The following is a 55336-nucleotide window of genomic DNA, read 5'->3' as shown; positions in this document are numbered from 1 at the left end:
GAGGCCGGTGCCGGCCGGCACGTCGAGGGTGATCCCGGCGACGGCGGCGGTGTCGCTGCCGGGGTAGCTGAAGGTGACGTCGGTGAACCGCAGGTCGCCCCGGACCCGGCGCGGGTCGACGTCGACCGGCTCGGCAGGGTCGTCGACCTCGACCGGCAGGTCCAGGTACTCGAAGATCCGGGCGAACAGCGCCAGCGAGGCGGTCACCGAGACGCCCACGTTGAGCAGGCCCATCAGCGGCCGGAACAGCCCGCCCTGCAACGCGGTGAAGGCGACCAGGGTGCCGATGCTGAGCGTGCCGGCGGCGCCGGGCAGACCGGCGCTGAGGTAGATGACCGCCGGGATGGCGGCGAAGACGACGCTCATCGTGGCCATCCGCCAGCGGCCGGCGAGTTCGGAGCGCAACTCAAGGTCGACCAGGCGGGCCGACGAGGCGGTGAAGCGCGCGGCCAGCGCCGGGCCGGTGCCGAGGGTCTTCGCCAGGTGTACGCCGCTGACCGACAGCCCCTCCTCGACGGTGACGTTGAGGTCGGCGAGTTCGCGCTGGCGCCGCGCGGTGATCTCGCGACGCAGGTGGGCGACCCGGCGGGTCAGCCAGACCGCCGGCGGCAGGACGACGAGAGAGACCAGCGAGAGCCGCCAGGAGAGCGCGACCATCGCCGCCGCGGTGGCCACCACGGTGGTCAGGTTGGACGCGATCGAGGTGGCGGTGGAGGTGACCACGCTCTGCATGCCGCCGATGTCGTTGGTGATCCGCGACTGCACCTCGCCGGTGCGGGTGCGGGTAAAGAACGCCAGCGACTGCCGTTGCAGGTGGGTGAAGACGTCGGTGCGCAGCCGGTGCATGACCTGCTGCCCGACCCGGGTGGAGATCCAGGTCTGGAGGACGCCGAGCACCGAGGTCACCGCGGCGACCGCGACCATGCCGGCCACCAGCCAGACGAGCAGCGCCAGGTCGCGTTGCGGCAGGGCCCGGTCGATCACGGCGCGGAGCAGGAAGGGGGAGGCCATGGCGAGCACCGAGGACACCACGATGATCGCGGTGACCGTGGCGAGCGCGCCCCGGTGCCGGGCGAACAGCCCGCCGATACGCCGCAGCGACACATGGCGGGCCTGTGCCTTCTCGGCGGCGCTGAGCTTGCGGGGGCCGCGGTCGCGGCCGGAGGGGTGGGGTTCCAAGGGGTACTCCCTCACGTCGGAGATGCTGAGGTTCCCTCAACATGAGGCAACAACAGCTCCTCCTGCTACGGTATTCCCGTGACCGGAGACACCGACGACGCCGGGGACGGCCTCGCCGAGGCGTTCTGGGCGGTGACCCGGCGGCTGCGGCACCGCACCCGGGAGGCGCTCGCGCCGTGGGACGTCACGCCCGGCCAGTCCCGGGCGCTCGGCGTGCTCATCCGGCACGGCGCGCTGCGGCCCGGCGCGCTCGCCGAGCACCTGCGCATCGCCCCGCGTTCGGCCACCGAGGTCGTCGACGACCTGGAGGCGCGCGGCCTCGTGCGACGCCGTCCCGACCCCGCGGACCGACGCGCCACCCTGGTCGCCCCGACCGAGGAGGGCACGCGGGCCGGCAAGGCCATCCACGCCGCCCGCCGGGCCGCCGCCGAGGACCTCTTCGGTGGCCTCGCGCCGGCCGACCGGGCACAGCTCGCCCGCATCCTGCGTACGCTGCACGACTGACCGGCCGCCCACGGAGCCGGCACCGCCCCGCGGGCCGCCCCGGGCCACTCCCCGGGGGTTTGACCCGACCGGATTCGGGTAGCCCAGCCGCCCGTCCTGGCGACGGGACCGGGCCCCTGCGAGCGGGTGGTCCGCCACCTGCGACGCCGACAGGAGTGGTGACGGTGGGTCCGGTTCCCCCGAAAGCCGGTGACCGCTGACGATGTGCGGCATCAGTGGCGAGGCGAGGTTCGACGGGTCGACGCCCGACGCCGACGCGGTGACCCGGATGACCGAGGCGATGCGGTCCCGGGGCCCCGACGGCGAGGGCCTGTGGAACGACGGCTGGGTCACCCTCGGGCACCGCCGCCTCACCATCATCGACCTCTCCGCGGCGGGCGGCCAGCCGATGGTGCGCGAGGACCTCGGGTTGGGGCTGGTCTTCAACGGCTGCGTCTACAACTACCCCCAACTGCGCGACGAACTGCGGGCGGCCGGGCACACCTTCCGCTCCACCAGCGACACCGAGGTGATCCTGGCGGCGTACGCGCAGTGGGGCGAACGCTTCGTCGACCACCTGGTCGGCATGTTCGCCGTGGTCCTCGTGGACCGGCAGCGGCGACGGCTGGTGCTGGCCCGCGACCGGCTCGGCATCAAACCGCTGTATCTGGCCGAGTCCCCCGGCCGGCTACGGTTCGCCTCCACCCTGCCCGCGCTGCTGCGCGCCGGCGACGTGGACACCACGATCGACCCGGTGGCGCTGCACCACTACCTGTCCTGGCACTCGATCGTGCCGGCGCCCCGCACCGTGCTGCGCGGCGTACGCAAACTCCCCCCGGCCACCGTACGGGTCGTGGAGGCCGACGGGCGCAGCCGCGAGCACGTCTACTGGCGGCCCGGCTACGCCCGGGACCCCGCCCACGGCGGGATGGACGCGCGGGACTGGCGGGCCGCGATCGGCGGCGCGCTGCGCACGGCGGTCCGACGGCGGCTCGTCGCCGACGTCCCGGTCGGCGTGCTGCTCTCCGGCGGCCTGGACTCCAGCATGATCGTGGCGCTGCTGGCCGAGGCCGGGCAGCACCACCTCCAGACCTTCAGCATCGGCTTCGACAGCCGCGGCGGCGAGGTCGGCGACGAGTTCCACTACTCCGACCTCGTCGCCCGCGCCTTCGACACCGACCACCACCGCATCCGGCTCGCCGACGACGACCTGGTCCCGGCGGTACGCCGGACCGTCCACGCGATGACCGAGCCGATGGGCAGCCACGACGTGGTCGCCTTCCACCTGCTGTCCGAGCAGGTCGCGCAGCACGTCAAGGTGGCCCAGTCCGGGCAGGGCGCCGACGAGGTCTTCGCCGGCTACGGCTACCACCAGCCCCTCGCCCGGGTGCCCCGCGACGGCGCGGCGGACGCCTTCGCCGACGCGTTCTTCGACCGGGACCACGCCGAACTGTGCCGGGTGGTCAGCCCCGCGTACGCCTGCGACCGCGACGCCAGCCGTGAGCTGCTCACCGCCGACCTGGCGGCGAGCGGGGCGGACACCGCGCTGGACGCCGTGCTGCGCCTGGACACCCACCTGATGCTCCCCGACGACCCGGTGAAGCGGGTGGACAGCATGAGCATGGCGTGGGGGCTGGAGGTGCGTACGCCCTTCCTCGACCAGGATCTGGTCGCCCTCGCGGCGGCCTGCCCGCCCGAGCACAAGGTGGCCGGCGGCGGCAAGGGCGTGCTGAAGGAGATCGCCCGGGAGGTGCTGCCGGCCGAGGTGGTCGACCGGCCGAAGGGCTACTTCCCCGTGCCGGCGCTGCGCAACGTCGACGGCCCCGTGCGGCAGCTCGTCACCGAGGCCCTCGCCGCCCCCGCCGCCCGGGAACGCGGCCTGTTCCGCCGTGAGTACCTCGACGAGCTGCTCGCGGTGCCGGACCGGGCGCAGGCCGCCGCCGGCAGCAACAAGCTGTGGCAGATCGGCCTGCTGGAGCTGTGGCTCCAGTCCCACGACATCCGCTGACCGGCACGGCCCCGGCCCGCCCCGGCCCACACCCCTCCGACCCCACGGCCGGCCCGCCTCGGCCCACACCCCTCCGACCCCGCGGCCCGGTCGCGGTAGCGGCGGCCCCGGCAGCGTCGCACCCCGCGGCCAGCACCGGCCAACCCGGCTGGGGTTGAGCCCAGCCGGTGCGCTCACGAGTGGAACGCCACGGGTGTCACCCGGCGACGGTGACACCCGTGGTGTTCCACCGGTCACCACCGCTCGGGGTGGGGGCGTCACCCTGCGCCGCCGGTGCCCGCGTGGCGGGGCGGCACCCGGGGTCGGGCGGCTTCAGCAGGCGAGGGTCTCGGCGGCCAGGTGGTCCAGGACGGCCCGTACGTCGTTGCCGGTGCGGGCCATCACCCGGCGCTGCCGGGTGGCGCCGGCGCCGTCCCGGCGCACCCGGGCCACCTGGTCGCGTACGTGGTCGAGGTCGCCGTGGCGCGCCAGGGCGGGCGCGACGGTGGCGACGAGTTCGTCGACCAGATCCCACGCGGGGCGGGCGCCGCCGGAGCGCAGGTCGATCAGGTCGCCCTCCAGTCCGTCGTGGGCGGCCCGCCAGTGCGCGGCGGAGACCAGGCAGTCCCGGATCCGGGGGGCGGGAACCCCGGCGCGGACGTCGTCGGCCAGCGTCGCGACGAGCGCCCGGACCAGGCCGGCGACGAGCACCGTGTCGTCCACGCCCGGGCAGACGTCACCCACCCGGATCTCGACGGTGGGGTACGCGGTGGAAGGGCGGGCGTACCAGTAGACCATCGCGGCGTCGAGCATGATCCCGGCGCGGATCAGGTCGTCCACCGTCGCGTCGTAGTCGGCGGCCGACTCGAAGTGCGGGGTCGGCCCGATGCTGGGCCAGCGCTCCAGCTGCATCGAGCGCCAGCTGGCGTGCCCGGTGTCGCGGCCGTCGTGCAGCGGCGAGTTGGCGGTGACCGCCTGCACCACCGGCAGCCACGGGCGCAGGTGGTTGCACACCTGGACGGCCAGTTCGCGGTCGGGCAGCCCGACGTGGACGTGGCAGCCGCAGACCGCCGGATCGTGCGCGACCGGGCCGAAGCGGCGGGACATGGCGTGGTAGCGAGGTTTGTCCGGTACCGTCCGGTGCGGCTCGTGCACGGGGGTGGCACCGACCGCGACGAGCCGGGCCCCGGCGGCACGGGCCGCGTCGGCGGCCGAACGGCGCAGCGCCACCAGGTGGGCGCGCAGCTCGGCCAGGTCGGCCGTGACCGGCGTGACCATCTCCACCATGCTGTGCCGGAACTCCTGGCGGCTCTGGTCCCGGGCCGTCCCGGACAGGGCGGCGAGCACCCGGTCGGCGACCGGAAGACTCTCCCCCGTCCGGGGATCGAGCAGCAGGTACTCCTCCTCGACCCCGAGGGTGAGGGCGGCCAAGTCGGGCACCGCGGTGGTGACTGCCGGGCGGTACGTCATGGGCCGTCGGCATCCGTTCGTCGGGCGGCGCGCCGCGGCGCCGCGCTGCCGGACGACCCGGGTTCCCGGCCCACCGACCGGGCAAACGCGCAGGACAGGGCGCCGGCTGGCCGTAGTCGGCCGGGTGCCGACGCAGCCGTCCGGGCGTCATCCGCCCGTCAGCGCCGAGACGGCCCGGGCAGCCAGGAAGGCACGCTCCGTCGCGTTGTCCGTCCGCTCGGCGTGGAACACGTGTTGACGTCCTCCCTGCCATGAAATGGCGGGGATTCCGGCCTGCTACACCTGGCAGGGTGTGAGCTTCCGGTGGGTTACCGCTTCACCGCGCTGTGCCGGCAGGGGTGCCGGTCTTACCTGCGCTCCACGGTCGTTGAGGTCCGCCCGTCCGGCGGCCCTGATGTTCCGGGCGGCGTTGCCGTCCCTGTCGTGGACACTGCCGCACGGGCAGACCCACGACCGGACGTCCAACGCCAGCTTGTCACCGACCCGCCCACAATCGGAGCACATACGGGTGGACGGCAACCAGCGGTCCACCCGCCCGAATGTGCGCCCGTACCGGGCGGCCTTGTACGCCAACATCCCGACGAACGTCGACCAGCCCGCGTCGTGTACGGACTTGGCGAGTTTCGTGCGGGCGAGACCGGCCACGGCGAGGTCTTCCACGTACACCGCTTGAGTCTCGCGGATGATCGTGGTCGACAGCTTGTGCAGCCAGTCCCGCCGCGTGTCGGCCACCCTCGCGTGCGCGCGAGCAACCCTCACGACGGCTTTCCTCCGGTTGTTGCTGCCCCGCTGCTTGCGGGACAAATCCTGCTGCAGGCGGCGCAGCTTGCGCGCCGCGCGGCGCAGGAACTTCGGCGCGGCGATCTTCGTGCCGTCAGACAGCACGGCGAAGTGCGTCAGGCCCAGGTCGATGCCCACCTCGGCGTCGACCTCGGGTAACGGCTGGTCGGCGGTCTGTACCACGAACGAGGCGAAGTACCTGCCGGCGGCGTCCTTGATCACGGTCACGCTCGACGGCGACGCAGGCAGACGACGCGACCAGCGCACCTCCAGATCACCGACCTTCGGCAACCTGAGCCGACCGTTGTCCAACACCTTGAACCGCGAGTTCTTCGTGAACCGGATCGCCTGCCGGTTGTCCTTGCGGCACCGGAACCGGGGCGGCGCGATCCTGCGTCCCTTGCGCTTGCCCGACAACGAGGCGAAGAAGTTCCGGTACGCCGCGTTCAGGTCCGCCAGGGCCTGCTGCAACACCACCGACGACACCTCACCCAGCCACGCCCGCTCGGACGTTTTCTTCGCCTCCGTAATCACCAGCTTCGACAACTCGCCGTCAGACACGTACGGCAGCCCAGCCTCCCTGGCTTGCTGGCGTGCGCGCAGCCCGTCGTTGAACACCACCCGCGCACACCCGAACGCCCGAGCCAACGCCTGCTGCTGACCCGCCGTCGGGGAGACCCGGAAGTTGTACCGAAGCTGCACACCGGACAACATAGCTCTGACCTGTGACCATCCTGCTTAGAGCACGCTCGGGCCTTGATGGCCCTCCCCCGCGGGCCTCCACCTCCGCCCTGAGGTGAAGAGCGGAGCACTGGCCCGCGTCCTGGTAGCGGCCGACACGGCGTCGGGCGCGTCGCTGTGCACGGCGGCGATCGCGGCCTGGATCTGATACAGCCCGGGCCGGTCGCGGCGCAGGCAGCGGCAGACCAGGGCTTACCCCTGGCGACAAGCCCGGCGTCCCACCGGCGGTGGTGATGATCCAACCGGCCGGGCTGGGCGGCGGACCCGTCTCGGGCCACCGCGCCGCCACCGTGAACGCCTCCTGCACCGCCTCCTCGGCGAGGTCGAGGTCGCCGAGGAGGCGGACCAGGACGGCGACCGCGCGGCCGTACTCCGTGCGGAACGCCGCCTCCACGTCCGACACGCTCAGTCCTCGCCCTGGAAGGGGCGCACCTCGATCGGCAGGGTGGTGGCCAGCTCGCGCATCACCCCGGCCAGGAACTCCGGGTCCACCAGCTCCTCGCCGCCGGGCTGGTAGATGCTGAGCAGGTACTCCTTCATGGCTTCTCCTCGCTCGGCGGCCGGCGCCACCGCCGGCCTCTCATCCTCCACACGAACGTGGCGAGCCCGGATCGACAACCCGCGCGCGAGATCCGGCGAACGGGCCGGCGACGGGCCGGGCCACGTCGTCGTTGCCGGACGTGCGACGAGCGTGGAGGCGACACCCGGTCACGTCCGGTCTCCAGGTCCGGCGGCCTCCGACGCCGACGACGGTCAGGGCCGCCGGACCAGCTCGCCGACGGTGGTCCGCGCCGGCGGGCCGACGAGCGTCATCGGCCCGTCGTGCGGGTGGGGCGTCCCGCCGACCGCCGTCAGCCCGGCTCGCCCGTCAGCAACGCGGCCACGGCGTCGGCGGTGGCCGGATGCGTGGCCAGCAGGGCGGTCAGGCCCGGCGGGGTGGCGGGCGCAGGAGCGGCCTCCTCGCGCCACCCGCCGTCGCAGCCGAGCAGGGCGGCGACGGCGTCCACGGCCACCGGGTGGCCGGACAGCAGGGTGGCCACCGGACCGGACGCGACGGCGGGGACCGCCGGTGCCGGCGGGGACGCCGACGCCGACCACGGCGGCACCCAGGCGTCCAGTGCGGGCAGCGACGCGGGGAAGGTACGGCCCGCCTCCCGCACCAGCAGCGGCACCAGTTCCGGGCCGTGGTCGCGCAGAGTGGTGATCAGCGTGGGCAGCCAGGGCAGCAGGACCGGGTCGGGCAGCCGGGCGAACGCCGACGACATCACCTCCACGACGAACGGGGCGAGCCCCGGCACCGACTCCAGGGCCTGTACGAAGCCGCTGAGGTACTGCGGGAAGGCGGGCACCACCAGCGGGTTGCCGAGCAGGTCGGCGCACCGCTGGCGCAGCTCGGCCAGGGTCAGCAGGCCGAGCTGGTGCCGGGCGACCCAGAGCAGCGCGACCTTGGCCGGCGCCTCCGGGTGGGACTGCGCGACGGCGAGTTCGAGCTGGGACCGGTCGCAGCCCAGGGAGAGCGCCAGGCTCTCCATGCCGAACAGGAAGCCGAGCATGGCGCCGACCTGCTGTACCCCGCTCCCCTCGTCGACGAACGCCGTGGGCAGCAGCGTGCAGTAGTGGGCGTACCCGGTGGTCACGAACGCCTCGCACCAGGCCGGCAGCGGCCCGGTGGCGCGATGGTGGGCCAGCAGCCGCCGGATCCGGCGCAGCACCTCGGGGGCGTCGTCGACGGTGCGTTCGGCGGCGAGCAGCTCCACCGCCCGGTTGCCCAGCTCGTCGACCAGGCGCGGGCTGTCGAGCAGTCGTACGGCGTCCTCGACGGCCTCCAGCGCGACCGAGGCCGTGGCGTCCGGACCCCGGACGGCGCGCCGCAGCCGCTGTTCCAGCACCTGCTCGACGGTGACGCCCTCGTAGCCCAGCTCGATCAGCGCCCGCTGGTGGCGGCCGAGGGCCAGGTCCCAGCTCTCCTGGATCGAGCGGTGCCCCAACCGGCGCTCGCCCATGATGGGTCGTACCGCGTCGGGGGGCAGCAGGTGCCGCAGCCGCCAGAGCAGATCGGAGCAGGGCGCCAGCCCGGGTTCGGCGTGCAGGTCCAGCAGCGCCCGCTGGACCTGGCGCTTCTCCAGGTCCAGCCCGAGCGGGGCGAGCCGGTCGTGGACGTCGCGGGCGAGCGGCGGAAGGGCCTCGTAGCCCACCTGGCCGATCCGGTCGCCGCCGAACAGGATCTCGCAGAGCCGGCGGACGTCCCGGCGCCCCGGGACGACGTCCTTCTCGATGCAGGTGACGGCCGCGTCGGCGAAGTCGTACGGCGTGGGGCGGGCCCGGTTGCGCAGGCCGGCGAGGAGGATCGAGGTCTCGAAGACGGCGATGGCGTCGGCGGTGCTGGCCAGGTAGCCGTTGCGCCGGGCCAGCCGGACGATGTCGACGCACCAGCCCCGCAGCTCCGCCTCGTCGAGGCCCTGCACCGCCGGTGGCCGCCCGAGGTAGCCGGAGAGCCGGTCGGCGACCGGGGCGGCGGGCACGGGGGCCGGTGCGGCGCGGCGGCGCCCGGCGCGGGTGCGGGTGCCGCGCTGCCCCTCGAGTTGGAACGGCGACAGCCCGGACCGGGCGATCGCCTTCGTCCAGGTCGCCGCGGCGATCGACACCGACCCGGCCGCGAGCCCGAACTGCGCCTCGATGGCGGAGTGGCTGGAGGGGATCAAGCCGTAGTGCCACCGGGTGCCGGTGCGCGGGGTGATCTCGAACGGGGCGTCGGCGCGCAGCCCGAACTGCTCGACGCGGCTGGCGGCGTGGAACGCGCCGCAGACGTAGAGGCAGTCGGCGGGATCAGCCCCGGAGGCGGCGAGGTGCTGCCGCATCCGGGTCCACATGTGGCGCTCGCGGTCCTCGTCGCGGTCGCGCCGGTCCGCCCCGGCCGGGCGCAGCCGCCGGAACAGGCTGCCGATCAGCACCATCACCTGCCGGTAGGTGTCGTGGTCGGCGTCGGCGAGCGGCTGCTCGACGTACTGGTCCCACCACTCCGACCAGTGCCGCACCTTGCCGTGGTGCAGCAGGTACGCCTCGAGTTCCGCGAAGCGGGGCCGCAGGTCCCCGATCTCGACCCCGACGGCGTCCCCGTGCAGGGCCGCCTCCTCCTCCGCCGGCGCGGTCGACTCGGCGTCCCCGGCCGGGGCGTCGTCGGCGGTGCCGGGAGGGCGGGGCAGCCACTGGAAGACGTGGTCGGTGGAGCGGTCCACCAGGACCAGCTCGACCCCGGGCGTCTCCAGCGCGTACGCGATGGCCTGGTATTCGGCGCTGGCCTCGGTGATCGGCGCGACCACGCTGAGCGGCCCCCAGTCGGCCGGAAAGCCCTCCAGCTCCGAGGCGAACGCCTGCACCGCCACCGGGAGGCGGCAGTTGCGCAGCTCGCCCAGCAGCGGCTGGAGGTCCTCGCAGAGCTCCAGGTAGATCACCTTCGGCTGCTTGGCGCGCAGCCGCCGGACCATGGCCAGCGCGGACGCCGGCGAGTGGTGGCAGACCGGGAAGATCTCCAGTTCCTCGCCGAGGGCGCGGTCGACGTCGTCGACCATGCCGGCGAGGATGTCGGCGACGGCGCCCGGACTGTCGGCGAAGGCGGTGGCGGCGTCGGCGAGCTGCTGGCGCAGCTCGCCGAACGGCCCGGCCTCGATGGGCGCGGTCACGACAGGGAGGCGATGGCCTGGCGGCCGCCGTCGAGGAAGCCCTCCCAGGGGCCGCCGTCCTGCTTGGCGCGCGGTTCCACCACCCCGTGCAGGTACTTGTTGAGGATCGCCAAATCCTCCGGGCTGCGCCGGGCCAGGGAGCCGACCAGCGACCCGGCCAGCGTCGCGGCGCGCAGGGTGCGGTCGCCGAAGAACTGGCTGTGCAGGATGGCGTCCTCCAGGACGCCGATCTGCTCGGCGGTGGACAGCGCCGACTCCAGCTTCTCGTCGTCGCTGGTCGCCGAGGAGGCGGCGGCACGCAGGTCGGCGAAGCTCTGCAACAGAATGTCCAGCAGGGTGGGCGGCACGTCGAGCGTGATCTGGTGCCGGCGCAGCAGCTCCTCGGTGCGGAAGCGGACGATCTCCGCCTCGCTGCGCTTGTTGGTCACCACGGGGATCCGGACGAAGTTGAACCGCCGCTTGAGCGCGGACGAGAGGTCGTTCACGCCCCGGTCCCGGCTGTTCGCGGTGGCGATGATCGAGAAGCCGGGCTTGGCGAAGACGATGTTGTCGTGGTCCAGCTCCGGGATGGAGACGTACTTCTCCGACAGGATCGAGATCAGCGCGTCCTGCACGTCGCTGGTGGAGCGGGTCAGCTCCTCGAACCGGCCGACCACGCCCTGCTCCATCGCCGTCATGATCGGCGACGGGATCATCGACTCCCGGGACTGGCCCCTGGCGATCACCATCGACACGTTCCACGAGTACTTGATGTGGTCCTCGGTGGTGCCGGCGGTGCCCTGCACCACCAGCGTCGAGTTGCGGCAGACCGCGGCGGACAGCAGCTCGGCGAGCCAGCTCTTGCCGGTGCCCGGGTCGCCGATCAGCAGCAGGCCCCGGTCCGACGCCAGGGTCACGATGCTCCGTTCGACGAACGTACGGTCGCCGAACCACTTCTGCGGGATCTCCCGGTCGAGCCCGTCGGCCCGCTCCGAGCCGAGGATGAACAGTCGGACCATCCGCGGGCTCAGCCGCCACGAGAACGGCTTCGGGTCGGTGTCGACCGACTCCAGGTAGTCGAGTTCCTCGGCGTACTTGACCTCGGCGGGGGCACGCAGCATCTCGGACATGAGGGGTTCGTTCTCCTAGGTGAGGAAGCTCTTGAGCTCGAAGACGAGTTTGCGGATGTGGCCGGAGATCACCGGCGTGCCCAGATCCTTGAAGCGTTGCCGGAACCAGGGGTTGACGCTCTGCTGGCCCGAGCTGTTGACCGAGCCGACCGGGATGAACCGCACCCCGGAGCGGTGCACCGCCTCGATGCCGTCGAACAGCGGCTGGGAGCGGCCGAACTCGTAGAAGTCCGAGATCCACACCATGACCGTGTTCTTCGGCTCGACGATCTTGGGGCGGGCCATCGCCATCGCGACCGGGCCGTCGTTGCCGCCGCCCAGGTTGGTGCGCAGCAGCACCTCGAACGGGTCGTGCACCCACGGCGTCAGGTCCAGCGCCCGCGTGTCGAACGCGATCAGGTGCACGTCCACCTTGGGCAGCCCGGCGAAGATCGACGCGAGGATGGTGCAGTTGACCATCGAGTCGACCATGGAGCCCGACTGGTCCACCACCACGATCAGCCGGGCCGGCGTGACCCGGCGGGCCGTCTGCCGGTAGTAGAGCCGGTCGACGTAGAGGCGCTCGTCCTCCGGGCTCCAGTTGGTCAGGTTCTGCCAGATGGTGCGGTCGAGGTCGAGGTTGCGGTACACCCGCTTCGGCGGCACGGACCGGTCGACGACGCCGACGCTGGTCTGCGCGACCTGGGTACGCAGCACCTCCGCGACCTCGTCGACGAAGCGGCGGATGAGCGCCTTGGCGTTGGCCAGGGCCACGCCGGAGAGGTTGGCCTTGTCCCGCAGCAGTTGCTCGATCAGCGACATGCTCGGCGTCAGCCGGCTGGCCAGCGCCGGGTCGGCCAGCACCTCCCGCAGGTGCATCCGGCGGACCAGGTCGCCCTCCAGGCCGGCGAGCACCCCGCCGAGGCCGTCGGTGCCGCCCTGCCGGCGCAGCCCCCCGGGCTCCAGGCCGAGCGCCTGCTCGAACCAGCCCGCGTCGGACTGCCACCGGGCCAGTTGACCGGCGTCGACCGCCCCGTGGCCGGTGGCGAACACGTTGAGCAGCAGCTTCGACACCAGCGCGGCGCGGCGCACCTCCGCGGTGCCCGGTCCGGTCGCCGGCCCGCCGCCGCCCGATCCCGCACCGCCCGACCCGGCGTCGGCGCCGGTCCCGAGGTCGACGCCCGACCCGCTGTCGGCGCCCGACCCGAGGTCGACGCCCGACCCGCTGTCAGCGCCCGACCCGAGGTCGACGCCCGACCCGGCGTCGGCACCGGGCCCGAGGTCGGCGCCCGACCCGGTGCCCGTCGTGGCGCTCGATCCGGTGTCGGCGCCGGCCCCGGCGTCCGTCGTGGCGGCGGGGTCGGGCGGGGTGGGCCCACCGCCCGGCGGCTGGCCCGCGCCCGCGTCCTGCTCCGGTTGAAGCAGGCCGCGCAGCTCGGCGGCGAGGGCCGGGAAGCGCTGGACGACGGTGTCCACCGACACCGCCGGGTCCAGCAGGGCGGCCGGCAGACCGAGGTCGTCGACGACCGCCATGCTGGCCGACTCCAGGGCGGGCTGCTCGTCGGGGTCGAAGAGCCGGGCGAGCAGACGCCAGTAGAGCACCTGGCGTCGGTTGGCGTCGGCGTGGTCCGCGGGGGCGAGGGAGTCGGTCATCGGCGCAGCAACCGTCCCGCGCGCTCGCGCAGCACCGCCACGGCGTCGCCCGCCTTGGCGTCGGCCTTGGCGGCCTTCGGGTCGGTGACTCCGCACGCCCAGTCGCCGGTGTGCGCGCCGACCGGCTTGCGCTTGACGGTGGCCTGCACCGCCAGCGGCTGGAGCAGCCACCGGCCGTCGTCCCACCGGACCAGGCCGAGGCACGCCGACGAGGCCGCGACCAGGTCGGGCGTGAGCGGGCCGCAGGAGGGCAGCCGGTCGACCGCGACGGCGAGCGGGTGGCCGTCGAGTTCGACCGTGAGCGCGCCGTCGTCGTCGCGCACGGTGTAGCCCTCCAGCAGGACAGGCTCGGCGATCCCGACCGGGTGCCGGTCCAGCGGCGCCGGCGCCGCCGCGACCGCCGCCGGCAGCAGGACCCGCGCGGTGGCGAACGGGTCGGCTGCCTCGCCGAGTCGCGCCCGGTCGTCACGCCAGAGCAGATCCGCGCCGCGCAGCGGAAGGCCGCTGACCGTCAGGCCCCGCCGTTCGGCCAGCGCGGCCAACAGCACGGGGTGGGCGTCCAGCAGGCGCCACAGCGCCGGCCCGACGATCGTCTCCACCTTGACCGCCCCGACGGCGGCGCGGACCAGGCGGGGCGCTCCACCGTCGGCCGGTTCGAGGATCCCGTGCACCTGGGCCTGCACGGCGGTGTCGTGCTCGTGCACGTCGACGCCGAGCACGAGGAGCCGCCCGGACACCTCCTCGACGGCCGGCGGGGCGGTCACGGCCGCCGCGTCCTGGGCGAGCAGCAGGCCCCGCGCCCACAGGTCGGCCCAGCGCCGGACCGGCGGATGCGCCATCGTGGCGACCGGCGCGCAGGCCCGCAGCTCGGCGGCCAGGCCGTCGAGCAGCACCGCCAGCCGCCGCAGGCCCGGCTCGGCGAGCGCGGCCTCGATCGGCGTCGCGGCCGCGGCGACGAGCTCGTGGTCGACGCCGCCCCACCCCGCGAGCGCCAGCTCGTGCAGCCACGCGCGGACGCCGGCGAGCGGCGGCGGCGCGTCCGCCGCGGGCCCGGGCGGGCCCGGCGCCCAGGGGGCGCGCGCCCGGCCCAGGGCGGTGTCGAGCTGCCCGAGCAGCGCGTCGTGGGCCGCGCCGAGCAGCGCGCACCGGGCACCGGCGAGGGCGACGAGATGGTCCTCGGTCACCGAACCGGCGGTCACCTTGCCGACCGCCTCGGCCACCAGGTCGCCGAGCGGGGTGGGGGCGAGCGCTCCGGCCAGCGCGGCCAGCGCCGCCGCGTCCTCCTCGTTGACCCGGGCGAACCCGCGGACCAGGGCGCCGTCGAGACCCGCGACGAGGTCGAGGGCGTCGGTCAGACCGGTCGGTGCGCCGTCGCGCAGGACGGCGAGCTGCGTGCCGAGCATCAGCGGCCCGCCCCGGTGGCCGGGAACCAGTGCAGCTCGGGCAGGGGAGCCGTGCTGCCGGGGAGTTCCAGATAGGACAGGTGGCGCAGGAAGCGGCTGAACACGACCGCGGCGGGGGTCGGCTCGTGCCGCGCGTCCAGGGCGGCGGTCAGGTCCCCGCCGCTGCTCGCCCCGTCGCCGACCTCGACCCGCAGGTAGCGGGCGACCCGGTCGACGCCGTACTGGAGGACGGCCTCGTCCACGAGGGCGTGCAGGTGCTTGCACAGGACACCGCGCAGCCCGCCGCAGGGGCGGTTGTTGTTGGTGCTGCAGTGGTAGGCGTGGGTGCCGGCCGCGATCGAGGACACGTAGACCCGCTCGACGTCCGACCCGCTGGACACCACGCCCTGCAACCGCCCGTCGGCCAGCTCCACGAAGGGCACCTTGGCCAGCTTGCGGGGCCGTGCGGGCGGCACCACCCGCACGGTGCTGCGCCGTCTCCACGCGGCCAGTTCCGCGTCCGCCACTGTCCGAACCTCCCGTCCGCCGCCGCGCGGCGCCACCGTGACCACGCCGACGCCGGATGGACCCGGCGTCGCCGTCACGACGAGGATCATGGACCACGGGTGCGACATCGTCGCCGGGGGCCGGCGATGTCAGGGGCGACGACCGCCGGCGCGGGGTGTCGCGGTTGGTCGCGGTCAGGGCGGCACGGGCGTACGACCTGCGTCGTGTCTCCGACACCGACCCACGTTCATCAGGTCTCGCCTAATTAAGTTGAAGTTGATATAAATGACCGGTGCACGCCTTCGATGTGCTCGGCGACCCGGTGCGGCGCCGCATCCTCGAACTGCTCACCGATGGTGAGATGACCGCCGGTGGGCTGTGCGACGTGATCCGGCGCGAGTTCGGGATCTCCCAGCCCGCCGTCTCGCAGCACCTCAAGGTGTTGCGGGACAACGGCTTCGCCACCGTGCGCGCGGAGGGGACCCGACGGCTCTACGCCGTCGACCCCCGGCCCCTGCGGGAGGTCGACCAGTGGCTCGACCACTTCCGTCGGTTCTGGACGCCGCCCCTGCAGGCCCTCGCGACCGAGCTCGCCCGAGGCATGCGCGAACGGCGGCTACGCGGGCGGCCCGGCGACGCGCCCGACGACGACGGCGACCGCTGAGGCCGCCGCCGCCGGAGAAACGTGCGGCGTCCTGTCGGAGCCGTCGGGCAGACTCTCCGGCATGTCGCCGCGATCCGTCGCCACCCTCGTCGCCGCCACGCAGGCCGGCGAGAGGGTCCGCTACCTGCGCTTCTGGGGCCACCGGCCGCGCCGCGACGGCGGCGTCGGGCCGGGCTGCCTGAGCCAGTGGTGGCCGGCCCCGTTCCGCGACGGCGGCCGGACGTATGCCACCGCCGAGCACTGGATGATGTGGCACAAGGCGAGGCTGTTCGGCGACGCGGACGTCGCCGCCCAGGTCCTGGCGGCCGGGCACCCGCACCGCGCCAAGTCGCTCGGCCGCCGCGTGCGCGGTTTCGACGAGGCGACCTGGGCGGCCCGGCGCTACGACATCGTGGTGGCGGGCAGCGTCGCCAAGTTCGGCCAGCACGACGACCTGCGGGCGTTCCTGCTGGCCACCGGCGAGCGGGTGCTCGTGGAGGCCAGCCCGGTGGACCGCGTCTGGGGCATCGGGCTGGCCGCCGACGATCCGCGCGCGGAGGATCCGCAGGCATGGCAGGGCGCGAACCTGCTCGGCTTCGCCCTGATGGACGCCCGCGACGCCCTCCGCGCGGGCGGTTCGTGACCGCGGGACCGCTGCCGGGCGGCTCCGGGGCGGGGCGGGTAACGTGCTGCGCCATGACGGCCGCCGCGTACTCCCACTGCTCCTTCTGCGGCGTGGCCTACCCGGCGGCGGCCGGGTGGCCGCGGGTCTGCGCGGCCTGCGGCGAGACCGTCTGGCGCAACCCGCTGCCCGTCGCGGTGGCGGTGCTGCCGGTCCGCACGGACGCGGGCCTCGGCGTGGTCGTCGTCCGCCGGGACATCGAGCCGGCGCGCGGCCTGCTCGCGCTGCCGGGCGGCTTCATCGAGTACGGCGAGGAGTGGCAGGAGGCCCTGGTCCGGGAGCTGTGGGAGGAGACCGGCCTGCGCGCCGACGCCGCCGACGCCCGCATCTTCGCGGTGCACAGCGCCCCGGCCGGCGGCACGATGATGGTCTTCGGGGAACTGCCCGAGCAGCGGGCCGACGCGCTGCCGCCCTCGGCACCCACCGAGGAGGCCACCGAGTGGCTGGTGCTCACCGAGCCGACGGAGTTGGCCTTCTCCACCCACACCCGGGTGCTCGCCGACTTCCTCGCGCAGCGGGCGGCCTGACCCGGGCCGGCACCGCGCGGCCTGCCCCCCGGGCGGGCACCGCGTCACCTGATCCGGGCCGGCACCGACGCGCGGCCTGACCGGGCCCGTATCGTCCGGCGCCGGTTCGGTCGGGCTCGGGCGTGGCCGGTCAGACCGCGAGGTAGCGGGCGGGCACCGCGTCGGTGAGCCAGACCCCGTTGGCGCTGCGGTAGAAGGCGTGCCCGTCGCGGGCCATCCCCGCCGCGTCCACCGTCAGGACCACCACGCCTCCCCGCCGGCGGGCGCCCACCTGCCGGGCGGTCACCACGTCCGGTGACAGGTGGACGTGGTGCCGGCCGCCCCGGTGCAGGCCGGTCGCCCGGATGGAGTCGAGGGCGACGCTGCTGGTGCCGTGGTAGAGCCGCGCCGGCGGCGGACACGGCGTGAGCCCCAGGTCGACCGGGATGGAGTGCCCCTGGTTGGCCCGGATCCGCTCGACACCGTCGGGGCCGCGTTCGACGGCGAAACGCTGCTTGTCGTTGCCGGCGACGACGGCGTCGAGGTCGACGCGGTCGACCCGCAGCGCGGTGAGCAGGTCGTCGACCGGCACCCAGCCGGCTCCGTCGGGCACGAGGCCGAACCGGGCGGGCTGGTGCCGCAACGCCAGGGACATCCGCTTGCTCAGCCCCACCATCGCCCGATGATCCACCCCCGAAGTCTGCCTCCCGGCGCATGATCCGCGCCAGGCGATTAGGCGGGCAGGCCGCCGCACGCCAGCGGTCGAGTCCGTCGGGCCGCCGCACGCCACCGGTCGGCGCCGTCAGGTCGCCGCATCCCACCGCTCGAGGCCGTCGGTCTGCCGCACGCCCCGGTCAGCCGACCGCACAGCCGGGCCGGCGGTCAGGCGGCGGGCCGGTCGGCGGTCGGGCGGCGACGGCGGGCCGGGTCGGTGAGCGCCGGCGGGCGCCAGACGCCGTCCGGGGCGTACAGGTCGGTGCCGGGTGGGACGATCTCGTCGATCCGGTCGAGCGTGGCGTCGTCGAGGATCAGCGCGGCGCCGGCGAGCAGGCCGTCGAGCTGCTCCATCGTCCGCGGCCCGAGGATCGTCGAGGTGACCCCGGGGTGGGCCACGGTGAACGCCACGGACAGCTCCGGCAGCGAGCAGCCGACGTCCCCGGCCAGCTCGACCAGCCGCTCGACCGCCTGGTACTTGGCGGCGTTGCCGGGGATCGACGGGTCGAACCGGGCCGGGGTGAGCGCGGGTCGCCCGGCGGCCAGGTCGACGGGACGGCCGTGGCGGTAGCGGCCGGACAGGAAGCCCGAGGCGAGCGGGCTCCAGACGAGCACCCCCATGCCGTACCGCTGGCAGACCGGGAGCACGTCGGCCTCGATTCCCCGGGCCAGGATCGAGTACGGCGGCTGCTCGGTGCGGAACCGGCCGAGGCCGCGCCGCTCGGCGACGTGCTGCGCCTCGACGATCTCCTCGGCCGGGAAGGTGGAGCAGCCGAACGCCCGGATCGTGCCGGCCCGGACGAGGTCGCTCAGGACGCCGAGGGTCTCCTCGGTGTCGGTGGTGTGGTCGGGGCGGTGCACCTGGTAGAGGTCGATCCAGTCGGTGTCGAGCCGGCGGAGGCTGTCCTCGACGGCCCGCAGGATCCAGCGTCGGGAGTTGCCGCCCCGGTTGCGCCCCTCCCCCATCGGGAAGTGCACCTTGGTGGCGAGCACGACGTCGTCCCGGCGGCCCCGCAGCGCCCGGCCGACGATGCGTTCGCTCTCGCCGGCCGAGTACATGTCGGCGGTGTCGACCAGGTTGACGCCGCGGTCGAGGGCGGCGTGGATGATCCGGACGCAGTCGTCGTGGTCGGGGTTGCCGACCGCGCCGAGCATCATCGTGCCGAGGGCGTGGACGCTCACCTCGATGCCGGTGCCGCCCAGGACGCGGTAACGCATGCTCGTGCTCCTCGTGTCGCCGCACCCGGCGTGGGTCCGCCGGGCGTCCGGGCCACGTTAGGAATTCGAGTGCGCTGGAAGTCAACACCGGAGCCACCCTGGCCGCTGGTCGGTCTCCGGCGCGCCTCGCCGCCGACGTCGGTGGTCATCACCCCGGCGGCGACGTTCAGGCCGATCGAGGCGACGGTGTCCCGGCGGCTGGTGGCCCAGGCCAGCGCGACCGCCTCCCGGACCAGCCGGGGCAGTCGGCGGGCGACCGCCCAGAAGCTGGTGTGGGCGAGCTCCCGCGCGTGGTGCATCCAGTCCGCGTCCTCCAGCTCCGGCAGCAGCGCGGTGGCGGAGGCGTCGTCGGGGTGGTCGTCCTCCCCGGACGGCTGGCGCTGGCGGGTCATCGACTCCACGGACGCTCCTCGGGCGGCGGGGCTGACCGGACGCCCCCGCCGGGCGGGGTGGCCGTGACGCGTCCGACCGGCGAGGACCGCCCGAGACTACTGGCTGCGATCGTGCGATGTCTCCACGTGGTGGGCGTGTCGAACGAGCGTGCTAACGGCGTGTCGCGGGCGGCCCGCGCCGTCGCCCGGCCGGTCCGGCGACGCCCCGCCCCTACGGTCGGCCAGGGTGCCCGCGACCACGCACGCCGGCCCGGCCACCGTCGGATGTGACCGGGCCGGCACGGATCAGGCCGCGGCGCCCGGGCCGGTGACGGCGGCCGTGATCTCCACCTCGATCAGCGCGCCGGGCAGGAAGAGGCGGTTCACCTCCACCGTCGTGCTGGCGGGCGGGGGCGTGGCGGTGAAGAGCCGGCGCCGGACCGAGGCGTACCCGGGCAGGTCGCCGAGGTCGGTCATGAACGTCCGGATGTGCAGCACGTCCGCCAGTCCCGCGCCGTGGGCCGACAGCACGCCGCCGACGATCTCGAAGATCCGTTCGGACTGCGCGACGATGTCGCCCGGCCCGACCAGGTGGCCGGCGTCGTCGACGGCGACCTGGCCGGCGAGCACCAGCAGGGCGCCGCCGGGCAGGTCGAGGCGGGCCACGTGGGCGAACCGGTCGCCGAACGGCGCGGCGACGGCCGGCGGGTTGTCGAGGGTGAGGTTCACGAGCGCTCCAGGCTGACGAGGGTGGCGATGTCGGTGGTCGGGTCGGGGGCGGCGTCGAGCACGGTGCGGGTCGCCCGGACCAGCGGGGCTGCGGTGGCGCCGAGCGCGGCGCGGGCCAGGTCGAGGTCCTTGCCGGCGAGGGCGACCGGGAAGTCGGCGTCGCGGGCGGCGGCCCGCCCGAGCACGCCGCCGAGCGGACCACCGGCCAGCGCGTCGAGGGCGGCGGCCGGGTCGACGCCGACGGCGCGGGCGACCGCGAGGGTGTCGGCCAGCCCGCCGAGGGCCACGAGCAGCGCCGTGTTGAGCACGAGCTTCAGCGCGGCCCCGCTGCCGGTGCCGCCGCAGTGGCGTACGGCGCCGAGCGCCGACAGGACGGGGGCGACCCGGGCGACGGCGGCGTCGGTGCCGCCGGCGAGCACCCGCAGCCGGCCGGCGCGGGCGGCGGCCACGCTCCCGCCCACCGGGGCGTCGACGAGGTCGACGGTGGCGGGCAGCCGCGCCGCCAGAGCGTGGACGGCGGCCGGGCCGATGGTGGACATCTCGACGAGGCAGGCGCCCGGTGGCAGTGCCGGGGCGGCCCCGCCCGGCCCGAACAGCACCGCCTCGGCGGCGGCGGCGTCGGTGAGCGTCGTGATGGCGACCTCGGCGTCGCGGGCGGCCCGGGCCGGAGTCAGGGCCACGTCCGCGCCGGCCTGCCCGAGCGGGGCGGCGCGGGCGGCGGTGCGGTTCCACACCGTCACCTGGTGGCCGGCGTCGAGCAGGCGCAGGGCGATCGACGCCCCCATCCGCCCGGTGCCGAGTACGGCGATCTTCGTCATGCGGGAAACCGTAGACAGCGCGCTGCCATGCGACCAACGAATCTTTCCGATGGCCGCCATGCGGGTGGCGCATGGGTCCGCGTACGCTCGCGGGATGCAACCGCTGGCCCTGGAGGTGTTCCGGACGGTGGCCCGGCACGGCTCGATCACGGCCGCCGCCCGCGAGCTGCGCTACACACAGTCGGCGGTCTCCCGGCAGGTCGCCGCGCTGGAGGCCGAACTCGGGGTGGTGCTGTTCGACCGCCTTCCGCGCGGCGTCGCGCTGACCGAGCCGGGGCGGTGCCTGCTGCCGCACGCCGACGCGGTGCTGGAGCGGCTGGCCACCGCGCACCGGGACCTCGACGCGCTGCGCGGGCTGGGTGGCGGCCGGCTGCGGGTGGGCGCGTTCCCGACCGCGATGGCGGCCCTCGTGCCGCGCGCGCTGGCCGGATTCCGGGAGGCGCACCCGCGGGTGGCCCTGTCGGTGGTGGAGGGGCGGACGCCGGACCTGCTGGAGCGGCTGCTCGCCGGCGACGCCGACGTCGCCGTGGTGAGCGCGCCGCCCGACCGCCCGCTGGACCCCGGGCGCTTCGACCTGCACCATCTGCTCGACGAGCGCCTGCTGGTCGCGGTCGCCCGGCAGCACCGGCTGGCCCGGCGCCGCACGGTACGCCTGGCGGAGCTGGCCGACGACTCGTTCGTCGCCGGGTCGCCCGGCGGCGAGGACCCGTTGATGCGCGCCACCATGCCGGCCGGCTTCCGGCCCCGGGTGGACATCGTCGCCGCCGACTGGACCGGCAAGCTGGGCTGCGTGGCGGCCGGTCTCGGGGTCGCGCTGGTGCCGGCGTTGGCGGTCCGGGCCGCCCCGGCCGACCTGGCCCTGCTGCGCCTGCACGCCGACGACGCGCCGGCCCGCCGGGTGTACGCGGCCACCGCCGCCGGGCGGCACCACCCGCCCGCGGTCGCCCGCCTGCTCGCCGGCCTGGCCGGGGAGGCGCGCCGGCTCTGAGACGGGACACCAGGCCCGTCGCCCGGGGCGCCGGGCGGATATCCTCCACCGGGTGAACGCGGGCCGGCAGACCGAGCGCACGCTGATCGCCTCGAACAAGAAGGCGCGGCACGACTACACGATCCTGAAGACCTACGAGGCGGGCATCGTGCTGGCCGGCACGGAGGTCAAGTCGCTGCGCGAGGGCCGGGCGTCGCTGGTCGACGCGTTCGCCCAGGAACACGACGGCGAGCTCATGCTGCACGGCCTGCACATCGCCGAGTACGGCTTCGGCAGCTGGACCAACCACGCGCCCCGACGGACCCGCAAGCTGCTGCTGCGCCGGGTGGAGATCGCCCGGATCCTGGAGAAGACCCGCGAGGGCGGGCTGACCCTGGTGCCGCTGTCGATGTACTTCGCGGGCGGCTGGGCGAAGGTCGAACTCGCCCTGGCCAAGGGCCGGAAGTCGTACGACAAGCGGCAGGCGCTGGCCGCGCGGGACGCCGACCGGGAGATCGCCCGCGAGCTGGGCCGCCGCCTCAAGGGCCGCACCGCCCGGCGGGGCTGACCGCCGCCACCACCTCTTTCCTGGTTCACCGCCTGCGGTGGCGTCGCGTCACGCTGCGTCGCCACGGCGCGCCTGTCGGTGCTTGACGGGGCGTCGCCGCCCGTGGTCTGCTCGACGCAAGTCGGTAATGGCAATCGTAGTCATTATCACTGAGCCCGAGGAGAAGCATGTCTCTCACCGTCTCCCCCGCCCTGCTCGACGCCGCCGAACGCGGCCCCGTCGACGACACCGAGTTCATCGCCTGCGTCCGCGACTCGCTGCCGTACGCCTGGCAGACCGTCAGCCGGGTGGTCGCCGAGCTGGAGTCCACCGGCACGGACCACGCCGACAACGTGATCCCGCCGCCCACCGACGCCGAGCGCGGCCAACTGCTGCGGGCGCTCGCCAGCGACGCCATCCGGGCCGGGCTGGAGCGGCACTTCCAGGTGAAGCTCGCGTTCCAGAACTGCCACCGGGTCGCCGCGTTCCGCCCGGCGGCCGTCGACTCCGACGCGTACCGGCGGTTCGTCTCCGCCCGGGGCCAGCTGCTCAACCAGTCCCCCGAGCTGCGCAACTGCTGACCCGCCCGGTCGCGGCCGCGGGCGGGACGGGACGCCGTTCCGCCCGCCGCTCGACGGACCGGCCACGGACGCGCGGCCCGCGTCGGCCGACTGCGTCAGCGGGGGCCCGGCGAGGGCGGCGCGGGCGGGGCGGCGGGACCGGGGGCCGGCAGGCGGCCGAGGCAGCGCGGATCCGGCCGGCCCACCGGCTGCCGGGGGATCATCCAGTCCAGCGCCGTCTCCTCCACGTGCCAGCCGTACACGTCGACCCGGCTGACCGGGATCCGCCCGGGGTCGGGGCAGAGCCGCTGGCCGCGTACCAGGTCGTTGGGCAGGAAGCGCACCTCGCCCCGCCCGTCGAGCACGATCGTCATCCGGTCGGTGACGGTGACCGCCTGGCCGCGTACCACCTCCCGGGCCGGGCCCGGCTCGGCGCCGACCTCCACGGCGACGGCGGGCAGCAGCGGGACCCGGAGAAAGACCACCCCCATCACCAGCGGCACCACCGCCGCCACCGCGTACGCCAGGGTGCGGGTCAGCGCCGGGGCGACCGGGCGCGGCACCGGGCCGGTGAGCACCGCCGCCCCCAGCGGCGGCACGACCAGCAGCAGGGCCGTGGCCAGCTCCCCGTGCCGGCCGGCGGCCACGACGGCCGGCGCCAGGCAGGCGTAGCTCGCGGCCCCCGCGACGACGGGCAGCACCAGGCCGGTGACCAGGAGCCGGCGGGGCCGGTCCGGGTGGCGCAGCCGGGTCCTCAGCGCCAGCAGCCAGAGGGCGAGCATCAGCAGCAGCGGCAGGAACCGCAACTGCCAGGTGAGGGCCGCCAGCGCGATCGCCGCCACCAGGACCCAGCCGGGGGTACGCACGGTGCCGTAGGCGAGCAGCGAGCGTTCGGGGTCGAACCGGTCAGGCGCGCTGACCTGGAGCAGCCGGCCGAGGGCGGCCAGCACCAGCACGACGAGCGGGAACGCCCACACCAGCGCGATCAGCAGGGCGCTGAGCAGCCCGAGCGGGCTGACGTACTGCACCAGCAGCAGCATCGTCGGCATGTCCTGCCGGCTGAGCCGCCACAGCCGCAGCACGAGCAGCAGCACCGGGAACGCGGGCAGCAGCGTCAGCAGCCACTGCTGCGCCTGTTGCGCCTGCTTCGTGCCGGGGCGGCGGTCCGGACGCCCGACGGCGGCCGGCTCGGAGACGGCAGCGCCCATCTCTCCCACGGCCACTGCCGCACCTCCACCTTCTCCTCGGGCTCCGGCTGCCGGCCGACCGCCACCTGCTGCGGGTTGCTGTACTGCTGCTCCGAGGCCAGATAGCGGTCGAACGCCGCCTTCCACCGGTCGCCGTCCGGGCCCTTCGCGGACTGGTAGAGGGAGAGGTTGACGAGGTCCCGCATCGCCGGGTTGGGCCCCGTGTTCACCCCCCACTTCTCCGCCGCGTCCGCGCCGATGTCCCAGTGCCGCAGCTCCGTACGCCGCAGCAGCTTCGTCGCCGGCGGCAGCTCGCCGGGCGGACGCGGGCCCACGAAGCCGGCCAGGATCGCCGCGTCGGTGGTGACGGCGTCGACCTCGCCGTCGTAGAGCGCCTGGACGCACTGGCTGATCCGGTTGCGACCGATCGGGTTCGCGCCCGCCTCGCGCAGGCGCTGCTCCGACGTGGACGTCCCCAACGTGCAGACCTTCGCCTTGTCGAGGTCCCGCAGGCTGGCGACCTGCCGGCGGTCGGACGCCCGCGTCAGCACCGACTGCTCTGTCTCCAGGTAGGGGAAGGAGAAGACGACGCCCTGGTCCCGGCGCTCCTCCGTGATGCTGTAGGAGGCGATGACCAGGTCGACCGTGACGAAGCTGCCGTTGGTGTCGCGGGCCTGCCGCCGGGCCCGGTCCTCGCTCTCGATCGGCAGCAGCGTCACCTCCGGCGCGTCGAAGCCCAGGTCCTCGGCGATCATGTAGGCGATGTCGATGTCGAAGCCCTCGAACGCGCCGTTCTCCAGTTTCTGCGCCACCCCGGGCTGGTCGTCCTTCACCCCGATGAGCAGCCTGTCGCGGTTGGTCAGCCCGGCCCGCTCGCGCAGCTCGTCCCAGGTGGGCGGGCCGCTGGCGACGATCACCCGCACCGCGGCGACCGCGACCACCACCAGCAGGAGCAGCAGCGCCGCCAGGCGCACCTGCCGGGACCGCGACACTCCACCGGACGCCGTCGCCCCGGCCGGCAGCCCCGGCGAGTCGCCGCCGGTCTCCTTGTCCTGACCCAACTCGGCCTCCCGGTCGCCGCCCACGCGAGCCCTCCATTGTGGTCCATGCCGCACCGCCGCGACAGTACGGAAGGCGACCGGCACCGCCCGTGTCGACACCCCGGGTGACGCGTGCCGCCGCCCGCGAACGCCAGTGCCAGCCGCCCCAGGAGGCGGCAATCGCGATGGCGGAGGGGGCTAACTCATCGCATCTGCCGGATGGCTAGGATGGGCCGGTGACGACGTTCCGCATCGGCGAGGCGGCCGAGTTGCTCGGGGTCAGCGCCGACACCGTGCGCCGGTGGGTGGACGCCGGCCGGCTCGCCGCCGGCCGCGACGAGCACGGGCACCGGGTGATCAACGGGGTCGACCTCGCCGCGTTCGCGCGCGGGCAGGCGGCCGACCCCGACGAGCGGTCGGACTCCTCGTCGGCCCGCAACCGGCTGCGCGGCATCGTGGTCAACGTCGTGAAGGACACCGTCATGGCGCAGGTCGACATCCAGGCCGGGCCGTTCCGGATCGTCTCGCTGATGAGCCGGGAGGCCGTCGACGAGCTGGACCTGCGGGTCGGCTCGCTGGCCGTCGCGGTGATCAAGTCGACCACGGTGGTGGTGGAACGGGCCACCACCCCGGCCAGCAGCAGAGGGAGGCAGACGTCATGACGGCGACGCCCCGGCCACGGCCCGGACGCCCGGGCCGGCGCTGGCTGCGTACGGTGGCGGCGGTCCTCGCCCTCGCGGGCCTGGCGGGCTGCGGCGGCGGGGGCTCGGCCGCCGACGGGCCGGCCGGCGGCACGGGCGTCGGCGGCACGGTGACGGTGTTCGCCGCGGCCTCGCTGACCGAGTCCTTCACCCGGCTCGGCCGGGACTTCGAGGCGGCCCACCCGGGCACCACCGTGGTCTTCAACTTCGCCGGCAGCTCGGCGCTGGCCGCCCAGATCAACCAGGGCGCGCCGGCCGACGTGTTTGCCGCGGCGGCGACGCGGAACATGACCACGGTCACCGAGGCCGGCAACGCCGACGGCGACCCCGCCATCTTCGCCCGCAACCAGCTCGTCGTCGCCGTGCCGAAGGGCAACCCGCGCGGCGTGACCGGGTTGGCCGACCTAACCCGCCCCGGGCTGACCGTCGCGCTCTGCGCCGAGCAGGTGCCCTGCGGCGCGGCGGCGCGCACGGCGCTCGACGCCGCCTCGGTCAGCCTCACCCCGGTCACCCTCGAGCAGGACGTCCGGGGCGCGCTGTCGAAGGTGCGCCTCGGCGAGGTCGACGCGGCCCTCGTCTACCGCACGGACGCGCTGGCCGCCGCGGCCGACGTGACCGCCGTCGAGTTCCCCGAGTCCGCCCGCGCCGTCAACGACTACCCGATCGTGGCGCTGCGGGACGCACCCAACCGGGACGGCGGGCGGGCCTTCGTCGCGTACGTCCGCTCGGAGCGGGGGCGGACGGTGCTCACCGAGGCCGGCTTCCAGGCGCCGTGAGGCGTACCGACGGCGTGCGGCGACGGCGGGACGCCGGGGTGCCGGTCGCGCTGCTACTGCCGGCCGTACTCGGCCTGGCGTTCCTCGTCCTGCCGCTGGTCGGGCTGCTGGCCCGTACGCCGTGGGCCACCCTGCCGCAGCGGCTCACCGAGCCGGGCGTGCTCACCGCGCTGCGGCTGTCCCTGCTGACCGCCACCCTCGCCACCCTGCTCTGCCTGCTGCTCGGGGTGCCGCTGGCGTGGCTGTTGGCCCGCGTCGAGTTCCCCGGCCGCCGCCTGGTACGCGCCCTCGTCACCGTGCCGCTGGTGCTGCCCCCCGTGGTCGGCGGGGTGGCGCTGCTGCTGGTCTTCGGCCGGCGGGGCCTGCTCGGCGGCTGGCTCGACGCGACCTTCGGGATCACCCTGCCGTTCACCACCACCGGCGTCGTACTGGCCGAGGCGTTCGTCGCGATGCCGTTCCTCGTCATCGCCGTCGAGGGCGCGCTGCGCGGCGCGGACCGCCGGTACGAGGAGGCGGCGGCGACCCTCGGCGCCGGCCGGTGGACGACGTTCACCCACGTCACCCTGCCCCTGGTGGCCCCCGGCCTGGCGGCCGGGGCGGTGCTGTGCTGGGCCCGGGCGCTCGGCGAGTTCGGCGCCACCATCACCTTCGCGGGCAACTATCCCGGCCGGACGCAGACCATGCCGCTGGCGGTCTACCTGGCGCTGGAGACGGACGTGCAGGCCGCCGTGGTGCTCAGCCTCGTCCTGCTCACCGTCTCGGTGGCCATCCTGGCCGGGCTGCGCGACCGCTGGATCACCAGCCCGTGAGCGCGCCCCTGCTCGACGCCCACCTCGTCGTGGACCGGGGCGGATTCCGCCTCGACGTGCCCCTGCGGGTCGCCGCCGGCGAGGTCGTCGCGCTGCTCGGCCCCAACGGCGCGGGCAAGACCACCGCGCTGCGGGCCCTCGCGGGCCTGCTCCCGCTGACCACCGGCCACCTCACCCTCGACGGCGTCGACCTGGACCGGCCGGCGCGGCGCGCCTGGACGCCGACGGAGCGCCGACCGGTCGGCGTGGTGTTCCAGGACTACCTGCTCTTCCCGCATCTCACGGCCCTGGACAACGTGGCGTTCGGGCCGCGGCGGCACGGCGCCGACCGGCGCGCCGCCCGGGAGACCGCCCGCACCTGGCTGGACCGGGTCGGCCTGGCCGAGCACGCCCACCGCCGGCCCCGGCAGCTCTCGGGCGGGCAGGCACAGCGGGTGGCGCTGGCCCGCGCGCTCGCCGTCGCGCCGGCGCTGCTGCTGCTGGACGAGCCGCTCGCCGCGCTCGACGCGCGCACCAAACTGGACACCCGGGCCGAGCTGCACCGGCACCTCACCGCGCACCCGGGGGCCACGCTGCTGGTGACCCACGATCCGCTGGACGCGCTGGTGCTGGCCGACCGGCTGGTGATCGTCGAGGAGGGGCGGGTGGTGCAGGAGGGGGACGCCGCGACGGTCACCGCGCGGCCCCGCACCGACTACGTGGCCCGGCTGGTCGGGCTGAACCTGCACCGGGGCCGCGCCGACGGGCACCGCGTCCGGGTCGCCGACGGGCTGACCCTCACCGTCGCCGACCGGATCGACGGGGACGCGTTCGTCGCCTTCCGGCCGTCGGCGGTGGCCCTGCACCCGGCCCGGCCGGAAGGCAGCCCGCGCAACACCTGGGCGGCGACGGTGGTCGGGGTGCAGCGGCACGGAGACAACCTGCGGGTGCGGCTCGACGGGCCGGTCGAGGTGGCGGCGGACGTCACCCCGGCCGCCGCCGCCCAGCTCCGGCTGGCTCCCGGGCAGCCGGTCTGGGCCGCCGTCAAGGCGGCGGAGACCCACGCGTACCCGGCCGTCTGACGCCGCCGACGTGTCGCGGCGCCGTCAGGGCACGGGATCGCCGCCGTCAGGGCGCGAGGTCGGCGGCCAGCAGGTCCGCGTGGGCGGCGCGCAGCCGGGCGAGGTCGGGGTCGCTGCCCGGCCGGACGCGGCGGTCGAGCTCGGCCCACGCCTCGGCGAGGGCGGCGGTGACCGCGCGCAGCTCGGCGGAGTGCCGCCGGCTGCTGCGCCGGTGCGCCTCGTCGAGCCGGCGGGCCCAGCCGGCGGTCACGGCGGCGAGGCGGTCCGCGTCGGCGCGGGCCTGGGCGGCCGTGCGGGCGGCGGCGGCCGGCACGATCGCCGCGACCGGTCGGGGATCGCCGTCGCGGGTGACGACGGTGACGGCGTCGGTCAGCTCGGCCAGCGCGACGAGTTGGGTGAACCGGGTGCGCGCCTCGCGCAGCGGCACCGAACGCGGCTGGTCGGTGTGCGGGGTGAGAGCGGGGACAGCCATGGATGGATGGTCGCCGCCGGGTACGACATTTCCGCCCGTCGACGGTCCAGGGTGGACACGGCGGGCCAAAAATTGCCACGAGGCGCCCCGTCGCGGGCGGATACGCTGCTCGCCCAGCGCCGCGCCGCAGCCGGTGCGGCGGAGCTGCCACCCAGGAGGAAGCCGTGTCCAGCCTCGACGTCCGGACGGTCGACCTGCGGGCGATCAACTCGCTGACCAAGTACCCGTCGATCCCGACGTACCACGCCCTCGACCCCCGCGACGGCGGGCTGCTGGCGGAGTGCGTCGAGTTCACCGGGCCGGTCACCCTCACCGAGAAGATCGACGGGACGAACGCCCGGATCGTCGTGCTGCCCGACGGCGCGTACCTGATCGGCAGCCGGGAGGAGCTGCTGTACGCGCGGGGCGACCTGATCGGCAACCCGGCGCTCGGCATCGTCGACGCGCTGCGCGACGTGGCCGAGCGGCTGACCGGCGCGGCGGCCGACGACCGGGTCACCGTCTTCTACCTCGAGGTGTACGGCGGCAAGGTCACCGCCGCCTCCCGGCACTACACGGCCAGCCGGCAGGTCGGGCACCGGCTGTTCGACGTGGCGGTGCTGGAGGACCCCGCGCCGATGCTCTCCTGGCCGGCCCAGCGGATCTCGGCCTGGCGCGACGGCGGCGGCCAGCGCTTCCTCGGCGAGGCCGACCTCGTCGCACGGGCCGACGCGCTGGGCCTGGCGACCGTGCCCCGCCTCGCCACCGTCGCCGCCGGGGACCTGCCCCGCGAGATCGACAAAACCCACACGTTCCTCGTCGACCACCTGCCGCGGACCACGGTGGCCCTGGACGGGCCGGCCGGCCGGTCCGAGGGGCTGGTGCTCCGCACGGCGGACCGCTCGGTCATCGCCAAGGCGCGGTTCCAGGACTACGAGCGCACGCTGAGGCGCCGCGAGGGTCGGCGCTGACCCCGGCTCGACGGCGCGTCGCCGTACGCGCCGCCGACCCAGTCCCGCCGCAACTCGCTTGCATCGCCGGGCACGCCGGGCCACGATCCCCTGACTGATCCGGGCCGGGGCACGCCGGACCGTGCGACCCGGCGGGCGACGTACCAGGAGACGGGGTGGCGACCGTGCGGAGCGTCCACGAGCTGACGGCCGGGATCGACGTGCGGGCCGTGGTGCTCGTCGAGGGCAGGAGCGACCGGGTCGCGCTGGAGACGCTCGCCGCCAGGCGGGGCCGGGACCTCGACGCCGACGGCGTACGGGTGGTGTCGATGGGCGGCGCGACGAACATCGGCCACTTCCTCGACCTGTTCGGCCCGTCCGGGCGCCGGCTGCGGCTGGCGGGCCTCTACGACGACGCCGAGGAGGGCTTCTTCCGGCGGGGGCTGGAACGGTGCGGCCTCGGTGCCGGCCTGTCCCGGTCCGACCTGGCGGCCCTGGGGTTCCACGCCTGCGTGGCCGACCTGGAGGACGAGCTGATCCGCGCGGTCGGCGTGGCCGGGGTGCGGGAGGTCATCGCCGCCGAGGGTGAGCTGCGCACGTTCCAGCTGTTCCAGCGGCAGCCGGCCCAGCAGGGGCGCGCCGTCGAGGCGCAGTTGCGCCGGTTCCTCGGCACCCGGTCCGGCCGCAAGAGCGCGTACGCCAAGCTGCTGGTGCGCGCGCTGGAGCCGGACCGGGTGCCCCGTTCACTCGACGCGGTGCTCGCCCACGTCTGACCGGCGGGCCCGCCACTCGGGCGCCAGCACCGACCACACCTGAAGGTCGATCCGCCCGTCCGGGCCGGGGTAGACCTCGCGCAGCGTCCCGTCGTGGCGCATGCCCAGCCGCTTGGCGGTGGCGATGCTGCGGGCGTTGCGGGCGTTGGTGCGCCACTCGACCCGGTGGATGCCCCGCTCCTCGACGGCCCAGTCGACGATCCGCTCCACCGCCCGGCTGACCAGCCCGTGGCCCTCGGCGGCGGGCTCCAGCCAGCAGCCCGCCTCGCAGACGCCCGTCGCCGTGTCGAGCGAGACGAACAGGACCCCGCCGACCAGGGTGCCCTGCCGCCAGAGGCCCCAGATGCCGCCCGCGCCGCGCGCCCACCGGTCGGCGTGACGCTGGAGCACGGCCCGGGCGGAGTCGAGGTCGGTGGCCACGAACGCCGGCGACACCCAGGGCGCGATGTGCTCACGGGCCCGGTCCAGGTGGGCGAGGAACTCCTCGGCCCGCCAGGGCTCGAGGGGACGCATCTCGACGTCCTCGGTCAGGGACAGGGCGAACACATGACCTCCCATGCGACGGATACCGCCACACCCTACCGGTATACACACCACGTATACATGGTGTGTATAGTCCCCGCCATGTCGATCGGACAGACCTTCCTCGGCCTGCTGGAGGCCACCCCCCGCCACGGCTACGACATCAAACGCCTCTACGACGAGCGCTTCGGCCACGCCCGCCCGCTCGCGTACGGGCAGGTCTACGCCACCCTCTCCCGCCTGCTGCGCAGCGGGCTGGTGGAGGTGGAGGCGGTCGAGCCCGGCGAGGGTCCGGAGCGCAAGCGGTACGCGATCACCGAAGCCGGCGTCACCGATGTCGGGCAGTGGCTGGCCCGGGCGGAGAAGCCCGAGCCGTACCTGCAGAGCATCCTCTACACCAAGGTGGTGCTGGCCCTGCTGACCGGCCGCTCCGCCGCCGACCTGCTCGACGTGCAGCGCGGCGAGCACCTGCGGATGATGCGCGAACTGACCCGCCGCAAGCGCGACGGCGACCTCGCCGAGCAGCTGATCTGCGACCACGCCCTGTTCCACCTGGAGGCCGACCTGCGCTGGCTGGAGCTGACCGCCGCCCGTCTCGACGACCTCGCCGCGGCGGTCCGGTCGTGACCGCGCCGCTGCTGGTCGCCGAGGACCTGCACCGCTCGTTCGGCCCCACCCGGGCGCTCGCCGGCGCCAGCCTGCGCGTCCACGAGGGCGAGGTGCTCGCCGTGATGGGCTCGTCGGGCTCCGGCAAGTCCACCCTGCTGCACTGCCTCGCCGGCATCGTCCGGCCCGACTCCGGCCAGGTGCTCTTCGCCGGCCGTGACCTCGCGACCCTCACCGACGCCGAGCGCAGCGCGCTGCGCCGGGAGTCGTTCGGCTTCGTCTTCCAGTTCGGCCAGCTCGTGCCGGAACTGACCTGCCTGGAGAACGTGGCGCTGCCGCTGCGGCTGGACCGGGTCGGCCGCCGCGAGGCGGAGCGCCGGGCCGCCGAGTGGCTGGACCGCCTGGAGGTCGCCGAGGTGGCCGGCAAGCGGCCCGGCGAGGTCTCGGGCGGGCAGGGGCAGCGGGTGGCGGTCGCCCGGGCGCTGGTCACCCGCCCCCGGGTGGTCTTCGCCGACGAGCCGACCGGCGCGCTGGACTCGCTCAACGGCGAGCGGGTGATGCGGCTGCTCACCGCCGCCGCCCGGGAGACCGGCGCGGCGGTGGTGCTGGTGACGCACGAGGCGCGGGTCGCCGCGTACTCCGACCGGGAGGTGGTGGTGCGCGACGGCCGCACCCGCGACCTGGAGGTCGTGGCGTGACGCGGCTGCGCCACGGCGCGGCCGACCTGGCCATGGGCGCCCGCATGGTGCTGACCGGCGGCCGCGACGGCTGGCTGCGCGCGGTGCTGACGGCGGTCGGCGTGGGGGTCGGGGTGGCCATGCTGCTGCTCGCCGCCTCGGTGCCCGGCGCGCTGGACGCCCGCGAGGCGCGCGGCGACGCCCGCGACGACCTGCGGATGGGCGGGCAGATCGCGGCCGCCGCGAACACGCTGCTGCTCCGGCAGGTCGACACCGCGTTCCGGGAGCGGCCCGTGCGGGGCCGGATGCTGCAGGCCGAGGGGCCGGCCGCACCGACGCCGCCGGGCGTGGCGACGCTGCCCCGCGCGGGCGAGGTCGTGGTCTCCCCCGCGCTGCGCGACCTGCTCGACTCCGCCGACGGCGCACTGTTCGCACCCCGGCTGGGCGGGGCCCGGGTCACCGGGACCATCGGCGACGAGGGCCTGGCCGGCCCCCAGGAGCTGGCCTTCTACCTGGGCAGCGACCGGCTGAGCGCGGACGACGGCGCGACCCGGCTGGACGCGTTCGGCGGCGGGCTGCCCGGCGAGGGCTTCGCCCCGGTGCTGATGGTGCTGGTGGTCGTCATCTTCGTCGTCCTGCTGCTGCCCATCGCCGTCTTCCTCGGCGCGGCGGTGCGGTTCGGCAGCGAACGCCGCGACCGGCGGCTGGCCGCGCTGCGGCTGGTGGGCGCGGACGCCGCGATGGTCCGGCGGATCGCCGCCGGGGAGGCCGCGAGCGCCGCGCTGCTCGGCGTCGCGGTCGGCGGCGCGCTCTTCGCGCTCGGCCGCCAGGTGGCGCCGCTGGTCACCCTGATGGACCTCAGCGTGTACGCCGCGGACGTGCGCCCGCCGCTGCCGCTGGTCGCCGCCGTGGTGGTGGCGGTGCCGGCGCTCGCCGTCGTGGTGACCCTGGTGTCCATGCGCACGGTGCTCGTCGAGCCGCTCGGGGTGACCCGGCGCGCGACGCCGGTGCGCCGCCGGCTGGCGTGGCGGCTGCTGCTGCCGGCCGCCGGGCTCGGGCTGCTGCTGGCCGGCGCCGCCGGTGTCGCCCCGCTGGGCGCCGAGCAGCAGACGGCGGCCGGCGCGGTGCTGCTGCTGATCGGCGTGGTCACCCTGCTGCCCTGGCTGACGGACCTGCTGGTACGCCGGCTGCGCGGCGGTCCCGTGCCGTGGCAGCTCGCGGTGCGGCGCATCCAGCTCGACAGCGCCGCCTCGGCACGCCTGGTCAACGGCATCGCGGTCGCCGTGGCGGGCACCATCGGGCTGCAGATGCTCTTCGCCGGCGTCTCCGACCGGTTCACCGTCGCCACCGGGCAGGACACCTCGCGGGCCCAGGCGCAGGTGGAGTTCCCCGCCCGCCCCGACGCCGCCGCGGCGCTGGGCCGGCTGGCCGCCGCGCCCGGCGTGACCGCCAGCAACGCCACCCTGCGGAGCGTCGTCGGAGCCGCCGGGGGCGGCACGTTGGTCGACCTGCGGATCGGCGACTGCGCCGCGCTGGCCGAGTTCGCCCGGCTCGACGGGTGCGCCGACGGCGACGTCTTCCTGGTCCGCGACGCCACGGCGCCGCAGGCGGAGATCCGGCCGGGCACCACCGTCACGGTGCCGGACGTCGACGGGTCGGCCTGGCAGATCCCCCGGGACGCCCGGGAGGCGCCGATCCGTCCCGGCCCCGCCGGCCACGCGCAGACCAGCGTGCTGGCCACCCCCGGTGCGGTCGACGCCGCCCGGCTGGGCCCGTTGCGCGCGGACGCGTACCTGCGGCTCGCGCCCGACCGGCCGGACGCGCTGGAGCACGTCCGCAACGTCGCCGCCGGCGTCGACCCGTTCGCCTCGGTGCTCACCCTGACCGGGACCACGCAGGCCACCCAGTTCGTCAACATCCGGCGCGGCCTCTACGTCGGCGCGGCGGTCACCCTGCTGCTGATCGGGGCCAGCATGCTGGTCGGCGTGCTGGAGCAGCTACGGGAGCGCCGCCGGCTGCTGGCGATGCTGGTCGCGGTCGGCACCCGGCGCGGCACGCTGAGCTGGTCGGTGCTGTGGCAGACCGCCGTGCCGGTGGTGATCGGGCTCGTCCTGGCGGTGGTCTTCGGGCTGGGTCTCGGCGCGGTGCTGCTGCGCATGGTGCGGGAGCCGGTCACGGTCGCCTGGCCGGCGCTGGGCATCTCCACCGGGCTGGGCGCGGCGGTGGTGCTGCTGGTAACCGGGCTCAGCCTGCCGGCCCTGTGGCGGCTGACCCGGCCGGACGGCATCCGCACCGAGTGAGGCCGCGAGCCGGCGTCCCGACCCGCTCAGACCGGTCGGGACGCCGGCTCGACGCGGGTGAGCAGCTCGGCCAGGTGCACGGCCCGGACGGGGGACCGGCGCCGGCGCAGCCCGGTGCGCAGCTGCCGCAGGCAGCCCGGGTTGACCGCCACCACCAGGTCCACCCCGGCGGCCTCGATCTCGTCGAGCTTCGCGTCCAGGATCCGCCGCGACTCCTTCGGCCGCAGCAGCGAGTACGTGCCGGCGGCGCCGCAGCAGGTGGCCGCCGAGGGCAGCTCCACGTAGTCGGCGACCTGGCGCAGCAGCGCCCGCGGCTCGGCGAAGACGCCGAGGCCGTTGCGCAGGTGGCAGGAGTCCTGCAGGGCGACCCGGGCGCGCCGGCCGGCCACCCGCAGCTCCGCGCCGGCGGGCCGTTCGGCGAGCCAGGTGGACAGCTCGCGCACCCGGTCCCGGCCGAGCACGGAGGCGAGGTGCGCCGCGCAGCCGCCGGAGGTGGTGACGATCGTGCCCGGCAGGTCCTCGCCGAGGCGCTCGGCCAGCCGCTCGCCGCCGGCCAGGTCGCCGTTGTGCGCGTGCAGCGCGCCGCAGCAGCCCTGCGCGGTGGGGACGGCCAGCCCCGGGTCGAGCGCCCGGGCGGCCCGGCTGACCGCCGGGAACAGGCCCCGCTCGACGCAGCCCAGCATGAGCCGCGCGTCGGGCCGCCCGGCAGCACCGGGCTCAGCCGACGGGGCGGCGGCCGGGCCGGGCTCGGCCGACGGGGCGACGGCCGGGCCGTGGGCGGCGCGGCGGACCAGGCCGAGCAGCCGCAGCACCCACCGCTGCTCGACCAGCAGCATCAGCGCGCGGGCCACCAGCGGCCGGCGCGGGCCGCGCCACTGGTGCACCCGCCACTGCTCCAGCAGGCTGCCGTACTCCACCCCGGCGGGGCAGACCGGTTCGCAGGCGCGGCAGCCCAGGCAGAACGAGGACTGCTCGGCGAGCGTGTCGTCGTCCGGGGGCAGGGTGCCGTCCTGCAGCGCCCGCATCAGCGTGATCCGCCCGCGCGGCGACGACGCCTCGTCGCCGGTCATCGCGTACGTGGGGCAGGCCGGCAGGCAGAATCCGCAGGAGATGCAGCGGGACAGCTGCTCCGGGTTGAACACGTCGCCTGTCACGAGCCCAGCTTTCCGGGGTTGAGGACGCCCGCCGGGTCGAAGGCGCTCTTGATCCGGCGCAGCAGGGCGAGCTGGTCGTCGCCGAGCCGGGCGGCGAGGAACGGCAGCTTCGCCGCCCCCACCCCGTGCTCGCCGGTGATGGTGCCGCCGAGGTCGAGGGCGGCGGCGAAGACCTCGGCGAAGGCCGCCTCGGCCCGGCGTACCGCGTCGTGGTCCTCGGCGGAGTCGAGGACGCAGGTGGGGTGCAGGTTGCCGTCCCCGGCGTGGCCGAAGGTGGCGATGGCGACGTCGTGCCGGACGGCGATCGCGTCGATCCGGTCGACCATCTCGGCGATACGCGGCCGGGGCACGGTGGCGTCCTCCAGGATCGTCACCCCGCCCCGGCGGGACAGCGCCGGCAGCGCGCAGCGGCGGGCGGCCAGCAGCGCATCGGCCTGGGCGACCTCCCGGGCGGTGGTGACCTCCACCGCGCCGGCGTCGACGCAGGCCGCGCCGATCCGGTCGAGGTGGGTGGCGACCAGGTCCGGCGGGCCGTCGTCGCCGAAGAGGAGCAGCGCTCCCGCGTCGGCGCGCAGCCCCAGGTGGGCGAAGTCCTCCACCGCCGTGATGCAGGCCCGGTCGAGGAACTCCAGCGTCGCCGGCACCACGCCGGCCCGGATCACCCGGGCGACGGCCTCCCCCGCCTCGGCGAGCGTCGGGAAGTAGGCGACCCCGGTGTTGCTCGACGCGGGCGCGGGCAGCAACGCCACCGTCGCCTCGGTGATCACCGCGAGGGTGCCCTCGGAGCCGGTGAGCAGCCGGGTCAGGTCGTAGCCGGCGACGTCCTTCCACAGCCGACCGCCGGTGCGGATCACCTCGCCGGTGGGCAGCACCGCCTCCAGGCCCAGCACGTAGTTGCGGGTCACCCCGTACTTCAGCCCGCGCAGCCCGCCGGCGCAGGTGGCGATGGTGCCGCCGACGGTGGCGACGGTGCGGCTGCCCGGGTCGGGCGCCCAGAGCAGGCCGCGCGCCGCGGCGGCGTCGGCCAGCGCGGCGCTGGTCACGCCGGGCTGCACCCGGGCCAGCAGCTCGTCGGCGCTGACCTCCAGGATCGCGTTCAGCCGGGTCAGCACCAGCACGATCCCGCCGTGCAGCGGCACGGTCGCGGCGCACAGGTTGGAGCCCGCGCCGCGCGGCACCACCGGCACCCCGTGCCGGGTGGCCAGGGCCAGCACGGCGGCGACCTCGGCGGTGTCGGCCGGGAACACCACCGCGTCGGGCCGGTGCGAGAAGAGCGGGGTCGCGTCCCGGGCGTACGCCACGAGGTCGCCGGCCGCGTCGTGCACGTGGGCCGGGCCGACGATGCCGCGCAGCTCGGCGAGGACGGTCGCGGACAGCGCCATGCCAGCCCTTCCCGGCGCGGGTCCGCGCCCGTAGCTTTTTGCCAATCCCGACCTGACAGTCGGCGAAATTTTCAACCGATCATAGAGAGCCAGGCCCCACCAGGTGAAGACGGCACCGGGGCCCGTCAGATGATGAAGTGGGTCCAGTAGGCGAGCCAGGCGACGAAGAGGGCCCCCTGGAGGAGGGCGAGGGCGGCGGTCAGCCAGGCGTCGGCGGTGGCGTGCCGGGCCCAGCGGGCCAGCACCAGGCCCACCGGGAACGCGGCGAGCAGGTAGCGCAGCAGGCTCTTGTAGACCGGCGGCCCCATCGACAGCGGCACCAGGACCATGATCAACCCGTACGCGAGGTAGGGCAGCCCGAGGTGGCGGACGCCCGCGACCAGGACCACCAGCACCACGACGGCGAACCACACCCGCAGGGCGTCCCGCGCCGGCGTGTCGGCCAGGCCGTGCCACAGCACCGCCAGCGGGTTCTGCACGGAGATGCCCCAGCCCCGCTCCTGGGCGTGCTTGTAGGCGAACCAGTCGCCGCTCTGCCACCGGCAGAACGCCATGAACGTCAGCCAGCCGGCGGGCACCAGCACCAGCGGCCACCCGACGCGCACGTACGTCCCCAGCGCGCGCGGGCCCAGCCGGTAGCCGTGCTGCCGCAGCAGCACCAGCGCCAGCGGGAGCACCACGAAGAACCCGACCGAGCGGCTCAGCGCCAGGAAGAACCCCACGACGCCCACGAGCAGCCAGCGCCGCCGCTCGGCGTAGTGAAAGGCGGCGAGCGCGAGGCAGAGGAAGAGCGACTCGGTCAGCGCCGCCTGGAACAGGAACGCGGCCGGCAGCAGCACCAGGTAGCGGACGAACCGGCGGGCCGCCGCGTCGTCGCCGAGCAGCCGCTCGCCCAGCCGGTGGGCGTAGTAGAGCATCAGCAGGAACGCGACGTTGGCGACGAGCAGCAGCGCCAGCGCGGTGTTGCCGCCCAGCAGCGGGGCCAGCGGCCGGGCCAGGAACGGATAGAGCAGCGGGAAGCCGAAGTCCCGCCACGGCTCGTCGAGCGGGACCCGGGCCAGGTGGTCGTAGAGGAACGAGTCCCAGGCGAACCAGAGCCAGACCGCGCGGTGCCCGGAGACCGCCCGCTGCTGCTCGCGCATCGTCGCCTCGTCCGGCGGCGGCGCCCACGGCACGTCGTCGAAGGCGCTCAACGCGAGCAACCCGACGAGGCTGAGCACGATCTTGGTGCCGAGGAAGACGCCGACGACGAACAGCCACGGCGCCGGCACCCGGTCGGCGGCGCGCCGCAGGTCGTGGCCACGCCGGGCGAGCCGGGCGGGCAGGCGCCCGGCCCGCCGCCGCGCGTCCGCGACGGCCCGCCACCTGTCCATCACCGCGTCTCCCGATCCGGCCGCCAGAACGGTGCCACATCCCCGTTCCGGGGCGCTTGACACGTGTACGCGGCGCGCCGGTCCGGCCGCCCGGCGGTGCGCTCGGAGCGGGTCCCCCGCCCGGCCGGCTCGTCGGGCGGGGGAACCGGCATCCGGATCCGGGGTGAGTCCGGGCCGATGCCGGGTAAGCGGGCCGCCTCCGGCAGGCGGAAGCAGGGAGCGGCACGGCATGGACGAACAGCGCGGCACGGTGGTCATCGGCGCGGGACCGGCGGGGCTGACCGCGGCGTACGAACTGCTCCGGCGGGGCGCCCCGGTCCGGGTGTTCGAGTCCGACGACGTGGTGGGCGGGATCAGCCGCACCGTCGAACGGGACGGGTGGCGCTTCGACATCGGCGGGCACCGGTTCTTCACCAAGGTCGCCCGGGTCGAGGAGTTCTGGCACGAGATCCTGCCCGACGAGGACTTCCTGCTGCGGCCCAGGATGAGCCGGATCTACTACCGGGGCGCGCTGTTCGACTACCCGCTGAACGCCGCGAACGCCCTGCGCAACCTGGGCGTCCGGGAGGCGGCGCTGTGCATGGGCTCGTACGCCCGCGCCCGGCTGCGCCCGCCGAAGGACCAGTCGCACTTCGAGGGCTGGGTCTCGGCCCGGTTCGGTTGGCGGCTGTACTCGATGTTCTTCAAGACGTACACCGAGAAGGTCTGGGGGATGCCGGCCGACCGGTTGCAGGCCGACTGGGCCGCGCAGCGGATCAAGAACCTGTCGCTGGCCAAGGCGGTGCGCAACGCCGTGCTGCCCCGGCGCAACCGCAAGGACGTGACCAGCCTGATCGAGGAGTTCCAGTATCCGAAGCTCGGCCCCGGGATGATGTGGGAACGCTGCGCCGAGGAGGTCCGCCGGCGCGGCGGCCGGGTGGAGACCGGCAGCTGGGTGACCGCCGTGCACCGCGACCCGACGCACCGCCGGGCGGTGGCGGTCACCGTCAACGGCGTGGGTGGGCAGCGGACCGAGCCGGCGGAGCACGTCGTCTCCTCGATGCCGATCTCGGAGCTGGTGGCCGCGCTGCGCCCGGCCGCCCCGCCGGAGGTGCTGGCCGCCGCGGCCGACCTGCGGTACCGGGACTTCCTGACCGTCGCGCTCGTGGTGCCCGAGGAGTTCTCGTTCCCGGACAACTGGATCTACGTGCACGACCCGGCGGTCAAGGTCGGCCGGATCCAGAACTTCGGGTCGTGGTCGCCGTACCTGGTCAAGGACGGCCGCACCTGCCTGGGGCTGGAGTACTTCGTCTTCGAGGACGACGAGACCTGGCGTACGCCGGACGCCGAGCTGGTCGCCGCCGCGACGGCCGAGCTGGAGCGGCTCGGCCTGGTCCGGCCGGGCGTCGTCGAGGCCGGGTACGTGGTGCGGATGCCGAAGGCATACCCGGTCTACGACGAGCGTTACCAGCGCAACGTGGGCGTGATCCGGGACTGGCTGGCGCGGGAGGTGCCGAACGTGCACCCGGTCGGGCGCAACGGCATGCACCGCTACAACAACCAGGACCACTCGATGCTCACGGCGATGCTGACCGCCGAGAACATCGCCTGCGGGACCCGCCACGACGTCTGGTCGGTCAACGTGGAGCAGGACTACCACGAGGAGTCGACGCGCGACGGGAACGGCCGCGGGGGCACCGGCCGGGACGCCCCCGTCATGCCGGCCCGGCCCGTCGCCCCGGCCGTCACCACGCTCGACGGCGCCCCCCGGCCCGAACGGCCGGCGCAGGTGCGCCTCGGCTGAGCCGCCCGCCGCACGGCCGAGGGTGGGCGCGCACGGGCCGGGACGGCGGCGGGTCGACGGGACAGCCGGACGGCGACCGCCGTACCGGCCCGGTCCGGCGGCGCGGCCGGGTGAGCAGGCCCGGCCCCACGCAGCGGACGTTCACCGTCGGCGAGGTGGTCGGCTGCCTCCGGGCGTCCCTCGGCCCCGGCCGGCGCACGGTGGCGACGCCGAGCCGGGGCATCGCCGCGCCCGCCGACCCGCGGCGGCACGCCCTCCTGGCCGACCTGCTCCGCCGCGACCTCGCTGACGCTGACCTCGCCGGCCTCGCCCGGAGCTGACGCGGTCGCCGCGTGACGCTCCGCTCGCCCGACGGCGGCAGCGGTTCGGCATGCCCCGGAAGATCGCGATGTCCCCGGCCGCCGGGGCCGCGAGCCGACTGGATCACGGGCCAGGGCACGGACGACGGTGGCGTCGAACACTGTTCGCTGGCGCTCCCACCCCTCCCGTGTCAGTATCTTCTGACAGGGGGGTGTCATTGATTTCTGACACCCGGGAAGGTGCAGGTGATGGACGAGACGCAGCCGAACGGGGAGGAACTGCTCGCCGCGCTCGCCGCGCTCGCGAGTCCGCACCGACTGCGGATCATCGCCACGCTCGCCGAGGGCCGCAGCTACGTCAGCGCGCTGGCACGGCGTCTGGAGATGAACCGGCCCCTGCTCTACATGCATCTGCAGCGGCTGGAGGCCGCCGGGCTCGTCACCGGCTCGTTGGAGACGGCGCCCGACGGCAACTCGGTGAAGTGGTTCGAGGTGGTTCCGTTCGCGCTGACGCTGACGCCCGCGACGGTCGCGGCGGCCGTACCGACGTTGGAAGCCGGTGGCTTCGGAAAGGACAAGAAATGATCACAGCAGCAGCCGAGGACGACATCGCCCAGGTCGCGATCGTCACGTGGACCGTTCTGTTGATCGCCCTGGTGGCGATCGTGGCGTTCGTGGCGCTGGGCATCTACCGGGCCCGGCACGCCGCCGCCCGGGAGGCGCAGTACCGCGCCCTCGCCGAGCAGGCCGGCGACGCGCAGGCCCGGCTGGCCGAGAACGCACGGCAGACGACCGCGGAGCTGACCGGCCTGCGGTCGGACGTCCAGGCGACCCACACGGAGTTGGCGCAGGTCAGGGCCCGCCTCACCGAGTTGGAGCGCCTGCTCAGCCAGATCGGATGAACCGGAATCCCACAGACAGGGACAGCGCAGTGAGACATCAGCTACGACGTACCGTCGCCGTCCTGGCCGCGATCGTCTGCCTGGCGGCCGCCGGCGGAGCCCCGGCGCACGCCGCCGAGGACGAGACCGCCCGGGTGCGGACGTACCTGGACCGCTACCAGGACGCCAACCGCATACCCGGGCTCGCGGCGGCCGTCGTACGCGGGGACCGGGTCGTGCAGGAACACGCCGCCGGAGTCACCGGCGACGGCGCGCCGGTGACCGCGCGGACACCCTTCCTGCTCGGCTCGGTGAGCAAACCGTTCACCGCGCTGGCGGTGCTGCAGCTCGCCGAGGCGGGCCGGATCGACCTCGACGCGCCGGCGCGGGCGTACGTGCCCTGGTTGCGGCTGGGCGACGCGACGGCGACCACACGGATCACCGTCCGGCACCTGCTCACCCAGACCAGCGGGCTGCCCGAGGTCGCCAGCAAGGGCCTAACCGACCGCTACGACAACACCCCCGGCGGGCTGGCCCGGTCGGTACGGGACCTCGCCGACGTGCCGCTCGTCGGGCCGCCGGGCGCGAAACACCGCTACAGCGACGGCAACTACATGGTGCTCGGTGCGCTCGTCGAGGAGGTCACCGGTCGCACCTTCGCCGACCACCTGCGTCGCACCGTCCTCGATCCGTTGCGGATGCGGCAGACGGCGGCCACCGCCGACGAGGCGGAGCGGGTCGGCCTGCCCGCCGGCCACCGCCGCTACCTCGGTCGACCGCAGGGTTTCGACCCGCCGTACGACACCTCCGGCGTCCCGTACGGCTACCTGACCGCCAGCCTCGCCGACCTCGGCCACTTCGCGATCGCCCAGCTCAACGGCGGCCGGTACGAGGGTTCGCAGGTGCTGTCGAGCGCCGGCGTCGCGCAGGCGCACCTCGGCCGGGCGGCCCTCGGCAGCGGCGGCCGCTACGGCCTGGGCTGGCGGGACACCACCCTGCCCGGCAGCGACACCCGGCTGGTCTGGCACGCCGGCGCCACCCCCGGCTACTTCGCGCACGTCGTGCTGGTGCCCGACTCCGAACTGGCCGTGATCGTGCTGGCCAACCTCTACCACCCGGCCGCCGACCCGGCGCTCGCCTCGGCCGGTTTCGACATCGCGCGAATACTGCTCGGCGCTCCGCCCGCACCGGCGGCGAACGACACCCTGCTGTTCTCGGTCGCCCCCGCGCTGTTCGGCGTCGCCGGCCTGCTCGTGGTCGTCCTGGTCGGGACGGTGCTCGGCAGGGTGCGTCGGCGCCGCACCGGTCCCCCGCCGGGCGTACGGGCGCTGGTCGCGGCCGCCGCCTGGGCGGTCGGCTGGGCGGCGCTGGCCGCTGCCGCGCTCTGGGTGCTGCCCTCGTCCCTGGGCGGCGGCCTGGGCACGCTGATGCTCTGGACACCGGACATCGGTCACGCCACCGTGGCCGTCGCCGTGGCGGCCGGGGCCCTCGCGCTGACCCGTACCGTGTTCGTCCTGGCCGGGGCGCGGAACGCCGTGGGCCGCTCCCGGCCCGCGCGCGCCGCCTCCGAGGAGGATCCCCTGCCCGCATCGGTGTAGTGGCGTGGCACCGGGTGCCGGATCCGCGGTGCCCGGCCCGCGCGGCGTCGGCGACCCGCTGTCGTGCGCGGTCCGGTCCCGCCGGAAACGCCTTGCCGACCCGGTGGCGGCCCCCTAGGGTGCCGGCGTGCTGATCCGCGAGTTCGACGAGGCCGACTGGGCCCAGGTGTGGCCGATCATCCGGGAGGTGGTCCGGTCGCGGGAGACCTTCCCCTACGACCCGGAGATGACCGCCGAGCAGGCGTACGACATGTGGGTGGAGACCGCGCCGGGCCGCACCGTGGTGGCGGTCGACGGCGACCGGGTGCTCGGCACCGCCAAGATGGGCACCAACCGCCCCGGGCCGGGATCGCACGTCTCCACCGCGAGCTTCATGGTCGACCGCGCGGCGCGCGGCCGGGGCGTGGGCACCGCGCTGTGTCGGCACGCGCTCGACTGGGCCCGCGAGCGGGGGTACGCGGGCATGCAGTTCAACGCGGTGGTCGAGACGAACACCTCGGCCGTCGAGCTGTACCGGCGCGAGGGCTTCGCGGTGGTCGGCACCGTGCCCGGCGCGTTCGCGCACCCCACCCTCGGCCGGGTGGGCCTGCACGTGATGTACCGGGAGTTCTGACCCGGCGCCGCCCGGTCCACCGGGCGGCGCCGGAACGGCCGCTGTGCCGCCGCCGGGCCGCCGACCGTCAGGCGACGGCCGCGGCGGTCGCCTCGGCGCGCAGGTCCTCCTCCGAGGCGCCGCGACGCCAGTAGCCGGCGAACGTGACGTGACGCCGGTCGAGGCCGCGCTCGCCGACGAGGTGCCGCCGCACCGCGCGCACCATCGACGACTCGCCGGCGACCCAGGCGTACGGGGTGCCGGCCGGCAGCCGCGCGGCGCGGACCGCGTCCGCCAGCAGGGTGCTGCCGGGGGCGGTGCCACCCCGGACGACCCAGCTCACCTCGGCGCGCGCGGCGGTGGACAACTCCTGGATGTCCGCCACGTCGGGGACCTCGATCCAGGCCCGGACCCGGGCGTCGGCGGGCAGCCAGGCCAGGATCCCGGCGGCGGCGGGCAGCGCGGTCTCGTCGGCGACCAGCAGGACCGAGTCGGTGCCGGCCGGCGGGCGGAAGCAGACGCTGCGGTTGTCGCGTACGGCCGGGCCGAGCAGCACCACCCGGTCGCCCGGCAGGGCGTGCCCCGCCCAGCGGGAGGCGGGGCCGGTGTCGCCGTGGCTGACGAAGTCGATGTCCACCTCGGCGCACTCGGGCCGCTGCTCCCGGATGGTGTAGGAGCGCATCACCGCGCGCACGTCGGGGTCCATCGCCCGGTACGCGCCGAACCAGTCCGCCCCCGCCTCGACCGGGAGCACCGGCGCGGGCTGGCCGGGGTGCGGCAGGAACAGGGAGACGCTCTGGTCCCGGCCGCCGCCGGCGAAGTCGGCCAGTTCCGGCCCGCCGAGGGTGATCCGGATCAGGGAGGCGCCGATCCGCCGCGCGCCGACGACCTGCGCGGCGTAGAAGCGGTACTGGAGGGCGACCGCCGTGGTCACGCGGTCACCTTCTTCGCGTTCCGGATGGCGGTGGCCAGGTTCTCCAGCAGCGGCGCGGCGCCGGCGTACGAGAAGCGGGGCACCGCGTCCCACGGGGTGATCTGGTTGGCCTTGACCGCCGGGAGTTGCTGCCAGGTCGGCTTGCTGGCCATGTCCTTGGGCTGCAGGGCTGTGCTGCGGTTGTCGAGCAGAATCAGGTCGGCCGGGAACTTGCCCGCGTTCTCCCAGCTGAGGGCCTCGAAGTAGTCGCCGGCCTCCAGCTTGGTGGGGACGACGATCTCCACGCCCAGCTCGGCGAAGTACATCAGGTCGGTGCTGACCTTCGGGTTGGAGACGTAGAACAGGTCGGGGCTGCCGGAGGAGGCCAGCACCTTGATGCCCGGGTTCGCCCTGACCGCCTGGCGGACCGCCTCGGCGGCGGCCTCGAAGCGGGCCTTCGCGTCGGTGACCTTCTTCGCGGACAGGTCGGCGCCGAGGGACTCGGCGAGCTGCGCGTACCGCTCGATCGGCTTGGTCATCGGCACCCGGGCGGTGGTGATCGCCACGCTGGGGGCGAGCGGGAGGATCTTGTCCTTGCTCTCGTCCGGCACGTACCACAGGGCGCCCGGGTCGTACATGTGGGTGACGAGCAGTTCCGGTCGCAGGGCCGCGTACTTCTCCAGGCTGAACTCGCCCCAGACGTTGCCGAGGACCTCCACGGCGTCCACGTTCAGGTCGCCGGCCTGCGGCTCGGCGGTGCCGTCGGCGCGCTTCGTCTCGCCGAACACGCCGACGATCTGCTTGTCGAGTCCGAAGTCGACCAGCGCCGCGGCGACCCCGGTGAAGGCGACCACCCGGGTCGGGCGGTTGGCGGCGCTCACCTTCTCGTTGCGGTCGTCGGTGAACGACCAGGGTCCGCCGGAGCCGGCGGCGGAGGGGGCGGCGGAGTCGTCGTCCCGGCCGCAGCCGGCGAGCAGGGCGGCCAGGGTCGCGGCGCCACCGGCGGCGAGCAGGCCCCGGCGGGAGAGTCGGCGGGCGGACACGGGATGCGGCATGACGGTGTCTTTCGATCGGGGTCGGGCGAAGGACCATGGACAGCGGGGTTAGGTTAACCTAACCTAAATCGCTGTCAAGCCCCGCCCGGAATCACGCACCACATCGGAGCCCACACTGTCCGCCACCCTCACCTCACGCATCGGCGCGCCACCGGCACCGCCCGTCATGCCCCGGCGTGACCGCGCCGCGCCGCGGGCCGCCGGCCTCGCGGCGTCGGTGCTGCTGCTCGTCGCCGTCGCGGTGCTCAGCATCGCCGTGGGCGCCAAGCAGCTCCCGCTCACCGACGTGTGGCAGGGCCTGCTGCACCGGGACGCCGCCGAGTACGCCGTCGTGCACCGGATGCGGCTGCCGCGTACGCTGCTCGGCCTGCTCGCCGGCGCGGCGCTCGGCGTGGCCGGCGCGGTGATGCAGGCGCTGACCCGCAACCCGCTGGCCGACCCCGGGCTGCTCGGCATCAACGCCGGCGCCTCGGCGGCGGTGGCCAGCGCGGCGGCGCTGCTCGGCATCGGCGGCGTCGGCGGCCAGGTCTGGTTCGCGCTGCTCGGCGCGGCCGTCGTCACCGCCGCCGTCTACCTCGTCGGCGGCGGGCGCGGCGCCACCCCCGCCCGGCTGGCGCTGGCCGGCGCGGCGCTCAACGCGACCCTCTACTCGTACGTCAGCGCGGTGATGCTGCTCGACACGGCGTCGCTGGAACGGCTGCGGTTCTGGACGGTCGGCTCGCTGGCCAGCGCCGAGGCGTCGACCGTGCGCACGGTCGCGCCGTTCATCGCGGCGGGCCTGCTGGTCGCCCTGGCCGCCACCCGCGCGCTCAACGCGCTGGCGCTCGGCGACGACGCGGCGCGCGCGCTCGGCGCCCGGCCGGCCCTCGTCCGGGGCACCGTCATCGTGGCGATCACGCTGCTCTGCGGCGCCGCCACGGCGGCCTGCGGGCCGATCGTCTTCGTCGGTCTGCTGGTGCCGCACCTGGTCCGCGCGCTCACCGGACCGGACCTGCGCTGGCTGCTGCCGTACTGCGCGGTGCTCGCCCCGGTGCTGCTGCTCGGCGCCGACGTGCTGGGCCGGGTGCTGAGCCGGCCGGGCGAGCTCCAGGTCGGCATGGTGACCGCCGTGGCGGGCGGGCCGCTCTTCCTCTGGCTGGTGCTGCGTGGGCGGGTGGCCCACCCGTGATCACCATCCGCACCCCCGGCGGCCTGTCCCTGCGGCTGCGCCCCCGCGCCATCGCCGTCGGCCTCACCTGCGTGGTGCTCGCCCTGGCGCTGAGCGTGCTCGCCATCGGCAGCGGCGACTACCCGATGAGCCCCGCCGACGTGCTGCGCGCCCTCGCCGGCCAAGGCAGCCCGGCCGAGGAGTTCATCGTCACCGAGCTGCGGCTGCCCCGGCTGGTGACCGCGCTCTGCGTCGGCGCCGCGCTCGCGCTGGCCGGCGCGGTCTTCCAGTCGCTGGTCCGCAACCCGCTGGGCAGCCCCGACATGCTGGGCTTCACCCAGGGCGCGTCGACCGGCGCGCTGGTCGTGGTGGTGCTCGGCGGCAGCAGCGTGCTGCTGGCCTCGGCGGCGGTGGTCGGCGGCCTGGCCACCGGCATCCTGGTGTACGCGCTCGCCTGGCGGCGCGGCGTGCACGGGTTCCGGCTGATCCTGGTCGGCATCGGCACCATGGCGATCCTCACCGGCGTCAACGGCTGGCTGCTGACCCGGGCCCAGCTGATGGACGCCGCCCGCGCCGTGCTCTGGCTCACCGGCAGCCTGGACGGGCGCGGCTGGGTCAACGCGCTGCCGCTGCTGGTCGCGCTGGCGGTGCTGGTGCCCGTGCTGCTGGTCGGCTTCGGGCCGGCCCTGCGCCTGGTCGAGATGGGCGACGACACCGCCTCCGCCCTCGGCGTACGCGTGGAGCGGGTGCGCCTGGTCGTGCTGGCGGCGGCGGTACTGCTGGTCTCCCTCGCCGCGGCCGCCGCCGGGCCGGTGAACTTCGTGGCGCTCACCGCGCCGCACCTGGCCCGGCGGCTGACCCGGGCGCCGGGGCCGAACCTGCTGCCGTCGGCGGCCGTCGGGGCGGTGCTGCTGGTCGCCGCCGACCAGCTCGCGGTACGCGCGTTTCCCGGGCACCAACTGCCGGTGGGCGTGGTGACCGGGGTGCTGGGCGGCGCCTACCTGATCTGGCTGCTCGCCACCGAACGACGGGCCGGCCGGCTGTGACCGCGCACGGCCGGCGGGCCACCCACGACGAGAACGGAGCACGGAGCATGCAGTCCCGGCTGAGCGGCAGCGCGATGACCCTCGCCTACGAACGGCGGACCATCGCCGAGGACCTGAGCGTCGCCGTGCCCGACCGCTCCTTCACCGTCATCATCGGCCCCAACGCCTGCGGCAAGTCGACCCTGCTGCGCGCCCTGTCCCGGCTGCTGAAGCCGACGGCCGGGGCGGTGCTGCTGGACGGGGAGGACATCCACCGGCTGCCGGCCCGGGGCGTCGCGCGCACCCTCGGCCTGCTGCCGCAGACGTCCGTCGCCCCGGACGGCATCGGCGTCGCCGAACTCGTCGCGCGGGGCCGGTACCCGCACCAGGGGCTGCTGCGGCAGTGGTCGCGCGAGGACGAGCGGGTGGTCGCCGAGTCGATGGCCGCGACCGGGGTGGCCGACCTGGCCGACCGGCCGGTCGACGAGCTGTCCGGCGGGCAGCGGCAGCGGGTGTGGATCGCGATGGCGCTGGCCCAGCAGACGCCCCTGCTGCTGCTGGACGAGCCGACCACCTACCTGGACATCGCCCACCAGATCGAGATCCTCGACCTCTGCGCCCGGCTGCACGAGGAGCAGGGCCGCACCCTGGTGGCGGTGCTGCACGACCTCAACCACGCCGCCCGCTACGCGACGCACCTGATCGCGATGCGCGACGGGCGGGTGGTCGCCGCCGGCCCGCCCCGGGAGGTGGTCACCGCGGAGCTGGTCGAGGAGGTCTTCCGGCTGCCCTGCCGGGTCATCGACGACCCGGAGACCGGCACCCCCCTGGTCGTCCCCGCCGCCCGCCGCCGGGCCGGCGCGGGCGCCCCGGCGGTCGCGGTCGCCGGCGGGGACCCCGCCTGAGCCCCGCCTCGCGTCGGCCGGGTGCCAGGCGGGGCCACGTCCGCGCGCATCGACCGGAATCGCGTACGGTGGGCGCGATGCGTGAGGCCACCAGCACCTACGGACAGGACGTCGACGGGTTCGGCCGGGTCACGATCCGCCCCGTCGACCCGGACACCGACGTCGACCTGATCCACGGCTGGGTCAGCGAGGAACGGGCCCGGTTCTGGGGCATGCGCGACGCCGGTCGCGAGCGGGTCGCCGAGATCTACCGCTACCTGGACTCGCTGACCACACACCACGCGTGGCTGGTGCACCGCGACGGCGTGCCGGTCGCGCTGTTCCAGACGTACGAGCCGGCGGCCGACCCGGTCGGCCAGTGCTACGACGTCCGGCCCGGCGACCACGGCGCGCACCTGCTGATCGGCCCGCCGACCAGGACCGAGCGGGGCTTCACGGGCGCGCTGCTGGGCGTGTTCCTCGGCTTCGTCTTCGCCGACCCGCTGCGCCGGCGGATCGTGATGGAGCCGGACGCGCGCAACGACAAGGCGGTGGACCGGCTGCTGCGGACCGGCTTCGTCGCCGGCCCGCTGATCGACCTGCCCGACAAGCGGGCGCGGCTGATGTTCCTCGACCGGGAGTCGTTCGAGGCACGCCGCTGACCGCCGGAGGCGCTCCCCGGCAGGCGACGGGCCCCGCCCCACGTGCCACCCCGGCCCGGCCGTGCACGGTCCGGCCGGCGGGCGCTCGGACAACGCCGGGTGGGCTCAGCCCCCGTCGCACCGCGCCGAGAGGGCGTAGCGGATCAGCACCACGTCGCCGATCTGGCGGGCCTCCGCCACCCGGGCGCGGCGGCCGGGGTGCCACGGGAACCGGCCGTCGCCGACGAACCGGGGCGCCCGGCGGTCGCCGACGAAGAACGGGGCCACCACCAGGTGCAACTCGTCGGCGAGGCCGGCGGCGAGGAACTGCGCGAGCACGGTCGGCCCGCCCTCCACCATCAGCCGGCGCACGCCCCGTGCGGCGAGGTCGGCCAGCGCCCGCGCCGGGTCCACGGGCTCGCCCGCGTCCACCACCGTGGCCAGGCCGGCCAGCCGGTCCGCGGTCTTCTCCACCGTCGAGGTGGCGCAGTGGACGATCCGGTCGGCGCCGCCGGTGGTGAAGAGCCGGGCGGTCGGGTCCAGGTCGCCGCAGCCCGTCCACGTCACCCTGAGCGGTGAGGCCGGCAGGCCGCGGGCGAGGCGGGCGGCGCGGCGCCGCGCCGAGCGGACCAGCAGGCGCGGGTTGTCCCGCCGGACCGTGCCCGCGCCGACCAGGATCGCGTCGCAGCCGGCCCGGACCTCGTCGACCCGGTCCAGGTCGGCCTGCTGGCCAGCGACCGGTTGACGCTGGGCGGCGCGTTCCGCCGGGCCGGTTGGCGCACGGTGGGCGTGATGCCGGCCGCCACCCGGCCCTGGCCGGAGGGCGCCTTCTTCGGCTACCAGCGCTTCTACGACGGTCGCAGCCTCGGCTACCGGGGGCCGAGGTTCGGCTACGCGCCGATGCCCGACCAGTACGCGCTGGCCGCCTTCGAGCGCCTGGAGCGGGCTCGGGCGGACCGGGCGCCGGTGATGGCCGAGATCGCGCTCGTGTCGAGCCACTCCCCCTGGACGAAGATCCCCCGGCTGGTCGACTGGGCGGCGGTCGGCGGTCGGCGGTCGGCGGTCGGCGGTCGGCGACGGCAGCGTCTTCCACGGGGAGACCGAGGAGAGCTCGTCGTCGCAGGCGCGTGCCGGCTACCGCCGGGCCGTCGGATACTCGCTGGCCGCCCTCGTGTCCTAGGTGGAGAGACACGGCGACGACCTCGTGCTGGTCTTCCTGGGCGACCACCAGCCCGCCCCGGTCGTCACCGGCGACGGTGCCGGCCGGGACGTGCCGGTCACCGTCGTCGCCCGCGATCCCGCCGTGCTGGACCGGATCGCGGGCTGGGGCTGGACCGACGGCCTGCGGCCCGCCCCGGACGCTCCGGTCTGTCCCATGGACGCCTTCCGCGACCGGTTCCTGACCGCCTTCAGCGGATGACCCCCGGCACCCCAGCGGGTTGACCGGGGGCGACGGCGATCGGGACCAGGCCGGTCCCGGCCCCGGCGGTCGGCGGCGGGCCGCCTGCTCCGGTGCCGGTCGGCCGGCGGCCCCGCCTGCTGCGGTGCCAGTCGGCGGGCCTCCCGCCTGCTCCTACCGGCCGTCGCAGGCGACCCGGCGGCTCCGCCTGGCGGGGAGGCCGGCCGTCACCGGGGCGCGACGAGGTCGGCGTAGTCGGCGACGGTGAGGGGGCGCCGGGACAGCGAGCCGTCGGCGCGCGGCACCCCGAGCGGCACCCCGCCCCGCAGGAACGCCACGGTGTCGACGTCGGAGCGGGCGGTCAGGGTGCAGACGATCTGGCCGAAGGCGAGGACCTCGTCGCTGCGGCCCGTCTCGTCGCCTGCCTCACCGACGTCGACGTCGACGTCCGTGCCCCGGGGCCGGGCGACGGCGGCCGCGACGGCCCCCGGCAGGGCGGTGCTGAGGCCGCTGTCGCGCTCGGCGGCCGTCGGGCCGGCGAGCAGTTGCTGGAGCTGGGCGTCGACCGTGGGCGTGGCGTCCACCCGGCGCTCGACGGGCACCAGGCGGTCGTCGCGGACGAAGCAGAGCACCGCCGTCGCCCGCCCCGCCGTCAGGGTCGGGGTCGGGGTCGCCACGACCGTGCCCGAGGTGGGAAACGGCCCGGGCGGCGGCGCCACGGTGCGGGGGGCGTCCTCCGTCGGGACGCCGCAGCCGACGAGCAGCCCGAGGGCGACGAGCGCAGCACCGGCGCCTTGCCACCGTCCCGGCCGGCGCGCGCGGCGGCTCACGACGACACCCCGGGCAGCTCGACCCGGAAGCGGGCGCCCCCGCCGGGACGGTCGCCCACACCGGCGCGTCCCCGGTGCGCGGCGGCGTGCTGGGCGACGATGGCGAGCCCGAGGCCGGTGCCGTCGCCGGCCGCGCGGGCGTGCGCGGCGCGGCCACGGACGAAACGGTCGAAGACGACGTCCCGGTCGGCCGGGGGCACGCCCGGCCCCTCGTCGTCGACCTCGACGATGCCCGTCCCGCCCCGCTGCGACAGCCGCACCGCCACCGGGCCACCGCCGTGGCGGACCGCGTTGTCGACCAGGTTGGCCAGGATCTGCTCGACGCGGCGCTGGTCGACCAGCCAGGTCGTGGCGGCCCCGCCGGCCGCGTGCACGAGCGCGCCCGGCAGCCCGCGCGCCTGGCACACCCGACGGGCCAGCGCCGCCACGTCGACCGGCCCCCGCTCCGCCGGCTGGTCGCTGCGGGCGAGCTGGATCAGGTCGTTGACCAGCTGCTGGAACCGGGTGATCTCGTCGGCCACCAGGCCGGCCGCGGTGGCGGTCCGGTCGTCGAGGTGCTCCCGGCGGCGGGCCAGGACGCTGGCCGCCGCCGCCAGGGTCTGCAGCGGCGAGCGCAGCTCGTGGCTGACGTCGGCGGCGAAGCGACGGTCCCGCTCGATGCGCTGGGAGAGCTGGTCGACCATGTGGTTGAACGACGTGGAGAGGCGGGTGAGGTCCGGGTCGGTGGTCGGCGCGAGCCGGGCGGAGAAGTTGCCGTCGGCGATCTCCTGGGCGGCGTCGGCCACCGCGGTCAACGGACGCAGGCTGTGCCGGGTGGCGTACCAGCCCAGGGCGGCGCCGGAGCCGGCGACCACGATGGCGACGGCGGTCAGCGCGAGCGCCAGGACCTGGAGGGTCTCGTCCAGCTCGCGCAGCGAGGTCAGCTCGTAGTAGCTGGTGGACGGGGCCAGCGGCAGGCCGACGAGCAGGGTGGGCTGGCCGTTGACCCGCACCCGCTGCACGGCCGGCTTCCCCGTCCGGACGAGCTGTTGCAGGTCGACCGGGATCGCGGCGGTCAGGCCGGCGTCGGCGTTGCGGGCGTACCAGTCGTCGCCGCGGTGCAACAGCGGTCGGCGGTTGCCGCCGGTGTCGAGGGACCGCAGCACCTCCACGACGTCGGGGTCCTCCGTGTCCAGCCCGGTACGCACCACCGCCGCGTCGAAGTACGCCGCCCGCACCGCGGTGCGCTCCCGCTCGTCGAGCAGGGACCGCCTGGTCAACTCGTACGAGACCAGCGCCATGGACGCCGACAGCAGCAGCGCGCCGACGGCGAATCCGGCGGACACCCGGGCCCGCAGCCCGAGCCGCCTCACCGGGTCAGCTTGTAGCCGAGGCCGCGCAGGGTGACCAGGTGCCGGGGGCTGCCCGGGTCGTCCTCGATCTTCTGCCGCAGCCGACCCACGTGCACGTCGACGAGCCGCTCGTCACCGGTGTCGTAGCCCCAGACCCGCTGGAGCAGCTGCTGGCGCGACAGCACCCGGCCGGCGTGCTCGGCCAGCTCGCAGAGCAACCGGAACTCGGTGCGGGTCACCGGCACCGGTCGGCCGGCCCGACGCACCTCCCCCGCGTCCGGGCTGATCTCCAGGGGGCCGAACGTGAGGACCGGCACGGGCGCGGGCACCGCCCGGGCCCGGCGGCGCAGCGCCCGCAGTCGCGCCGACAGCTCCTTGACCGCCACCGGCTTGACCACGTAGTCGTCGGCGCCGGCCTCCAACGCCGCCACGATGTCGTGGGTGTCGTCGCGGGCGCTGACCACCACGATGGGTACGTCGTCGTCGCGGCGCAGTTGCCGGATGCACTCGAAGCCGTCGAGGCCCGGCAGCATCAGGTCAACCAGCACGTTGTCGGCCGGCTCCCGGCGCTGCATCCGCAGCCCCTCCTCGGCGGTGGCCGCCCCCCGGACGGCGTAGCCCTCGTCCTCGAGCGCGAGCAGCAGCGCCAGACGGATCCGGTCGTCGTCCTCGATCACCAGCACGCCCGTCATACCCGCATCATCCCCAAGGCGGGCGCGAGCGCCCAACCGTGTCCGGCGTTCGACGGTTTTGTCACGCAACTGTCATACAACCGCGTGGCCCGCGCCACGGGCGCCGCCCAGGGTGGTGTACGACACCGGTCCGGCCCGCCGGTCACCCCGGTCGGGCCGGGCCCGCCGGAGCGGCAGCCCGTCGGCCGACCAGGTCCTGCGGAGGAGGGAGCAGATGACCGTCGCCGGTCTTCTCACCGCACTCGCCGTGGGTCTCCTCGTCGCCGCGGCGGGCTGGCTGGCGCTCCCCCGACGGCGGGAGGTGCCGGCCTGGCTGGCTCTGGTGACCGGGATCGTCACCGCCGTCCTCGGCGTCATCCTGGCCCGCATCGTCGGCCTCGACACCGGCCGGTCCGGCCTGTGGCACCTGGCCGTACCGGCCGGCTCCGCCGTCCTCGGCGTCGCTCTCGTGGCCGTCACGGCGGGCCCCCGGCGCCCGCCCGTGCCGGCTCGCCGGACGCGGCCGGACCTCGATTCCGACCCGACGCCGCCGGTCGCGGACCGGCGCGTCGCCTCGACCGACCTCCCGTGGAGGAAGACACCATGACCGTCGTACCGGACGACAACTCGATGACGCTGATCTGCGACAGCTGCGGAGACGTGACAACGGGAACCGCCTGCGTCCTGCCGGACGCCGAGGTCGTCTGGACCCTGGTCGCCGAGCACGGCTGGAGCGGCTCGCCCTTCGCGACGGGCCCGCACCGCTGCCCCCGCTGCAGCCTCCTCGGCCCGGACGCCGGGCGGGGCGGCGGGGCCGGTCGCGGCGCCCAGGTGGCCGGCGGGGTGCTGGGGGTGGACCACCTCGACGACGTCGCCGTGGCGACCGCCTCCGGTGACATCGACGTCGACATCGCCGACGACCTGCGGACCGCGCTGCGGCAGGCGGTCGACGTCTGCGGGCACATCGTGGTCGACCTGACCCGGGTCCACCTGATCGACGCGAACGGGCTCGGCCTGCTCGTCCGGGCCCACCGCGACGCCCGCGAACGCGGCGCCGTGCTCTGCCTCGCCGCCCCGTCCCGCTTCATCCTCACCGTCCTGCACACCATGCGGCTGGACGGCCTGTTCCCGATCTTCGCCAGCCCGGAGGAGGCCGTCCGGCGGCTCTCCCCGACCGGGGCGGGCGAGCCCGCCGGGCTGACGGCCACCGTGGCCGGACCGGACCGGGCCGGCCACCCGGCGCCGGCCGACACGCCGTCCCGCTGAGCCGACACCGTCACCCGCACCCGCACTCTGGCGAGAGGACGCCCGCATGCTCATGCCCTGGCCGTACCCGGACGAGGGCGCGTTCCGTTCCGAGCCGCCCCGTCCGGCGCCCGAGGACGAGGACGCCCGGTTGGCCGCGCTGGTCGCCCAGCGGGTGAGCAGCGACTGGTCCACGCGCGGCCAGCAGATTGTGGTGACCGTGCAGAACCGGGTCGTCATCCTCGCGGGCGTCGTGGCGGGCCCGGACGCCCGGCAGGTGGCCGCCGAGATCGCCTGGGACGTGCGCGGTGTCGTCGACGTCTGCAACGCCCTGCGGCTCGCCGGCCCCCGGCGTCCCCGCCGCTGAGCGGCGCGGTGCCGTCGCTGACCGGCGGTGCCGTCGGCGGGGCCGCGGTGGCGGCCCGACCTCGACCAAATGCGTTCAGGGCCACCCCCAAACGGGGGTGGCCCTGAACGAATGATTGTCCGGCGGTGTCCTACTCTCCCACACCCTCCCGAGTGCAGTACCATCGGCGCTGGAGGGCTTAGCTTCCGGGTTCGGAATGTAACCGGGC

57 protein-coding genes, 1 rRNA gene and 1 pseudogene (1 of these 59 cut by a window edge) are annotated in these 55336 nt (G+C 75.4%); 31 read left to right on the top strand and 28 right to left on the bottom strand.

Going from position 1 to position 55336, the window contains the following annotated elements; translation table 11 throughout:
• Window positions 1–1179: the 5' portion of an ABC transporter ATP-binding protein gene (locus ABZ793_RS25490; RefSeq protein WP_357461751.1), read on the bottom strand. Its footprint begins 615 nt before the window's first position; only the first 1179 of its 1794 coding nucleotides appear in the window; it begins with the start codon at window positions 1177–1179; its stop codon lies beyond the left edge, outside the window.
• Between the two features lie 78 nt (window positions 1180–1257).
• Here ABZ793_RS25490 and ABZ793_RS25485 point away from each other — a divergent pair, with 78 nt between their 5' ends.
• Window positions 1258–1683, top strand: coding sequence for a MarR family winged helix-turn-helix transcriptional regulator (locus ABZ793_RS25485; protein ID WP_357461732.1), 426 nt, complete (start codon window positions 1258–1260; stop codon window positions 1681–1683).
• Between the two features lie 202 nt (window positions 1684–1885).
• Complete coding sequence (locus tag ABZ793_RS25480; protein WP_357461731.1) at window positions 1886–3670, top strand: N-acetylglutaminylglutamine amidotransferase; 1785 nt, start codon at window positions 1886–1888, stop codon at window positions 3668–3670.
• Window positions 3671–3982: 312 nt separating this feature from the next.
• Here ABZ793_RS25480 and ABZ793_RS25475 read toward each other — a convergent pair whose 3' ends face one another.
• The 8 genes from ABZ793_RS25475 to ABZ793_RS25440 all read right to left on the bottom strand — a co-directional run bounded on the left by ABZ793_RS25475 (window position 3983) and on the right by ABZ793_RS25440 (window position 14970).
• Window positions 3983–5119 (bottom strand): glutamate--cysteine ligase, encoded by a 1137-nt coding sequence (locus ABZ793_RS25475; protein WP_357461730.1) that lies wholly within the window; start codon window positions 5117–5119, stop codon window positions 3983–3985.
• A 276-nt stretch (window positions 5120–5395) separates the two neighbouring features.
• Window positions 5396–6613, bottom strand: a complete 1218-nt coding sequence (locus tag ABZ793_RS25470; RefSeq protein ID WP_357461729.1) for a transposase — start codon at window positions 6611–6613, stop codon at window positions 5396–5398.
• Between the two features lie 432 nt (window positions 6614–7045).
• Entirely contained in the window at window positions 7046–7180 is a 135-nt protein-coding gene (locus ABZ793_RS25465; RefSeq protein WP_357461728.1) for a hypothetical protein, read from the bottom strand.
• Between the two features lie 311 nt (window positions 7181–7491).
• Window positions 7492–10320 carry a hypothetical protein gene (locus tag ABZ793_RS25460; protein WP_357461727.1) on the bottom strand — a complete coding sequence of 943 codons (2829 nt, stop codon included), beginning with the start codon at window positions 10318–10320 and terminating at the stop codon, window positions 7492–7494.
• Window positions 10317–11429 (bottom strand): AAA family ATPase, encoded by a 1113-nt coding sequence (locus ABZ793_RS25455; protein ID WP_357461726.1) that lies wholly within the window; start codon window positions 11427–11429, stop codon window positions 10317–10319. The genes ABZ793_RS25460 and ABZ793_RS25455 overlap by 4 nt, the downstream gene beginning before the upstream one ends.
• Before the next feature lie 15 nt (window positions 11430–11444).
• Window positions 11445–13061 (bottom strand): VWA domain-containing protein, encoded by a 1617-nt coding sequence (locus ABZ793_RS25450; RefSeq protein WP_357461725.1) that lies wholly within the window; start codon window positions 13059–13061, stop codon window positions 11445–11447.
• Window positions 13058–14464: a hypothetical protein gene (locus ABZ793_RS25445; protein ID WP_357461724.1), complete on the bottom strand. Its 1407-nt coding sequence runs from the start codon at window positions 14462–14464 to the stop codon at window positions 13058–13060. The genes ABZ793_RS25450 and ABZ793_RS25445 overlap by 4 nt, the downstream gene beginning before the upstream one ends.
• On the bottom strand, window positions 14464–14970 hold the full coding sequence (locus ABZ793_RS25440; RefSeq protein ID WP_357461750.1) for a hypothetical protein: 507 nt from the start codon (window positions 14968–14970) through the stop codon (window positions 14464–14466). Before ABZ793_RS25440 ends, ABZ793_RS25445 begins: the two co-directional genes overlap by 1 nt.
• A 272-nt stretch (window positions 14971–15242) precedes the next feature.
• On the opposite strand from ABZ793_RS25440, the gene ABZ793_RS25435 reads away from it, so the two are divergent.
• The 3 genes from ABZ793_RS25435 (at window position 15243) to ABZ793_RS25425 (ending at window position 16802) form a co-directional block, all read left to right on the top strand.
• Window positions 15243–15614 carry a metalloregulator ArsR/SmtB family transcription factor gene (locus ABZ793_RS25435; protein WP_357461723.1) on the top strand — a complete coding sequence of 124 codons (372 nt, stop codon included), beginning with the start codon at window positions 15243–15245 and terminating at the stop codon, window positions 15612–15614.
• A gap of 61 nt (window positions 15615–15675) precedes the next feature.
• Complete coding sequence (locus tag ABZ793_RS25430) at window positions 15676–16236, top strand: NADAR family protein (protein ID WP_357461722.1); 561 nt, start codon at window positions 15676–15678, stop codon at window positions 16234–16236.
• A gap of 53 nt (window positions 16237–16289) precedes the next feature.
• Window positions 16290–16802 carry an NUDIX domain-containing protein gene (locus tag ABZ793_RS25425; protein ID WP_357461721.1) on the top strand — a complete coding sequence of 171 codons (513 nt, stop codon included), beginning with the start codon at window positions 16290–16292 and terminating at the stop codon, window positions 16800–16802.
• A gap of 130 nt (window positions 16803–16932) precedes the next feature.
• Here the strand turns inward: ABZ793_RS25425 and ABZ793_RS25420 are convergent, their stop codons facing one another.
• The 5 genes from ABZ793_RS25420 to ABZ793_RS25400 all read right to left on the bottom strand — a co-directional run bounded on the left by ABZ793_RS25420 (window position 16933) and on the right by ABZ793_RS25400 (window position 20631).
• Complete coding sequence (locus ABZ793_RS25420; RefSeq protein WP_357461720.1) at window positions 16933–17472, bottom strand: RNA 2'-phosphotransferase; 540 nt, start codon at window positions 17470–17472, stop codon at window positions 16933–16935.
• A gap of 191 nt (window positions 17473–17663) precedes the next feature.
• The gene (locus tag ABZ793_RS25415; protein ID WP_357461719.1) at window positions 17664–18713 is read right to left on the bottom strand and encodes an aldo/keto reductase; all 1050 of its coding nucleotides are present in this window, start codon (window positions 18711–18713) and stop codon (window positions 17664–17666) included.
• On the bottom strand, window positions 18674–19114 hold the full coding sequence (locus tag ABZ793_RS25410; RefSeq protein WP_357461718.1) for a hypothetical protein: 441 nt from the start codon (window positions 19112–19114) through the stop codon (window positions 18674–18676). The genes ABZ793_RS25415 and ABZ793_RS25410 overlap by 40 nt, the downstream gene beginning before the upstream one ends.
• Before the next feature lie 276 nt (window positions 19115–19390).
• Window positions 19391–19813 (bottom strand): RidA family protein, encoded by a 423-nt coding sequence (locus ABZ793_RS25405; protein ID WP_357461717.1) that lies wholly within the window; start codon window positions 19811–19813, stop codon window positions 19391–19393.
• A complete protein-coding gene (locus tag ABZ793_RS25400) occupies window positions 19810–20631 on the bottom strand; it encodes an NAD(P)-dependent oxidoreductase (RefSeq protein WP_357461716.1) in 822 nt (273 codons plus the stop codon). Before ABZ793_RS25400 ends, ABZ793_RS25405 begins: the two co-directional genes overlap by 4 nt.
• Before the next feature lie 94 nt (window positions 20632–20725).
• Between ABZ793_RS25400 and ABZ793_RS25395 the strand changes: the two genes are divergently transcribed.
• The 3 genes from ABZ793_RS25395 (at window position 20726) to ABZ793_RS25385 (ending at window position 22726) form a co-directional block, all read left to right on the top strand.
• The gene (locus tag ABZ793_RS25395) at window positions 20726–21619 is read left to right on the top strand and encodes a LysR substrate-binding domain-containing protein (protein WP_357461715.1); all 894 of its coding nucleotides are present in this window, start codon (window positions 20726–20728) and stop codon (window positions 21617–21619) included.
• A gap of 52 nt (window positions 21620–21671) precedes the next feature.
• Window positions 21672–22166 (top strand): SsrA-binding protein SmpB, encoded by a 495-nt coding sequence (gene smpB / locus ABZ793_RS25390; protein WP_350707279.1) that lies wholly within the window; start codon window positions 21672–21674, stop codon window positions 22164–22166.
• 167 nt (window positions 22167–22333) lie between these two features.
• Window positions 22334–22726, top strand: a complete 393-nt coding sequence (locus ABZ793_RS25385; RefSeq protein WP_357461714.1) for an SCO5389 family protein — start codon at window positions 22334–22336, stop codon at window positions 22724–22726.
• 95 nt (window positions 22727–22821) lie between these two features.
• Here ABZ793_RS25385 and ABZ793_RS25380 read toward each other — a convergent pair whose 3' ends face one another.
• Complete coding sequence (locus ABZ793_RS25380) at window positions 22822–23928, bottom strand: hypothetical protein (protein WP_357461713.1); 1107 nt, start codon at window positions 23926–23928, stop codon at window positions 22822–22824.
• A complete protein-coding gene (locus ABZ793_RS25375) occupies window positions 23820–24977 on the bottom strand; it encodes a transporter substrate-binding domain-containing protein (RefSeq protein WP_357461712.1) in 1158 nt (385 codons plus the stop codon). Before ABZ793_RS25375 ends, ABZ793_RS25380 begins: the two co-directional genes overlap by 109 nt.
• Window positions 24978–25168: 191 nt before the next feature.
• On the opposite strand from ABZ793_RS25375, the gene ABZ793_RS25370 reads away from it, so the two are divergent.
• The 4 genes from ABZ793_RS25370 to ABZ793_RS25355 are packed head-to-tail and all read left to right on the top strand — an operon-like array spanning window position 25169 to window position 28279.
• Complete coding sequence (locus tag ABZ793_RS25370; RefSeq protein ID WP_357461711.1) at window positions 25169–25594, top strand: helix-turn-helix domain-containing protein; 426 nt, start codon at window positions 25169–25171, stop codon at window positions 25592–25594.
• Window positions 25591–26409, top strand: coding sequence for a molybdate ABC transporter substrate-binding protein (modA, locus tag ABZ793_RS25365; RefSeq protein WP_357461710.1), 819 nt, complete (start codon window positions 25591–25593; stop codon window positions 26407–26409). Before ABZ793_RS25370 ends, modA begins: the two co-directional genes overlap by 4 nt.
• The gene (locus ABZ793_RS25360; RefSeq protein WP_357461709.1) at window positions 26406–27218 is read left to right on the top strand and encodes an ABC transporter permease; all 813 of its coding nucleotides are present in this window, start codon (window positions 26406–26408) and stop codon (window positions 27216–27218) included. The genes modA and ABZ793_RS25360 overlap by 4 nt, the downstream gene beginning before the upstream one ends.
• Window positions 27215–28279, top strand: coding sequence for an ABC transporter ATP-binding protein (locus tag ABZ793_RS25355; protein ID WP_357461708.1), 1065 nt, complete (start codon window positions 27215–27217; stop codon window positions 28277–28279). The genes ABZ793_RS25360 and ABZ793_RS25355 overlap by 4 nt, the downstream gene beginning before the upstream one ends.
• Before the next feature lie 46 nt (window positions 28280–28325).
• On the opposite strand, the gene ABZ793_RS25350 is transcribed toward ABZ793_RS25355, so the two are convergent.
• Window positions 28326–28751 (bottom strand): type II toxin-antitoxin system Phd/YefM family antitoxin, encoded by a 426-nt coding sequence (locus tag ABZ793_RS25350; RefSeq protein ID WP_357461706.1) that lies wholly within the window; start codon window positions 28749–28751, stop codon window positions 28326–28328.
• Between the two features lie 164 nt (window positions 28752–28915).
• On the opposite strand from ABZ793_RS25350, the gene ABZ793_RS25345 reads away from it, so the two are divergent.
• Entirely contained in the window at window positions 28916–29701 is a 786-nt protein-coding gene (locus tag ABZ793_RS25345; protein WP_357461704.1) for an RNA ligase family protein, read from the top strand.
• 155 nt (window positions 29702–29856) lie between these two features.
• Complete coding sequence (locus tag ABZ793_RS25340) at window positions 29857–30453, top strand: ATP-dependent endonuclease (protein ID WP_357461702.1); 597 nt, start codon at window positions 29857–29859, stop codon at window positions 30451–30453.
• On the opposite strand, the gene ABZ793_RS25335 is transcribed toward ABZ793_RS25340, so the two are convergent.
• The gene (locus tag ABZ793_RS25335; RefSeq protein WP_357461700.1) at window positions 30424–30999 is read right to left on the bottom strand and encodes a GNAT family protein; all 576 of its coding nucleotides are present in this window, start codon (window positions 30997–30999) and stop codon (window positions 30424–30426) included. The two genes, ABZ793_RS25340 and ABZ793_RS25335, sit on opposite strands and share 30 nt — an antisense overlap.
• Window positions 31000–31077: 78 nt before the next feature.
• Here ABZ793_RS25335 and ABZ793_RS25330 point away from each other — a divergent pair, with 78 nt between their 5' ends.
• Genes ABZ793_RS25330 through ABZ793_RS25320 form a run of 3 tightly spaced genes read left to right on the top strand, consistent with a single transcriptional unit; the run spans window position 31078 to window position 34558 of the window.
• Complete coding sequence (locus ABZ793_RS25330) at window positions 31078–31602, top strand: PadR family transcriptional regulator (protein WP_350707260.1); 525 nt, start codon at window positions 31078–31080, stop codon at window positions 31600–31602.
• Entirely contained in the window at window positions 31599–32279 is a 681-nt protein-coding gene (locus ABZ793_RS25325; protein WP_357461698.1) for an ABC transporter ATP-binding protein, read from the top strand. The genes ABZ793_RS25330 and ABZ793_RS25325 overlap by 4 nt, the downstream gene beginning before the upstream one ends.
• Window positions 32276–34558 (top strand): ABC transporter permease, encoded by a 2283-nt coding sequence (locus ABZ793_RS25320; protein WP_357461696.1) that lies wholly within the window; start codon window positions 32276–32278, stop codon window positions 34556–34558. Before ABZ793_RS25325 ends, ABZ793_RS25320 begins: the two co-directional genes overlap by 4 nt.
• A 26-nt stretch (window positions 34559–34584) precedes the next feature.
• On the opposite strand, the gene ABZ793_RS25315 is transcribed toward ABZ793_RS25320, so the two are convergent.
• From ABZ793_RS25315 to ABZ793_RS25305, 3 genes are all read right to left on the bottom strand, one after another.
• Window positions 34585–35712 (bottom strand): (Fe-S)-binding protein, encoded by a 1128-nt coding sequence (locus ABZ793_RS25315; protein WP_357461694.1) that lies wholly within the window; start codon window positions 35710–35712, stop codon window positions 34585–34587.
• Window positions 35709–37094, bottom strand: a complete 1386-nt coding sequence (locus tag ABZ793_RS25310; RefSeq protein WP_357461692.1) for an FAD-linked oxidase C-terminal domain-containing protein — start codon at window positions 37092–37094, stop codon at window positions 35709–35711. The genes ABZ793_RS25315 and ABZ793_RS25310 overlap by 4 nt, the downstream gene beginning before the upstream one ends.
• 125 nt (window positions 37095–37219) lie before the next feature.
• Complete coding sequence (locus tag ABZ793_RS25305) at window positions 37220–38467, bottom strand: hypothetical protein (protein WP_357461690.1); 1248 nt, start codon at window positions 38465–38467, stop codon at window positions 37220–37222.
• A gap of 229 nt (window positions 38468–38696) precedes the next feature.
• Between ABZ793_RS25305 and ABZ793_RS25300 the strand changes: the two genes are divergently transcribed.
• From ABZ793_RS25300 to ABZ793_RS25275, 6 genes are all read left to right on the top strand, one after another.
• Entirely contained in the window at window positions 38697–40250 is a 1554-nt protein-coding gene (locus tag ABZ793_RS25300) for an NAD(P)/FAD-dependent oxidoreductase (protein WP_357461688.1), read from the top strand.
• Between the two features lie 110 nt (window positions 40251–40360).
• Window positions 40361–40570 (top strand): hypothetical protein, encoded by a 210-nt coding sequence (locus ABZ793_RS25295; RefSeq protein WP_357461686.1) that lies wholly within the window; start codon window positions 40361–40363, stop codon window positions 40568–40570.
• A gap of 228 nt (window positions 40571–40798) precedes the next feature.
• Window positions 40799–41134, top strand: coding sequence for a winged helix-turn-helix domain-containing protein (locus tag ABZ793_RS25290; RefSeq protein ID WP_357461684.1), 336 nt, complete (start codon window positions 40799–40801; stop codon window positions 41132–41134).
• Entirely contained in the window at window positions 41131–41451 is a 321-nt protein-coding gene (locus ABZ793_RS25285; protein WP_357461682.1) for a hypothetical protein, read from the top strand. Before ABZ793_RS25290 ends, ABZ793_RS25285 begins: the two co-directional genes overlap by 4 nt.
• 29 nt (window positions 41452–41480) lie before the next feature.
• Window positions 41481–43028: a serine hydrolase domain-containing protein gene (locus ABZ793_RS25280; RefSeq protein WP_357461680.1), complete on the top strand. Its 1548-nt coding sequence runs from the start codon at window positions 41481–41483 to the stop codon at window positions 43026–43028.
• Window positions 43029–43155: 127 nt separating this feature from the next.
• Window positions 43156–43641, top strand: a complete 486-nt coding sequence (locus ABZ793_RS25275; RefSeq protein ID WP_357461677.1) for a GNAT family N-acetyltransferase — start codon at window positions 43156–43158, stop codon at window positions 43639–43641.
• A gap of 67 nt (window positions 43642–43708) precedes the next feature.
• Here ABZ793_RS25275 and ABZ793_RS25270 read toward each other — a convergent pair whose 3' ends face one another.
• Both ABZ793_RS25270 and ABZ793_RS25265 read right to left on the bottom strand, forming a co-directional pair.
• Entirely contained in the window at window positions 43709–44554 is an 846-nt protein-coding gene (locus tag ABZ793_RS25270) for a siderophore-interacting protein (RefSeq protein ID WP_357461676.1), read from the bottom strand.
• A complete protein-coding gene (locus ABZ793_RS25265) occupies window positions 44551–45588 on the bottom strand; it encodes an ABC transporter substrate-binding protein (protein WP_357461674.1) in 1038 nt (345 codons plus the stop codon). Before ABZ793_RS25265 ends, ABZ793_RS25270 begins: the two co-directional genes overlap by 4 nt.
• Window positions 45589–45805: 217 nt before the next feature.
• Between ABZ793_RS25265 and ABZ793_RS25260 the strand changes: the two genes are divergently transcribed.
• The 4 genes from ABZ793_RS25260 (at window position 45806) to ABZ793_RS25245 (ending at window position 49306) form a co-directional block, all read left to right on the top strand.
• On the top strand, window positions 45806–46756 hold the full coding sequence (locus tag ABZ793_RS25260; RefSeq protein ID WP_350707232.1) for an iron chelate uptake ABC transporter family permease subunit: 951 nt from the start codon (window positions 45806–45808) through the stop codon (window positions 46754–46756).
• The gene (locus tag ABZ793_RS25255) at window positions 46753–47781 is read left to right on the top strand and encodes an iron chelate uptake ABC transporter family permease subunit (protein WP_357461672.1); all 1029 of its coding nucleotides are present in this window, start codon (window positions 46753–46755) and stop codon (window positions 47779–47781) included. The genes ABZ793_RS25260 and ABZ793_RS25255 overlap by 4 nt, the downstream gene beginning before the upstream one ends.
• A gap of 47 nt (window positions 47782–47828) precedes the next feature.
• Window positions 47829–48665 (top strand): ABC transporter ATP-binding protein, encoded by an 837-nt coding sequence (locus ABZ793_RS25250; RefSeq protein ID WP_357461670.1) that lies wholly within the window; start codon window positions 47829–47831, stop codon window positions 48663–48665.
• Window positions 48666–48742: 77 nt separating this feature from the next.
• Window positions 48743–49306, top strand: a complete 564-nt coding sequence (locus tag ABZ793_RS25245; protein WP_357461668.1) for a GNAT family N-acetyltransferase — start codon at window positions 48743–48745, stop codon at window positions 49304–49306.
• 105 nt (window positions 49307–49411) lie between these two features.
• Here the strand turns inward: ABZ793_RS25245 and ABZ793_RS25240 are convergent, their stop codons facing one another.
• Entirely contained in the window at window positions 49412–50002 is a 591-nt protein-coding gene (locus ABZ793_RS25240) for a dihydrofolate reductase family protein (protein WP_357461749.1), read from the bottom strand.
• A 6-nt stretch (window positions 50003–50008) separates the two neighbouring features.
• On the opposite strand from ABZ793_RS25240, the pseudogene ABZ793_RS25235 reads away from it, so the two are divergent.
• Window positions 50009–50705: pseudogene (locus ABZ793_RS25235) on the top strand (CDP-alcohol phosphatidyltransferase); the annotation flags it as partial.
• A 206-nt stretch (window positions 50706–50911) separates the two neighbouring features.
• Here ABZ793_RS25235 and ABZ793_RS25230 read toward each other — a convergent pair.
• From ABZ793_RS25230 to ABZ793_RS25220, 3 genes are read right to left on the bottom strand one after another with little or no spacing between them, the layout of a single operon-like run.
• Complete coding sequence (locus tag ABZ793_RS25230) at window positions 50912–51514, bottom strand: GerMN domain-containing protein (protein ID WP_357461666.1); 603 nt, start codon at window positions 51512–51514, stop codon at window positions 50912–50914.
• Window positions 51511–52866 carry a HAMP domain-containing sensor histidine kinase gene (locus ABZ793_RS25225; protein ID WP_357461664.1) on the bottom strand — a complete coding sequence of 452 codons (1356 nt, stop codon included), beginning with the start codon at window positions 52864–52866 and terminating at the stop codon, window positions 51511–51513. The genes ABZ793_RS25230 and ABZ793_RS25225 overlap by 4 nt, the downstream gene beginning before the upstream one ends.
• Window positions 52863–53537 carry a response regulator transcription factor gene (locus ABZ793_RS25220; RefSeq protein WP_350686351.1) on the bottom strand — a complete coding sequence of 225 codons (675 nt, stop codon included), beginning with the start codon at window positions 53535–53537 and terminating at the stop codon, window positions 52863–52865. Before ABZ793_RS25220 ends, ABZ793_RS25225 begins: the two co-directional genes overlap by 4 nt.
• Before the next feature lie 214 nt (window positions 53538–53751).
• On the opposite strand from ABZ793_RS25220, the gene ABZ793_RS25215 reads away from it, so the two are divergent.
• Genes ABZ793_RS25215 through ABZ793_RS25205 form a run of 3 tightly spaced genes read left to right on the top strand, consistent with a single transcriptional unit; the run spans window position 53752 to window position 55128 of the window.
• Window positions 53752–54123, top strand: coding sequence for a hypothetical protein (locus tag ABZ793_RS25215; protein ID WP_357461662.1), 372 nt, complete (start codon window positions 53752–53754; stop codon window positions 54121–54123).
• Window positions 54120–54782 carry an STAS domain-containing protein gene (locus ABZ793_RS25210; RefSeq protein WP_357461660.1) on the top strand — a complete coding sequence of 221 codons (663 nt, stop codon included), beginning with the start codon at window positions 54120–54122 and terminating at the stop codon, window positions 54780–54782. The genes ABZ793_RS25215 and ABZ793_RS25210 overlap by 4 nt, the downstream gene beginning before the upstream one ends.
• A gap of 46 nt (window positions 54783–54828) precedes the next feature.
• Window positions 54829–55128 carry a BON domain-containing protein gene (locus ABZ793_RS25205; protein ID WP_357461658.1) on the top strand — a complete coding sequence of 100 codons (300 nt, stop codon included), beginning with the start codon at window positions 54829–54831 and terminating at the stop codon, window positions 55126–55128.
• 117 nt (window positions 55129–55245) lie between these two features.
• On the opposite strand, the gene rrf is transcribed toward ABZ793_RS25205, so the two are convergent.
• Window positions 55246–55336, bottom strand: a 5S ribosomal RNA gene (rrf, locus tag ABZ793_RS25200); the annotation flags it as partial.

The organism is Micromonospora sp. NPDC047465, assembly GCF_040643125.1.
Taxonomy (GTDB): Bacteria; Actinomycetota; Actinomycetes; order Mycobacteriales; family Micromonosporaceae; genus Micromonospora.
The sequence above is the reverse complement of the archived record's forward strand: the minus strand, read 5'-3'. Positions and strand labels throughout refer to the sequence as shown.

Excerpts from the sequence above, each read along its gene's own strand:
- ABZ793_RS25480 (WP_357461731.1), top strand. The coding sequence starts at position 1,886 with ATGTGCGGCATCAGTGGCGAGGCGAGGTTCGACGGGTCGACGCCCGAC.
- ABZ793_RS25475 (WP_357461730.1), bottom strand. The coding sequence starts at position 5,119 with ATGACGTACCGCCCGGCAGTCACCACCGCGGTGCCCGACTTGGCCGCC.
- ABZ793_RS25470 (WP_357461729.1), bottom strand. The coding sequence starts at position 6,613 with ATGTTGTCCGGTGTGCAGCTTCGGTACAACTTCCGGGTCTCCCCGACG.
- ABZ793_RS25465 (WP_357461728.1), bottom strand. The coding sequence starts at position 7,180 with ATGAAGGAGTACCTGCTCAGCATCTACCAGCCCGGCGGCGAGGAGCTG.
- ABZ793_RS25455 (WP_357461726.1), bottom strand. The coding sequence starts at position 11,429 with ATGTCCGAGATGCTGCGTGCCCCCGCCGAGGTCAAGTACGCCGAGGAA.
- ABZ793_RS25450 (WP_357461725.1), bottom strand. The coding sequence starts at position 13,061 with ATGACCGACTCCCTCGCCCCCGCGGACCACGCCGACGCCAACCGACGC.
- ABZ793_RS25445 (WP_357461724.1), bottom strand. The coding sequence starts at position 14,464 with ATGCTCGGCACGCAGCTCGCCGTCCTGCGCGACGGCGCACCGACCGGT.
- ABZ793_RS25430 (WP_357461722.1), top strand. The coding sequence starts at position 15,676 with ATGTCGCCGCGATCCGTCGCCACCCTCGTCGCCGCCACGCAGGCCGGC.
- ABZ793_RS25425 (WP_357461721.1), top strand. The coding sequence starts at position 16,290 with ATGACGGCCGCCGCGTACTCCCACTGCTCCTTCTGCGGCGTGGCCTAC.
- ABZ793_RS25415 (WP_357461719.1), bottom strand. The coding sequence starts at position 18,713 with ATGCGTTACCGCGTCCTGGGCGGCACCGGCATCGAGGTGAGCGTCCAC.
- ABZ793_RS25400 (WP_357461716.1), bottom strand. The coding sequence starts at position 20,631 with ATGACGAAGATCGCCGTACTCGGCACCGGGCGGATGGGGGCGTCGATC.
- ABZ793_RS25395 (WP_357461715.1), top strand. The coding sequence starts at position 20,726 with ATGCAACCGCTGGCCCTGGAGGTGTTCCGGACGGTGGCCCGGCACGGC.
- ABZ793_RS25385 (WP_357461714.1), top strand. The coding sequence starts at position 22,334 with ATGTCTCTCACCGTCTCCCCCGCCCTGCTCGACGCCGCCGAACGCGGC.
- modA (WP_357461710.1), top strand. The coding sequence starts at position 25,591 with ATGACGGCGACGCCCCGGCCACGGCCCGGACGCCCGGGCCGGCGCTGG.
- ABZ793_RS25350 (WP_357461706.1), bottom strand. The coding sequence starts at position 28,751 with ATGGCTGTCCCCGCTCTCACCCCGCACACCGACCAGCCGCGTTCGGTG.
- ABZ793_RS25330 (WP_350707260.1), top strand. The coding sequence starts at position 31,078 with ATGTCGATCGGACAGACCTTCCTCGGCCTGCTGGAGGCCACCCCCCGC.
- ABZ793_RS25310 (WP_357461692.1), bottom strand. The coding sequence starts at position 37,094 with ATGGCGCTGTCCGCGACCGTCCTCGCCGAGCTGCGCGGCATCGTCGGC.
- ABZ793_RS25305 (WP_357461690.1), bottom strand. The coding sequence starts at position 38,467 with ATGGACAGGTGGCGGGCCGTCGCGGACGCGCGGCGGCGGGCCGGGCGC.
- ABZ793_RS25300 (WP_357461688.1), top strand. The coding sequence starts at position 38,697 with ATGGACGAACAGCGCGGCACGGTGGTCATCGGCGCGGGACCGGCGGGG.
- ABZ793_RS25290 (WP_357461684.1), top strand. The coding sequence starts at position 40,799 with ATGGACGAGACGCAGCCGAACGGGGAGGAACTGCTCGCCGCGCTCGCC.
- ABZ793_RS25285 (WP_357461682.1), top strand. The coding sequence starts at position 41,131 with ATGATCACAGCAGCAGCCGAGGACGACATCGCCCAGGTCGCGATCGTC.
- ABZ793_RS25265 (WP_357461674.1), bottom strand. The coding sequence starts at position 45,588 with ATGCCGCATCCCGTGTCCGCCCGCCGACTCTCCCGCCGGGGCCTGCTC.
- ABZ793_RS25250 (WP_357461670.1), top strand. The coding sequence starts at position 47,829 with ATGCAGTCCCGGCTGAGCGGCAGCGCGATGACCCTCGCCTACGAACGG.
- ABZ793_RS25245 (WP_357461668.1), top strand. The coding sequence starts at position 48,743 with ATGCGTGAGGCCACCAGCACCTACGGACAGGACGTCGACGGGTTCGGC.
- ABZ793_RS25220 (WP_350686351.1), bottom strand. The coding sequence starts at position 53,537 with ATGACGGGCGTGCTGGTGATCGAGGACGACGACCGGATCCGTCTGGCG.
- ABZ793_RS25215 (WP_357461662.1), top strand. The coding sequence starts at position 53,752 with ATGACCGTCGCCGGTCTTCTCACCGCACTCGCCGTGGGTCTCCTCGTC.
- ABZ793_RS25210 (WP_357461660.1), top strand. The coding sequence starts at position 54,120 with ATGACCGTCGTACCGGACGACAACTCGATGACGCTGATCTGCGACAGC.
- ABZ793_RS25205 (WP_357461658.1), top strand. The coding sequence starts at position 54,829 with ATGCTCATGCCCTGGCCGTACCCGGACGAGGGCGCGTTCCGTTCCGAG.